The 46,618-nt window shown below is 69.6% G+C and carries 38 protein-coding genes and 2 pseudogenes; 21 read left to right on the plus strand and 19 right to left on the minus strand.

Features of this window, described 5'->3' with window-relative positions; all coding sequences use genetic code 11:
- Positions 1–526 precede the first annotated feature (526 nt).
- The 5 genes from ACYVDG_RS28050 (at position 527) to ACYVDG_RS28070 (ending at position 7,093) form a co-directional block, all read left to right on the plus strand.
- A complete protein-coding gene (locus tag ACYVDG_RS28050) occupies positions 527–1,186 on the plus strand; it encodes a pyridoxine/pyridoxamine 5'-phosphate oxidase (protein ID WP_460760654.1) in 660 nt (219 codons plus the stop codon).
- 79 nt (positions 1,187–1,265) lie between these two features.
- Complete coding sequence (locus ACYVDG_RS28055; RefSeq protein WP_460760659.1) at positions 1,266–2,897, plus strand: acyl-CoA dehydrogenase family protein; 1,632 nt, start codon at positions 1,266–1,268, stop codon at positions 2,895–2,897.
- 165 nt (positions 2,898–3,062) lie between these two features.
- Positions 3,063–5,237, plus strand: a complete 2,175-nt coding sequence (gene glgX, locus ACYVDG_RS28060) for a glycogen debranching protein GlgX (RefSeq protein WP_460760662.1) — start codon at positions 3,063–3,065, stop codon at positions 5,235–5,237.
- 77 nt (positions 5,238–5,314) lie between these two features.
- Entirely contained in the window at positions 5,315–6,163 is an 849-nt protein-coding gene (locus ACYVDG_RS28065) for a pyrimidine reductase family protein (RefSeq protein WP_460760666.1), read from the plus strand.
- Positions 6,164–6,304: 141 nt separating this feature from the next.
- Positions 6,305–7,093 carry a GntR family transcriptional regulator gene (locus ACYVDG_RS28070; RefSeq protein ID WP_460760670.1) on the plus strand — a complete coding sequence of 263 codons (789 nt, stop codon included), beginning with the start codon at positions 6,305–6,307 and terminating at the stop codon, positions 7,091–7,093.
- A gap of 69 nt (positions 7,094–7,162) precedes the next feature.
- Here ACYVDG_RS28070 and ACYVDG_RS28075 read toward each other — a convergent pair whose 3' ends face one another.
- On the minus strand, positions 7,163–7,579 hold the full coding sequence (locus ACYVDG_RS28075) for a hypothetical protein (protein ID WP_460760791.1): 417 nt from the start codon (positions 7,577–7,579) through the stop codon (positions 7,163–7,165).
- Positions 7,580–7,830: 251 nt separating this feature from the next.
- Between ACYVDG_RS28075 and msrB the strand changes: the two genes are divergently transcribed.
- From msrB to ACYVDG_RS28090, 3 genes are all read left to right on the plus strand, one after another.
- Positions 7,831–8,277, plus strand: a complete 447-nt coding sequence (msrB, locus tag ACYVDG_RS28080; protein WP_460760675.1) for a peptide-methionine (R)-S-oxide reductase MsrB — start codon at positions 7,831–7,833, stop codon at positions 8,275–8,277.
- 263 nt (positions 8,278–8,540) lie between these two features.
- Complete coding sequence (locus ACYVDG_RS28085) at positions 8,541–9,209, plus strand: phosphatidylserine decarboxylase (RefSeq protein WP_460760678.1); 669 nt, start codon at positions 8,541–8,543, stop codon at positions 9,207–9,209.
- Entirely contained in the window at positions 9,196–10,002 is an 807-nt protein-coding gene (locus ACYVDG_RS28090; protein ID WP_460760681.1) for a CDP-alcohol phosphatidyltransferase family protein, read from the plus strand. Before ACYVDG_RS28085 ends, ACYVDG_RS28090 begins: the two co-directional genes overlap by 14 nt.
- Before the next feature lie 77 nt (positions 10,003–10,079).
- On the opposite strand, the gene hemQ is transcribed toward ACYVDG_RS28090, so the two are convergent.
- Both hemQ and hemG read right to left on the minus strand, forming a co-directional pair.
- Positions 10,080–10,790 carry a hydrogen peroxide-dependent heme synthase gene (gene hemQ, locus ACYVDG_RS28095; RefSeq protein ID WP_460760686.1) on the minus strand — a complete coding sequence of 237 codons (711 nt, stop codon included), beginning with the start codon at positions 10,788–10,790 and terminating at the stop codon, positions 10,080–10,082.
- Positions 10,787–12,256: a protoporphyrinogen oxidase gene (hemG, locus tag ACYVDG_RS28100; protein ID WP_460760691.1), complete on the minus strand. Its 1,470-nt coding sequence runs from the start codon at positions 12,254–12,256 to the stop codon at positions 10,787–10,789. Before hemG ends, hemQ begins: the two co-directional genes overlap by 4 nt.
- A 169-nt stretch (positions 12,257–12,425) precedes the next feature.
- Between hemG and ACYVDG_RS28105 the strand changes: the two genes are divergently transcribed.
- Positions 12,426–13,391, plus strand: a complete 966-nt coding sequence (locus tag ACYVDG_RS28105) for a DUF4349 domain-containing protein (RefSeq protein WP_460760694.1) — start codon at positions 12,426–12,428, stop codon at positions 13,389–13,391.
- A 79-nt stretch (positions 13,392–13,470) separates the two neighbouring features.
- Here ACYVDG_RS28105 and hemE read toward each other — a convergent pair whose 3' ends face one another.
- A complete protein-coding gene (hemE, locus tag ACYVDG_RS28110; protein WP_460760796.1) occupies positions 13,471–14,439 on the minus strand; it encodes a uroporphyrinogen decarboxylase in 969 nt (322 codons plus the stop codon).
- A 338-nt stretch (positions 14,440–14,777) separates the two neighbouring features.
- On the opposite strand from hemE, the gene ACYVDG_RS28115 reads away from it, so the two are divergent.
- The 4 genes from ACYVDG_RS28115 to ACYVDG_RS28130 all read left to right on the plus strand — a co-directional run bounded on the left by ACYVDG_RS28115 (position 14,778) and on the right by ACYVDG_RS28130 (position 18,599).
- Positions 14,778–15,353, plus strand: a complete 576-nt coding sequence (locus ACYVDG_RS28115; RefSeq protein WP_460760698.1) for a DUF3000 domain-containing protein — start codon at positions 14,778–14,780, stop codon at positions 15,351–15,353.
- Positions 15,354–15,450: 97 nt separating this feature from the next.
- Positions 15,451–16,713: a ribonuclease D gene (locus tag ACYVDG_RS28120; RefSeq protein WP_460760702.1), complete on the plus strand. Its 1,263-nt coding sequence runs from the start codon at positions 15,451–15,453 to the stop codon at positions 16,711–16,713.
- A gap of 205 nt (positions 16,714–16,918) precedes the next feature.
- Positions 16,919–17,920, plus strand: a complete 1,002-nt coding sequence (locus tag ACYVDG_RS28125; RefSeq protein WP_460760705.1) for a tetratricopeptide repeat protein — start codon at positions 16,919–16,921, stop codon at positions 17,918–17,920.
- A 172-nt stretch (positions 17,921–18,092) separates the two neighbouring features.
- Positions 18,093–18,599: an FBP domain-containing protein gene (locus tag ACYVDG_RS28130; protein ID WP_460760709.1), complete on the plus strand. Its 507-nt coding sequence runs from the start codon at positions 18,093–18,095 to the stop codon at positions 18,597–18,599.
- Between the two features lie 38 nt (positions 18,600–18,637).
- Here ACYVDG_RS28130 and ACYVDG_RS28135 read toward each other — a convergent pair whose 3' ends face one another.
- Positions 18,638–20,491, minus strand: coding sequence for an ABC transporter ATP-binding protein (locus ACYVDG_RS28135; RefSeq protein WP_460760712.1), 1,854 nt, complete (start codon positions 20,489–20,491; stop codon positions 18,638–18,640).
- Positions 20,492–20,711: 220 nt separating this feature from the next.
- Here ACYVDG_RS28135 and ACYVDG_RS28140 point away from each other — a divergent pair, with 220 nt between their 5' ends.
- Together ACYVDG_RS28140 and ACYVDG_RS28145 are read left to right on the plus strand one after the other, a co-directional pair.
- The gene (locus tag ACYVDG_RS28140; RefSeq protein WP_460760802.1) at positions 20,712–21,887 is read left to right on the plus strand and encodes a thiolase family protein; all 1,176 of its coding nucleotides are present in this window, start codon (positions 20,712–20,714) and stop codon (positions 21,885–21,887) included.
- Positions 21,884–23,977, plus strand: coding sequence for a 3-hydroxyacyl-CoA dehydrogenase NAD-binding domain-containing protein (locus ACYVDG_RS28145; RefSeq protein WP_460760717.1), 2,094 nt, complete (start codon positions 21,884–21,886; stop codon positions 23,975–23,977). The genes ACYVDG_RS28140 and ACYVDG_RS28145 overlap by 4 nt, the downstream gene beginning before the upstream one ends.
- Before the next feature lie 91 nt (positions 23,978–24,068).
- On the opposite strand, the gene ACYVDG_RS28150 is transcribed toward ACYVDG_RS28145, so the two are convergent.
- Entirely contained in the window at positions 24,069–25,154 is a 1,086-nt protein-coding gene (locus ACYVDG_RS28150; RefSeq protein WP_460760723.1) for a zinc-binding dehydrogenase, read from the minus strand.
- A gap of 214 nt (positions 25,155–25,368) precedes the next feature.
- Here ACYVDG_RS28150 and ACYVDG_RS28155 point away from each other — a divergent pair.
- Positions 25,369–25,773: pseudogene (locus ACYVDG_RS28155) on the plus strand (hypothetical protein); the annotation flags it as partial.
- A gap of 16 nt (positions 25,774–25,789) precedes the next feature.
- Here ACYVDG_RS28155 and ACYVDG_RS28160 read toward each other — a convergent pair.
- Positions 25,790–26,248 (minus strand): zinc ribbon domain-containing protein, encoded by a 459-nt coding sequence (locus ACYVDG_RS28160; protein ID WP_460760728.1) that lies wholly within the window; start codon positions 26,246–26,248, stop codon positions 25,790–25,792.
- Between ACYVDG_RS28160 and ACYVDG_RS28165 the strand changes: the two genes are divergently transcribed.
- The gene (locus ACYVDG_RS28165; RefSeq protein ID WP_460760810.1) at positions 26,136–26,408 is read left to right on the plus strand and encodes a hypothetical protein; all 273 of its coding nucleotides are present in this window, start codon (positions 26,136–26,138) and stop codon (positions 26,406–26,408) included. The genes ACYVDG_RS28160 and ACYVDG_RS28165 overlap by 113 nt on opposite strands.
- Positions 26,409–26,467: 59 nt before the next feature.
- Positions 26,468–26,929 (plus strand): MarR family winged helix-turn-helix transcriptional regulator, encoded by a 462-nt coding sequence (locus tag ACYVDG_RS28170; protein WP_460760732.1) that lies wholly within the window; start codon positions 26,468–26,470, stop codon positions 26,927–26,929.
- A gap of 1 nt (position 26,930) precedes the next feature.
- On the opposite strand, the gene ACYVDG_RS28175 is transcribed toward ACYVDG_RS28170, so the two are convergent.
- The 3 genes and pseudogenes from ACYVDG_RS28175 to ACYVDG_RS28185 form a co-directional block, all read right to left on the minus strand.
- Positions 26,931–27,929, minus strand: a complete 999-nt coding sequence (locus tag ACYVDG_RS28175; protein WP_460760806.1) for an MMPL family transporter — start codon at positions 27,927–27,929, stop codon at positions 26,931–26,933.
- 157 nt (positions 27,930–28,086) lie between these two features.
- Positions 28,087–29,175 (minus strand): annotated as a pseudogene (locus ACYVDG_RS28180) (MMPL family transporter); the annotation flags it as partial.
- A gap of 187 nt (positions 29,176–29,362) precedes the next feature.
- The gene (locus ACYVDG_RS28185; protein WP_460760736.1) at positions 29,363–31,597 is read right to left on the minus strand and encodes an MMPL family transporter; all 2,235 of its coding nucleotides are present in this window, start codon (positions 31,595–31,597) and stop codon (positions 29,363–29,365) included.
- Positions 31,598–31,748: 151 nt separating this feature from the next.
- On the opposite strand from ACYVDG_RS28185, the gene ACYVDG_RS28190 reads away from it, so the two are divergent.
- On the plus strand, positions 31,749–32,522 hold the full coding sequence (locus ACYVDG_RS28190) for a TetR/AcrR family transcriptional regulator (RefSeq protein ID WP_460760740.1): 774 nt from the start codon (positions 31,749–31,751) through the stop codon (positions 32,520–32,522).
- 126 nt (positions 32,523–32,648) lie between these two features.
- Positions 32,649–33,872 (plus strand): neutral zinc metallopeptidase, encoded by a 1,224-nt coding sequence (locus ACYVDG_RS28195; protein ID WP_460760745.1) that lies wholly within the window; start codon positions 32,649–32,651, stop codon positions 33,870–33,872.
- 39 nt (positions 33,873–33,911) lie between these two features.
- Here ACYVDG_RS28195 and ACYVDG_RS28200 read toward each other — a convergent pair whose 3' ends face one another.
- The 8 genes from ACYVDG_RS28200 to ACYVDG_RS28235 form a co-directional block, all read right to left on the minus strand.
- Complete coding sequence (locus ACYVDG_RS28200; protein WP_460760748.1) at positions 33,912–35,330, minus strand: FAD-dependent oxidoreductase; 1,419 nt, start codon at positions 35,328–35,330, stop codon at positions 33,912–33,914.
- A gap of 94 nt (positions 35,331–35,424) precedes the next feature.
- Positions 35,425–37,353: a 1-deoxy-D-xylulose-5-phosphate synthase gene (gene dxs / locus ACYVDG_RS28205; RefSeq protein ID WP_460760753.1), complete on the minus strand. Its 1,929-nt coding sequence runs from the start codon at positions 37,351–37,353 to the stop codon at positions 35,425–35,427.
- Positions 37,354–37,638: 285 nt separating this feature from the next.
- Positions 37,639–38,409 (minus strand): sulfite exporter TauE/SafE family protein, encoded by a 771-nt coding sequence (locus ACYVDG_RS28210; RefSeq protein ID WP_460760756.1) that lies wholly within the window; start codon positions 38,407–38,409, stop codon positions 37,639–37,641.
- A 39-nt stretch (positions 38,410–38,448) separates the two neighbouring features.
- Positions 38,449–39,714: a styrene monooxygenase/indole monooxygenase family protein gene (locus tag ACYVDG_RS28215; RefSeq protein WP_460760760.1), complete on the minus strand. Its 1,266-nt coding sequence runs from the start codon at positions 39,712–39,714 to the stop codon at positions 38,449–38,451.
- A 475-nt stretch (positions 39,715–40,189) separates the two neighbouring features.
- Positions 40,190–41,473: a sugar ABC transporter permease gene (locus ACYVDG_RS28220; RefSeq protein ID WP_460760764.1), complete on the minus strand. Its 1,284-nt coding sequence runs from the start codon at positions 41,471–41,473 to the stop codon at positions 40,190–40,192.
- Positions 41,470–42,270 (minus strand): ATP-binding cassette domain-containing protein, encoded by an 801-nt coding sequence (locus tag ACYVDG_RS28225; protein ID WP_460760767.1) that lies wholly within the window; start codon positions 42,268–42,270, stop codon positions 41,470–41,472. The genes ACYVDG_RS28220 and ACYVDG_RS28225 overlap by 4 nt, the downstream gene beginning before the upstream one ends.
- A 95-nt stretch (positions 42,271–42,365) precedes the next feature.
- Positions 42,366–43,508: a sugar ABC transporter substrate-binding protein gene (locus ACYVDG_RS28230; RefSeq protein WP_460760771.1), complete on the minus strand. Its 1,143-nt coding sequence runs from the start codon at positions 43,506–43,508 to the stop codon at positions 42,366–42,368.
- A 222-nt stretch (positions 43,509–43,730) separates the two neighbouring features.
- Positions 43,731–44,912, minus strand: coding sequence for an ROK family transcriptional regulator (locus tag ACYVDG_RS28235; protein WP_460760776.1), 1,182 nt, complete (start codon positions 44,910–44,912; stop codon positions 43,731–43,733).
- A 122-nt stretch (positions 44,913–45,034) separates the two neighbouring features.
- Between ACYVDG_RS28235 and ACYVDG_RS28240 the strand changes: the two genes are divergently transcribed.
- Entirely contained in the window at positions 45,035–45,640 is a 606-nt protein-coding gene (locus ACYVDG_RS28240) for a uridine kinase family protein (protein WP_460760781.1), read from the plus strand.
- Between the two features lie 769 nt (positions 45,641–46,409).
- Here ACYVDG_RS28240 and ACYVDG_RS28245 read toward each other — a convergent pair.
- Positions 46,410–46,618: HNH endonuclease signature motif containing protein (locus tag ACYVDG_RS28245; RefSeq protein ID WP_460760786.1), on the minus strand; the 209-nt coding region annotated here is incomplete at its 5' end.

Raw genomic sequence — 46,618 nt, forward strand, 5'->3', positions numbered from 1 at the left:
TCATCTTTGCGTGCAGCACCGCTTCCGCAGAGAGTTCCTACTTCCTCCTCTGGTTCACGTTCAGGACACAACTTTCCCGATAGCCGCCAACCCGCCGTCGCAGCGAAGCGGGTCAAGGTGGAGCGCCGTTGACGCGCGAAGCGCTCGATGGCGACGACCTTGACGCGCGTAGCGGAGACGGCCACAATCGGGCGGCGGGAAAGGAGGGAACCCCAAGAACGGGAGCAATCCCCCAACCACTGGTGCACCCACACCACCGACACAGGCACCGCCATAGACACCGCCATAGACACCGTCGTAGGCCCCGCCAAAGATACCGACAAAGATACCGCCACGGGCGTGGAGACCATTCCTGACCGCCCCTTACTCTTTCACCCCTGGCCACTGAGCTTAGATGTTTAGATGTTTGGATTTTCGGATGGCTTATGGAACCCTGAATGGGGCGATTGGGGGCACGGAAGTGAAGGCAGTAGCGTCGGCATGACTCTCGGCATGACCAGGGAAACGACAAAGAGTGGAGACAGCGATGGCTGGGGACGGGATTCGCGGGATGTTGCGGGGGCTGTCGGTGTTCGCGGGGCCGCTGGCCACGTTTGACCCTGGGCAGGCGCCCGATGACCCGGTGGAGCTGTTCGAGGCGTGGCTGGGCGAGGCCATCGCGGCCGGTGTGCCAGAGCCGCACGCGATGACGGTGGCGACGGCGGACGCCGACGGGGCGCCTTCGGCGCGGATCCTCATCATGAAGGATCTGACAAAGGACGGCTGGTGGTTCGCCACAACGACCAGTTCGGCGAAGGGCCGCGAGATGGCTGAGAACCCCAGGGCTGCCCTGCTGTTCTTCTGGGGCAAGCAGGGACGCCAGGTGCGTGTTCAGGGCTCGGTGGAGCTGGCGAGTGCTGAGGAGTGCGCGGCCGATTTCACTGAGCGGCCCTTGGAGGGCCGGGTGGCGGGGCTGCACGGGAGGCAGAGCGAGCCTCTGGAGAGCTTGGCGGACATCCACGTGGTCGCCGAGGAGAGCCGCGCGCGGTTGGAGGCCGACCCCGGGCTGGTGCCGAAGGACTGGGGCCTGTACCGGGTGGCGCCGACGGAGATCGAGTTCTGGCAGGCTGACCCCGACCGGCGGCACACGCGCCTTCGGTACCGGCGGGAGGGCTCCGGCTGGCGGCGGGAGCTTCTCTGGCCCTGAAACCGAACCTGGTTCTATTGGGATTGCGATGCGGGGATAGGATTCCCGCACCCACCCGTCCCTCGACCCAGGAGTCGGTATGCCCGCCACACATGAGGTGTTCAATCAGGCCACTCCGCTCGGCGACTACAGTGCCGCCGACGATCCCGCACTGTTGGAGGGCCTGCGCCGCGAGGGCGCGGGCTGGGCGGAAGCCGACGTGCGCGAGATCGGCAACGCGGCAGGGTCCGAGCGGGTTCGGGCCTGGGGTGAGTCGGCGAACACCTACCCCCCGGTCCTGCGCACCCACGACCGCTACGGCCACCGCGTGGACGAGGTCGACTTCCAGCCCGCCTACCACGTGCTCATGGACCAGGCCGTGGAACACGGCATGCACGCGGCCCCTTGGGCCGACGACCGCGAGGGCGCGCACGTGGCCCGCGCGGCCAAGTTCTTCCTGTGGTCCCAGGCGGAGAGCGGCCACGGGTGCCCCATATCGATGACTTACGCGGCGGTCCCCGCGCTGCGCAAGTCCCCCGAGCTGGCGGCGCAGTACGAGCCTCTGCTGACCGCGCGCACCTACGACTTCGGGCTGCGGGCCCCGTTGACCAAGCAGGGCCTCATCGCCGGGATGTCGATGACGGAGAAGCAGGGCGGCTCGGACGTGCGGGCCAACACCACGCGCGCGGTTCCCACGCAGGAGGGCCACTACCTGCTCACCGGGCACAAGTGGTTCACCTCGGCACCGATGAGCGACATCTTCCTCACCCTCGCACAGGCCCCCGAGGGGCTGACGTGCTTCCTGGTTCCGCGTGTGCTGCCGGACGGGAGCCGGAACAACCTCTTCATCCAGCGGCTGAAGGACAAGCTCGGCAACAAGTCCAACGCCTCCGCCGAGCTGGAGTACGACGGCGCCGTCGCCTACCCGGTCGGCGAACCAGGCAGGGGCGTTCCCACCATCATCGAGATGGTCAACAGCACCCGCCTGGACTGCGTGATCGGCTCCTCGTCCGGCATGCGCGCGGCCGTGGTGCACGCGTTCAACCACGCGGAGTCCCGTAGCGCCTTCGGCAAACCCTTGGTGGACCAGCCGCTCATGCGCAACGTCCTCGCCGATCTCGCTCTGGAGTCGGAGGCCGCCACAGCGCTCATGACGCGTCTGGCGGGGGCCGTGGACCGCTCGGTGCGCGGTGACGAGGGCGAGGCCGCCTTCCGCCGTCTGGGCGTGGCCGTGGGCAAGTTCTGGGTGACCAAGCGCCAGCCGGTGCACGCCGCCGAGGCCTTGGAATGCCTGGGCGGGAACGGGTACGTCGAGGAGTCCGGGATGCCCCGGCTGTTCCGCGACTCCCCGCTCAACTCCATCTGGGAGGGTTCGGGCAACGTGGCGGCGCTGGACGTACTGCGGGCGATGTCGCGTTCCCCGGAGTCGGTGGAGGCCTTCCTGGCCGAACTGGACACCGCCGCGGGCTCCGACGACCACTTCGACGAGGCCCTGAAGCGGCTGGGGACGGCCTTGGGTGACCTGGACGAGATCCAGTACCGGGCTCGGTCCGTGGTCGAGCTGATGGCGCTGCTCCTGCAGGCCTCGGTGCTGCTGCGCTACGCGCCGACCCCGGTGGCGGAAGCCTTCACGGCGTCACGGTTGGGCGGCGACTGGGGCAGTGTTTTCGGGACGCTTCCCAAGCGCGTGGACACCGGCCTGATCCTCGACCGGGCCCGACCCCGCCGGTAAATCCTCCCCTTCCGTGCAATAAGCCCATAAAGGCCCCCAGTGGACTGGACCGATGAATGCTTATCGGCCCAGTTCGGCATACTTCCGCGGCCTTAGCGGAAGGAAGAAGTCGTCACCAACTCCAACGCCCGCACGGGGCCCGATACCAAGAGACTGACGACGCCTATGGTGGAAGTCTGGCCAGGTAGTTCCTATCCGCTCGGTGCGACCTACGACGGGTCCGGCACCAATTTCTCCCTCTTCTCGGAGGCGGCCGAACAGGTGGAGCTGTGCCTGTTCGACGACAACGGCGAGGAGACCCGCATACCCCTGACCGAATACGACGGTTTCGTATGGCACGGCTACCTGCCCGGGATCGGTCCAGGCCAGCAGTACGGCTACCGCGTCCACGGCCCCTACCAACCTGAGCACGGGTTGCGCTGCAACCCGAACAAGCTGCTCACCGACCCCTACGCGAAGGCGCTGAACGGCAACCTCACGTGGCACGAATCGCTGTTCAGCTACCACTTCGCCGATCCGGACCGGAAGAACACCGCCGACAGCGCCAAGTATGTGCCCAAGTGCGTCGTGGTCAGCCCGTTCTTCGACTGGGGCAACGAGTCGCGGCCGCGCACGCCGTACCACCAGACGGTGATCTACGAGACGCACGTGCGCGGTCTGACGATGCGGCACCCGGCCATCCCCGAACATCAGAGGGGCACCTACTCGGGGTTGGCTCACCCGGAGGTGATCGAGTACCTCACCTCGCTCGGGGTGACGGCGGTCGAACTGATGCCCGTCCACCACTTCGTGCCCGAGCACGCGATGGTGGCGCGGGGTCTGACCAACTACTGGGGTTACAACACCTTGGCCTTCCTGGCTCCGCACAGCGGATATGCCGCGCGCGGCTCCCGCGGCCAGCAGGTGCAGGAGTTCAAGGCGATGGTGAAGTCGCTGCACGAGGCGGGCATCGAGGTGCTCCTCGACGTGGTCTACAACCACACCGCCGAGGGCGACCACATGGGGCCCACCCTCTCCTGGCGGGGTATCGACAATCTCGGCTACTACCGGACCAGCGACGAGGACCAGCGCTACTACCTCGACTACACGGGCTGCGGGAACAGCCTGAACGTGCGCCACCCGCACTCGTTGCAGCTCATCATGGACTCGCTTCGGTACTGGGTCCTGGAGATGCACGTGGACGGGTTCCGCTTCGACCTCGCGTCGGCGCTGGCCCGGGAGTTCCACGACGTGGACCGGCTGAGCACGTTCTTCGACATCGTGCAGCAGGACCCGGTGATCTCCCAGGTCAAGCTGATCGCCGAGCCCTGGGACGTGGGACCGGGCGGCTACCAGGTGGGCAACTTCCCGCCCCTGTGGACCGAGTGGAACGGCAAGTACCGGGACACCGTGCGCGACTTCTGGCGCGGTGAGCCGGTCAAGGGGGAGCTGGCCTCGCGCCTGGCGGGATCCAGCGACCTCTACCAGGACGACGGGCGCCGCCCCGTGGCGTCGATCAACTTCATCACCTGCCACGACGGCTTCACCATGGCCGACCTGGTGTCCTACGACCACAAGCACAACGAGGCCAACGGCGAGAACAACCGCGACGGCACCGACGACAACCGCTCCTGGAACCACGGGGTGGAGGGCCCCACTGAGGATCCCGCGATCCTCGTCCTGCGCCGCAGACAGGTCCGCAACTACCTCGCCACCCTGTACCTGTCCCAAGGCGTGGTGATGCTGTCGCACGGTGACGAGATCGGTCGCACCCAGGGCGGCAACAACAACGCCTACTGCCAGGACAACGAGATCGCCTGGATCGACTGGGAGGGCGCCGGGCTCGCTGGCGAGCACCCGGAGAACGACCTCTTGGACTACGTCCGCGAACTGGCCCAACTGCGGCGCGAGCACCCGGTCTTCCGGCGCCGCCGCTTCTTCCGGGGCAGTCCCGTGGAGGGCAGTCCCGTGGAGGGCGGGCCAGTGGAAGGCGGGAAGGCCGGTTCGGACGGGCTGCCCGACATCACGTGGCTGCGGCGGGACGGGTCGACGATGGAGGGAGACGACTGGAACACAGGCGACCGCGCCCTTGGGGTGTTCCTCAACGGTGACGCCATCACGGAACCGGATCACCGGGGCCGACGGATCCGCGACAGTTCGTTCGTGCTGCTGCTCAACAGCGGACCCGAGTCGGTGGAGTTCAAGCTGCCCGGCACCGAGTACGGCATGGCGTGGGAGACCGTCCTGGACACTGCCGAGCCCGACGTGGACGGGCGGCCGTTCGTGTCCGCTGGCGGCCCCGTGCGGGTGATCGACCGTGCCCTGGTGCTGCTGCGGCGCGTCTCCCACCGCCACGGCTGACGCCGCCGGGACGGAATTCAGCGGGGCCGGGGTTCCCACGGGCTCCCCGGCCCTCGGTGGATCTAACCTGGGTGACCATGTCGAACACTCACCACACGGGCACCGCTCACCGCACTGGTACCGCCTCGGTGTCGACCCCGTTCCGCGAACTCCTTCCCGTCCCCGGCCGCATGAACGTGGACCTGGCCGAGGCCTACGCCTACCCGCCGGTCCTGGACCGGCCTTGGGTCCGGGCGAACATGGTGGCCAGTGCGGACGGCGGTGCGGTCGGCCCGTCCGGCCGCAGCCGTGACCTGTCGTCAGCGTCCGACCGCAGGGTGATGGGCGTGCTGCGCGGTCTGTGCGACGTCGTCGTGGTCGGCGCGTCGACCGCCCGGCAGGAGGGGTACCGTCCGGTCCGGCCGCGCGAAGTGTGGGCGGACCTGCGCGCTGGACGCCCGGCGACCCCGCGGATCGCGGTGGTGTCGCGTTCGCTGGAGGTGGACGAGGAGCTGCTCACCACCGCGCCGGAGGACGCGCGCACGATCGTGTTCACCGTCGGGTCCGCTCCAGCCGCGCGTCGGGAGTTCGTGGCCGCGCACGCGGACCTGGTGGTGGTGGACGGTGTCTCAGTGGGCCCGGAGCACATCCTCAACGCCCTGTCCGAGAGGGGCCTGTACCGGGTGCTGACCGAGGGAGGGCCGCACCTGTTGGCCGAGTTCGTGGCGGCGGGCCTGTTGGACGAGCTGTGCTTGACGGTGAGTCCGCACCTGCTGGGCTCGGGGTCGCCCCGCATCGTCACCGGCGGCCCGGGGACCCCCGGCGCGCCGGAGCACGGCTCAGCCAAGAGCACGCCCGTGCGGATGGCGCACCTCCTGGAGGCCGAAGGCAACCTGTTCACGCGTTACCTCAGGGAAGGCGACACCCCGCGGGAGGGTGCCCCATAACCGGTCGGTTTCGGCCACCCCACAATGACGCATGAACCATCCCGCAACCGGACATACCCGTTGTGTGCCATCCACTGGAAACTCTGCGACTGGACACACCGCATCGACGGGGCTTACCGGTTTGCTCCCCTGGGCGAGAGGATGAACGTAGTGCCGACGTCCGAAAACGGATCCCCTCCGGTCTACCGGGAGATTGCCGAGGAACTACGAGGACAGATCCGCTCCGGACGGTACGCCGACGGCGACCGGCTTCCCGGGGAGAACATCCTCATGGAGCGCCATGGCGTCGCCCGGGCGACGGCCCGACAGGCGCTGTCCGTACTCATCAACGAGGGCCTGGCCGTGGCCGTGCGCGGTTCGGGCATCTACGTGCGACTGTTCCGACCCTTACGAAGACACGGAGCCCAGCGCCTGTCCAAGGACCTGTGGGGCAACGGCCGAGCCATCTGGCAGACGGACAGTGACACCCGCGGGTACGAGGTGGAGGGCCTCGTGATCGACGAGGTCGTCCCGGGGGACCATGTGCTCCGGGCCCTGGGCCTGGACGAGGGTTCCTCGGTGGTGCGCCGTTCCCGCCGCTACCTCGTGGACGGGCGCCCCGTACAGAGCGCGATCTCCCACCTGTCCCCGCACCTGTGGGAGGGCCGCACGGAGACCTCCGCCGCCCAGCGGGTCAGGGCGCACGACAGCGGCCCGGGGGGTATCTACGCGCGGCTGGCCGAGCTCGGGCACGCCCCCACGCACTTCACCGAGGAGATCCGCGTCCGTATGCCCACCCCCGAGGAGACCGCGGAGCTGGAGCTGTTTCCGGGAACCCCTGTGCTGGAGATGGCCCGCACCGCCCTGACCCTCGACCACAGCCCCGTCGAGTTCAACGAGATCACCATGGACGGTTCGGCGTACGTACTGCAGTACGACTTCGACGCCTGACCACCGGCCCCGCACATCGAAAGGGGTGCCCCGGCGGGGCACCCCTTCGTCGTGCGAGGAACCGTCCTCTTACTCCCGGCTCTCCACACCCTGTTCTCTCGCGTGCAGGCGACCCCTCCGCTTGGAGGCGAAGACCAGGTATGCCAGCGGCAGGAACGCGAGTCCCACCGACAAGGCCCCGGCCGCCGCGAAGATCATGGCGCCGGACGACGTCATCATCCAGTGCGCCATCCCGACCCCCAGGACGGTCGCCACCGCCAGCGCGCCGACGGCGATCACCGCGACGAGCACCAGCAGTCTGCGATCACTCCAGGGCTCGGGTCTCGCGTGGTCGATCCCCGCCACGGTGGAGCGGACGCTGAGCTCAGCGGCCCAGCGCAGCTCCCGACCCACAGTGCCCGCACCGTCACCGACGACGCGGACCTGGGACCGGGCCCCTGCGGTGGCTTGCTCAAGACACCACAGTCCGTAGCGGATCCTGCCCACGCGCAGCGGTCGCCTGCCTACTCCGAGTGCCTGTTGAGCTGTTACAGCCATGCCACCTGCCTCAGTGCACCTCGACCACTGACCCCTGTTGAGCCCGTACCCGCACGTTCGACGACCGAACGTCATCAAGCGTGAAGTTAGGTGTATGTGACCCCTAAGGATGATTTACTTAACTGAGACCCAAATGCCCTTTTCCTGACGGAAGCGCCCCCTGTCAGCACTCGGACACGATTCCGGGTAGCGTCATCACCATGGCTGACGCAGCGGATGAGGCCCCGGATACCAGCTCCGGGGCACCGAAGGACCTCCCCCAGACCGAACAGGAGTGGCGCGAGCGCCTCAACGCCCAGGAGTACGCCGTGCTCCGCGGGTCGGGCACCGAGCGCCCCTGGTCAGGGGCTTACGTCGACACCAAAACCACGGGCGTCTACCGTTGCCGGGGTTGCGAGACCGAACTGTTCCGTTCCGACGAGAAGTTCGACTCCCACTGCGGGTGGCCGAGCTTCTTCGACCCGGCGGACTCCGACGCCGTCACCCTGCACGAGGACGCATCCCTCGGCATGGTGCGCACCGAAGTGCGATGCGCCACCTGCAAGTCCCACCTGGGTCACGTCTTCTACGGGGAGGGGTACGACAACCCCACCGACGCCCGGTACTGCATCAACTCCGTCGCTCTGGCCCTAGAGCCCGAGCAATAGGTGGCATACCATCCTGGTCCGGGTACCCCTCGTTCCCCTGGAACGGCGGGCGCTCGGATACCGACTGCTTCCCGCCCCCGCGGGATCAGGGATAATCGCACCAGCGCACCAACGTTCGACCCCCTTGTCGACCGGAGGGCGCGCGCGGCGAGGGTGCCCCACCCGGTGACCGCGCACCCGCGAACCCGGTCGCGACCGGGTTCACCCCTCACAGCGGTAACCGATGTGCGGGCGAACAGACCGACCCGCGACGAAAGCGCTCGATGACCGACGACTCACCTACCTCTTCCGTCTCTCCGCGTCCCACCGCTAGACCGCGGTTCGGCATGGCCCAGGGCTCGGCCCCGTGGCTGGTACCGGCGCTCGGCGCAGCGGGAGTCGCGGCCCTCGCCGCCCGGGGCTCCGGGGTCCGGGCTCTCGCCGCCGCGCCCGTGGTCGCCCTCGCGGCAGGGATGACCTGGTTCTTCCGGGACCCCGAGCGGGGCCCCGCGACGGGGCGGGTGCTGTCCGCGGCCGACGGCGTCGTACAGAGCCTCGACCCCCAGCCCGACGGGCGCATCCGGGTCGCGGTGTTCATGAACCCTCTCAACGTGCACGTCAACCGTGCCCCCCTCGCCGGTATCGTGACCGGCGTCGAGCACCGTCCTGGGGGATTCCGGCCCGCATTCGACAAGGACAGCGAGCGTAATGAACGCGTCATCTGGACCCTTGAAACCGAGATCGGTGAGATCACGGTCGTTCAAATCGCCGGCGCGCTGGTCCGGCGTATCGTCCCGTATCTCGCTGCGGCGCAGAAGGTCGAGCAAGGTGAGAGGATCGGGCTCATCCGGTTCGGGTCACGGGTCGACGTCTACCTTCCGGCCGGGGTCACCCCGGCGGTGGAGGTCGGCCAGAAAGTCCGCGCCGGAGAAACCCGTCTTGACGCCGGCTGAGGCCGCCCTATCCCCCGAGCAGGACGGCTCCTCCGCCCCTGAGGAGGCGCCAAGGCTGCGTCTGGGCGTGGCCGACTACCTGACCCTGGGCAACGCCCTGTGCGGCTTCCTCGCGGTGTGGGCGCTGGCCACGGCCCAGGCCGCGCACCTGGCCGGCGGTGCCGACGGCGCACTGCCCAAGACGGCGATGGCCACGGCCGTTGGCCTGATGATGTTCGCGGCCGCCCTCGACGTGCTCGACGGCCGGGTCGCCCGCAAGCTCGGCGGTAGCGGTATGGGCGCGGAGCTGGACAACCTCGCCGACGTGGTCAGCTTCGGTTTCGCCCCGGCGTTCTTCTTCGTCGTCTGGGGCACCATCGCCGGTGGTGCCGGTGTGCTGCCCGTGGCCGCGGGCGGTGCCGTGCTGCTCGCGGTGATCGTCCGCCTGGCCCGGTTCTCCACCCAGGAGCCCGGTTCGAACTACTTCACCGGTCTGCCCTGCCCGTTCGGGGCGATGGCGGTGGTGACGATCGTGCTGCTCGACCCGCCGGTCCTGGCCGGTGTGGCCGCCGTACTGCTGATCGCCTGGCTGATGGTGAGCCGGATGGAGTACCCCAAGCCCCGGGGGAAGAAGGCGTACGTCGTCCTGGGCATGCTCGCCACCGGCGTGGCCTTCATCGCCGCGTGGGGCCTGGGCCTGCCCGCCGGAGACGTGCTGATCTACTCGATGAGCGCCCTGGTGCTGCTGACCATCATCGCGCTCCCGTTCTACGTGATCGCGACCGGCAGGACCGCGGCCCGCACCGCCGAGTAACCGCCGGTGAGCGGCTCCGCATACGAGTGAGGCCCCCGCCGTTGGCGGGGGCCTCACTGCGTGCACGCTCCGAACAGCTAGGGCAGGGCGTCGACCAGCTCGGCCACGCTCTTGCGCCGCCCGGTGTAGAAGGGCAGCTCCTCGCGGGTGTGCAGGCGGGCCTTGGCGCTGCGCAGGTGGCGCATGAGGTCCACGATGCGGTGCAGCTCCTCGGCCTCGAAGGCGAGCAGCCACTCGTAGTCGTTCAGGCCGAACGAGGAAACCGTGTTGGCGCGCACGTCCGGGTAGGGGGCCGCCATACGGCCGTGCTCGGCGAGCATGGTGCGGCGCTCGTCGTCGGGGAGGAGGTACCACTCGTACGAGCGCACGAACGGGTACACGCACAGGTGCTCGCGCGGTTCCTCGCCGGCCAGGAACGCGGGCACGTGGCCGCGGTTGAACTCGGCGGGCCGGTGCAGGCCCACGACCGACCACACCGGCGTGCTGGCCCGGCCGACACGGGTGCGGCGGAAGTCGGAGTAGATGTTCTGCACCTGCTCAGGGCTGTCGGCGATCCACCAGAACATCATGTCGGCGTCGGCGCGGAAGCCCTGGACGTCGTAGCTGCCGCGAGTGGTCACGCCCTGCTCGGCGGCCTTGTCGAAGAGGCCCTGGAGCTCCTCCGCCGCCGCGCTGCGGTCCACGCCCTCCAGGCTGTCGGCCTTGAAGACCGACCACATCGTGTACCGGATGAGTTTGTTGAGGTCGGTGCCGTCCTGGGCGATCGCCTCGTTCTGCTGGCCCGTCACGGGTTGACTCCTTGCTGGTTCGTTCCGTCGGCGCTCTCGTCGCCGCGGCTGGCGTGGCTGTGGTCGGTGAGGGTGTCGGCCAAGCGCGCGGCCTCGCGGCCGGCGTCGGCGATGCAGGCGGGGATACCCACTCCCCCGTAGGCGGCGCCGCACACCGCGAGCCCGGGGTGGTTCCGTACGGACGACCTGATCCGTTCCACCCGGGTGGCGTGGCCGACCCCGTACTGGGGCAGCCCGTCGGCCCACCGGGTGACGCGGGTCTCCACCGGGGCGCCGGCCAGGCCGGTGACCTTGGCGAGGTCGGCCAAGGCCGCGTCGGCCAGTTCCCGGTCGGAGCGGCGGAGGACCCCGTCCTCGCCGAACCTTCCGATGGAGCAGCGCAGGACCACCAGGTCCGCACCGGGATCGACCCTATCCAGCTCCTGAGCCAGCCAGGGCCACTTGTTGCTGGAGAAGGTGGCGGCCTTGATGGTCAGGCCCTGCCCGGCCGGAACTAGGAACCCGGTCCCGGTGAGGGGCTCGGGGAAGACGGACGCGGGCAGGGCGAAGGTCACCAGCGCCATGCTCGCGTAGTCGATCCCCCTCAGCTCCCGCGCGGCCGCGGGCTCCGTGTCGCCAAGGAGCCGTGCGGCCTCGGGCGCGGGGCAGGCGAGCAGGACGGCGTCGCAGTCCATCTGCTCTGCGCCGTCCAGATGCACTCTCCAGCCTTGGGAGCGCCGCTCGAGGGCGCGGACCCGGGACCCGGTGCGCAGATCGCTCTGGCGCTCCGCGAGGGCATCCACGACCGATGCCACACCTCCTCGCAGGGAGGCGAAGACGGGCCCCGCCTTGGTGGGTGCCTCACCGCGCCCCTTGAGACTGGTGTGCACGGCGCTCATCAGTGACCGGTCACGGCGTGCCATGGGCGCGATCTGGGGCACCGTGGAGTCGAGGGAGAGTTCGTCGGCGCGGCCGGCGTAGACACCGCCCAGGAGGGGTTCGACGAGGCGCTCCACCACCTCGCGGCCCATACGGGTTCCGACGTAGGTGCCCACGGGAACGTCCGAGCGCACCGGGGTGCGCGGCCAGACCAGGTCGAGCGCGGCGCGCAGGGTTCCCACCGGGGAGAGCACACCGCTCCGGGCGAGAGCGCGCAGGTCGCCGGGGACTCCCATGAGCTGGCCCTTAGGCAGGGAACGGATCCGGCCCCGGCTGTAGATCGCGGCGGACCCCGGTCCGGGGTGCACCACTTGGCCGTCCAGGCCGAGTTCGCTGAAGAGGTCGAGTGCCTCGGGGCGGCGCGCGAGCACCGCTTCGGCACCAGCGTCGACGGACACGCCCGCCACGGGTGAGGCGCGGAGCTTGCCCCCCGGGGCGTCGGCGGCCTCGACCACCGTGGTGGTTGCCCCCCGGCCGTTGAGACGGTACGCGGCGGTGAGTCCGGAGACCCCGCCGCCGACCACGACGACATGCGGTGCTTCAGGCATGTCACCAGCTTCCCAGATGCCGTGCGTCACAGTGATCCGCCGTCCCGGATGGAGGGCTTCGGTCCGGGAGGTTTCGGTCGGGGTGCCCCTCATTCAGGGGCGACCGGCCCGTTGCGGTGTCGTTATCGGACGGACGCAACGGGGGATTTTCGGATTGCGTCGAAACGGTATGAGCACTTCATCACTCCCCCGGGCGGGCCGCGCCGCCGGGGTCGCGATCTCCACCGGACTGGCCGCTCTGCTGTTCGCCGCCTGCTCGGCGTCCACTGAAACCGCGGGCGATGCCCCCGACAGCGCTCGTGAGCCCGCCAACCTGGCGGCTCCGGAGGAGGAGGCCGCCCAGGAGGGCGCCGCCGAGGGGGACGGTGAGGCGGCAGCCGATGACGCCGTGGGCTCCGATGTGGAGGTCATGGACCGGCAGTTGATCCACACCGCCGATATGAGTGTGCGCGTCGACGACGTGGCCGAGGCCTCCGACCTGGCCAAGGAGCTGACCGTCGAGGTCGACGGCTACGTCGCCCGGGAGAACCTCTCCACTCCCGAGGAAGGCAGCCCCGAGAGCACGCTGACCCTGCGGATCCCCAACGAGGACTACGAGAGCTCGCTGGACGCGCTCGCCGAACTGGGTGACCGCTCCACCCTGGAACGCTCGGTCGAGGACGTCACCGAGGAGGTCGCCGACGTCGAGAGCCGGATCGAGTCCTCCGAGGCCGCTTTGGAGACCCTGCGCGGCTACTTGGAGGAGGCCGAGGACGTGGACGACCTCCTCCGGGTGGAGGGCGAGATCCAGGAGCGCCAGGAGTCGCTCGAGTCACTCCAGGCCCGTTTGGAGTCGTTGGAGAACCAGACGTCCTACTCCACGGTCAACCTGACCCTCGCCCCGCCGGCGACCTACTTGGAGGAGCCCGCGGACGACTCCGTCGGTTTCCTGGGCGGCCTGGAGCGCGGTTGGCTGGCACTGGTCGGCCTGGGCCAGGGGCTGTCCGTGGCCGTGGGCTGGCTGCTGCCCTTCGCCGCGTTGGGCGCGCTGATCGCCGCCGGGCCGGTGTGGCTGTGGCGCCGCCGCCGGGCACGGACCGCGGCCACGGCATCCGAGCCCGTGGCCGCGGAGGGGTCCGAGCCCGACGGGAACTGACCCGGACACACGCCGACGCCCGAGTCCATTACGGGGGCCGGGCGTCGGCGTGTGTCCGGAGACCGCGCTGGAAAAGCGCCTAGGTCGCGCTCTCCTCGTGCACGAAGGCGGTGAGCCGTTCGAGCATGGTCGGGTCGGTGCTGGGAAGCACGCCGTGGCCGAGGTTGAAGATGTGGCCGTCGGCGGCGCGGCCCCGCGAGAGGATGTCGCGCGTACGGTCGGCGACGACCTCCCAAGGCGCGAACAGGGTCGCGGGGTCCAAGTTGCCTTGGAGCGCGGTACCCGGCTGGACGCGCTGGGCGGCCTTGTCCAGGGGGACGCGCCAGTCCACGCCCACCACGTCGGCCCCGGCCTCGCTGAGCAGGCTCAGCAGCTCGCCGGTACCCACGCCGAAGTGGATGCGCGGCACCTCGTACTCGGTCAGTTGGCCGAAGATCCACGACGTGTAGGGCATCACCGAGGCTCGGTAGTCCTCGGCGCTCAGCGCACCGACCCAGGAGTCGAAGAGCTGGACCGCGCTGGCCCCCGCCTCGATCTGGGTGCGCAGGAAGCCGAGCGTGATGTTGGCCAGGCGGCGCATGAGCTCGTCCCACAGCTCGGGCTCGCCGTACATGAGCGCCTTGGTGTGCTCGTGGTTCTTCGACGGCCCACCCTCGATGAGGTAGGAGGCCAACGTGAACGGGGCTCCGGCGAACCCGATGAGCGGCTTGTCGCCGAGCTCCCCCACGAGCTGGCCGACCGCCTCGGTCACGTAGGGGACGTCGTCAGGTTCGAGGTCGCGCAGGCGCTTGATCCCGCCGGCGTCCCGGATCGGTTCGTCGACGACGGGGCCGACCCCCGGCTTGATGTCCAGGCCGATCCCGATGGCCTTGAGCGGCACGACGATGTCGCTGAAGAAGATCGCGGCATCGGTGTCGTACCGGCGGACCGGCTGCATCGTGATCTCGGTGATCATGTCGGGTCGCGCGCACGCCTCAAGCATCGGCACGTCGGCGCGGACCCGTCGGTACTCGGGCAGTGAGCGACCGGCCTGGCGCATGAACCACACCGGTGTGTGGGACACCGGGAGGCGCCGGCAGGCGCGAAGGAATGGAGAGTCTTGAAGCGTCACTCTTGAATCGTGCCATGCCCGTCCCGGTGCTCTCACTCGGATCGCCGAAGGAAAGCCGCGCTTCGACGGCCGATCGGGCACGATCCGGGGCCGTGGCCGGACCGGACGGTCCCAAGATCATCACAAAACACCGACACGCCGGGAGAACTGCGACCGCCCGACGGTGACTCGTGCCACGGTCGATTCCGTGCCCACCATCACACCCTCGGCAGGACAGGTCCTGGCGGTCCCCGCCGGGACGTGCTCACCACAATATGAAGGCTGACGTTTCCACAATGCCCGATGTCGGTAGCGCCGAGAACGCGCATGAGACGTTCCGGCGAGCGGTAGAGGCCCTGCACTCTCCTCTCATCCGCCCCGAGATCACCGTGCGGGAGATCCCCTCGCCCCAACGGCTGGCTCCCCACTCCGCCGCTGTGTCGGCCGAGGTCTCGGTCCAGGGCGAGGAGATCGCCTGGGGTCGGTTGATCGTCCTGTACGACCCCGAGGGCACCCGAGACTGGCCCGGACCGTTCCGGGTGGTCTGCCAGGCCAACTCCGAGCTCGAGTCGGAGATCGCGTCCGACCCCCTGCTCGGTCCGGTCGCCTGGAGCTGGCTCACAGACGCCTTGGAGGCCAACGAGGCCAACCACCACACGCTGAGCGGTACGGTCACCCGCGCCACCACCGAGGGGTTCGGCACCAAGGCCCATGAGGGTGCCGCGACGGAGGTCGAGATGCGCGCCTCATGGACCCCGGAGTCGGACGACCTGGCCGGACACGTGAACGCCTGGTTGGCTCTGCTGGCCTCCGCCTCCGGGCTGCCCCCGCTGGACGTCACCGACATCGCCCGACAACGGTCCCGCCCCTGATCGGAGGCTGCTCGGGGGTGCCTCGGCACGGGGCCGCCCAGCGGCCCCGAAACGGCCCGTATCTGCGTTCGGTGGCCACAGCGCATACCGTAGTGGTGTGGCGAACGCGTTGAACTCCAAGACAGAAGCCCGCGAACCCGACAACGACGACGCGGAGAGGGCGCCTCTGCTGCGGGAACCCCGCGAGGGCTTGCCCGAGGTCACCTCCCACGCCGACGCTCTGGCCGGTGTCATCGCGGCCCTCGCCGCAGGTTCCGGTCCTGTCGCCGTGGACGCCGAGCGCGCCTCGGGCTACCGGTACGGACAGCGCGCCTACCTGGTGCAGCTCCGCCGGGAGGGGACCGGCTCAGCGCTGATCGACCCGATCGCCTGCCCAGACCTGAGCGAGCTGAGCGCCACCGTCGGTGAGTCCGAGGTGGTGCTCCACGCCGCGCACCAGGACCTTCCCTGCCTGACGGAGGTCAACCTGCGCCCGTCCCGACTGTTCGACACCGAACTGGCCGGGCGGCTGCTCGGATACCAGCGGGTCGGCCTCGGGTTCATGGTGGAGCGGCTGCTGAACGTACGCCTGGCCAAGGAGCACTCGGCGGTGGACTGGTCGCAGCGCCCCCTGCCGGAGGACTGGCTGCGCTACGCGGCGCTGGACGTGGAGATCCTCATCGAGCTCCGGAACTCGCTGGAGACGGAGCTGGCCGAGACCGGGAAGCTGGGGTGGGCCCGGGAGGAGTTCGCCTCCGTGCTGAACGCCCCGCCCAAAGAGCCGCGCCCCGACCCCTGGCGGCGCACCTCGGGCATCCACAAGGTCCGCAACCAGCGTTCCCTGGCCGTCGTGCGCGAGCTCTGGTACGAACGGGACCGCATCGCCCAGGAACGGGACATCTCCCCCGGCCGGGTACTGCCGGACGCGGCGATCGTGGAGGCGGCGACGACGATGCCCCGCACCACCTCCGAACTGGCCAAGATCCGGCAGTTCGGGATCAAACTGGCCCGGCGCTACCTCAACACGTGGATCAAGTCGGTGAACCGGGCCCGGGACATGGCCCAGTCCGAGCTGCCGCGTCCCAACGCGGCCGGCGACGGCCCTCCCCCGGTGAACCGCTGGGCCGACCGCGCCCCGGAAGCCGCGCGCCGCCTGGAGTCCGCTCGGGCCACTGTGTCCGGGATCGCAGAGGACGTGGTGATGCCCACCGAGAACCTTTTGCTGCCGGACACCGTCAGAAGGTTGGCGTGGGCACCCCCGCAAGCCGTGGACCCGGATTCGGTGGGTGAGTTCCTGCGCACGCGCGGCGCCCGGAACTGGCAGGTCGGGTTGACCGCGGAACCGCTGGCGACAGCCCTTCGGGACGCGGCAGAGGCGTAGCATTTCCCCCTTCAGTCAGATTGAACCCAAAAGTGACTGAACTCACCGCCCTTCAGGGGCGGTTCACGCCTGTTCCGTAGCCCGTTGTCCGATTAAGTTATAGAAACGTGCCCTGATACCTCAGGGCGCTTGACCTAACGGGTGTGTACCGGACCGAGGGCCCACAAGGCCCCGGCGCGTGATCAGGGAAATGTGGTGAGTCTTCTTGTCGTTCTGGCGTGCACTGCTGCGCGAGACGGGGTTGACGCGTTCTGCCAAGGTCGAGTCGACCAAGGCCGCCATGCCGACTCCTGAGGAGAATCGCGAGGAACGCCCCGCCGCTCGCCCCGAGCAGGTGCCGACCCCCGCTGGCGGGGTGCCCACCACCGCGCCACGCGAGTCCCTGCCCCAGCAGGCTTCGTCCTCCGGTTCCTCCGCGGGCACCGGGCCCAAGGCCGGGATGCGCGCGGCCTCCCTGGAGCAGGCCCTGCGGTCGCTGGTGGAGCGGCACGGAACCGAGCACCCGGACACCATCACCGCCCGCAACAACCTGGCGACCAAGTACGCCCAGATGGGTCGGCGTCAGGCAGCCGTGCAGCAGTTCGAGCTCGCCCTGGGCGAGGCGGTCACGGTCTACGGTGACGACCACCCCCGCACGGAGATCATCCGGGAGAACCTCGCCTGGGCCTTCGAGGATGCGGGGCGTCCGGCCGACGCCGCAGGGCAGTGGGAGACGCTGCTCAGCCAGCGCGAGAGCCAGTTCGGTCCGGCCGACGAGGACACGGTGGAGGCGCGCATGCGCCTGGCCGTGTGCTATCGGCGCAGCGGCCGCGTGGACGCCGCGGTGGCCCATTACGCGCGGGCGATCGAAGACGTCGCCTCCACCGAACGCCGTGAAGAGCTGCGCCTGGGTCTGAGCGCCGCGCAGAACATGGCCGGGCGGTACGAGGAGGCCATCTCCCAGCTGCGGATGGTGCTGGCCGGTCGCCGCCGCCGTCTGGGCAAGGGCCACCTGGAAACCCTCGTGGTGCACCACCGGCTGGGTCGCTCCTACACGCAGGCAGGGCGCGCGGACGAGGCCGTGGAGGTGCTGCGCGAGGCCTACCGGGTAGCGCTGAACTCCTCCGGTGACCCGGAGGTCCGTCGGCTCACCATGCGGATGCGCCGGGACCTGGCCGGTGCCTACAACGCCGCCGGCCGCCACCGCGAGGCGAACGCGCTGCTCTGACACCCGCGCTCCGCGCTCCCGGGCCGGGACCCCATACCGGGTTCCCGGCCCGCGGTGTGTTCGGCGCGTGGGCGCCCGAAGCACCAGCCGCCCGCGCGCGAAAACCATTCGCGCTCGGCGCCGACGCTTGACAGGATCCCCCGGTGACACCGTCGATCGTCCGGAGGCACCCGTGAGAGAGCTGAGCACCGAGGAGATCCGGGGATCGTTCGTCAACTGCCCTAAGGGGGAGGCGAAGCGGATGCACTTTCCCGCGGACTTCCCCCTTCTGCCCTGGGAGGACCTGGAGTTCGCCGGCTGGCGCGACCCCAAGGCACCCAACCGCGCCTACGTGGTGACGGAGACCGGTGACCGGGTGGTCGGTATCGCCATGCGGCTGCCGGCCGGCAGCCGCAGGACCAACTTCCTCAAATCGGTGGCGTGCTCGTTCTGCCTGACCGTCCACCCGTCCGGGGGCGTCCGCCTGTTCAGCACCCCCAAACCGGGCAAGGCAGGCAAGCAGGGCGGGACCGTCGGCCTGTACGTGTGCGACGACCTCGCCTGCCCCCTCTACGCGCGCGGAAAGCGGGAGTCAGCGCTGATCCAGCCCGCGGAGACCATCACCCGGGAGGAGCGCGTCGAGCGCCTGCGCACCAACGTCGACCGCTTCGTGACCGGTTTTCTCGCGCACGCCGACTAGGAGCCCAGCGGGCTGACTGGCCAACGGGCTGAACGCGGTCACACCGCTTCGCGAGCGCTGTCCTCCCGGTGCTCGGTGGGGTCGTCCCGGTCACCGCCGGAGGCTTGCGGATTCTCAGCCGCCTCGGGGGCCAGGAGCTGTCCGGCGGCGAGGTCCCGGTAGAGGCCGTCCCACTCGACCAGCTCGCCGTGGGTGCCCACCGCGCGGACCGTTCCGGTCTCCATGACCACGATACGGTCGGCGCTGGTGACCGTCGACAAACGGTGCGCCACCACGATCACGTTGGTGGTGCGGGCCGCCTCCAGCATGACGGCCTTGAGTGCCCCCTCGTTGGCCGCATCCAGCTGGGAGGTGGCCTCGTCCATAAGGAGCAGGCGGGGTCGGCGCAGCAGGGCACGGGCGATGGCCACGCGCTGGCGTTCGCCGCCGGAGATGGTGACGCCCCGGTGGCCGATCGCGCTGTCCAGGCCCTCGGGCAGGCGGGCGACCAGGTCAGTGAGGCGGGCGCGCTGGACGACCTCGCCCAGCTCCTCCTCGGTGGCGTGCGGCGCGGCCATCGTGAGGTTGGCGCGCAGTGTGCCGTCCAGGACCGGGGCGTCCTGCTCGACGTAGCCGATCTGCGAGCGCAGTACGTCCAGGGGCCAGTCGCGGACCTCGGTGCCGTCCAGGCGCACACTGCCGCTGGTGGGGTCGTAGAACCGTTCGACCAGGGAGAAGACAGTGGTCTTGCCTGCCCCGGAGGGCCCGACCAAGGCGGTCAGTCCCGTGCCTGAGGTCTCGAAGCTCACTCCGTGGTGCACGAGGGGGAGGTCGGGGTGGTAGCGGAAGGTGACGTCGGAGAAGGAGACCTCGGCCGGACGTTCGAGGGCGCCGTCCGAGTCACGCGCCTCGCCCGGGTTCTCCTGGTCCAGTTCGGCGACCTCGTCGATACGGCGGACCGCGGCCAGCCCGCTCTGGAGCTGGGTCAGCGACTGCACGAGGCTGCTGATGGGCTCCAACAGGTAGAAGAGCAACAGGAGGAAGGCGATCAGGGTGGAGACGGCCATCTGCCCCGCGGCCACGAGCCCGCCGCCCACCCCCAGGACCACCAGGTAGGCGGTGTTGACCGTGAGCGTCGCCAGAGTGCTGGACAGCGCGGTCCACCCGGCAACGGCCACGCCCTTGCGCCAGGACTCCACGGCGGCGCTGTCGAGGCGTCCGATCTCCGCCCGCTCGGCGGAGGAGGCCTTCACCGTGCGGAATGCGCCGAAGATCCGCTCAAGGCTCGACCCCATGTCACCGAGGGCGGCCTGGGCCGCCTGGGTGGCACGGCCGATGCGCGGCAGGACCACCCCCATGAAGACCCCGACCAGGGCGATCATGCCCATGGTGATCAGGAACAGCAGCCAATTGAGGAAGGCCATGATGGCCAGGCCGCCGATGATGAGAAGGCTGCCGGTGAAGACGTTGGTGATGCCGCTGGTGGCCACCGACCGGAGCAGGGTGGTGTCGGCAGTGAGCCGGGAGACCAAGTCGCCCGGCTTGAGCCGGTCGAGCTCGGCCACGCGCAACCGGACCAGGCGCCCGACCAGTCGGCGGCGGACCCCGAGCACGACGCTCTGCCCCGTGCGTTCGAGCAGGAAAGCGCCTAAGGCACCGATGACGGCGCCGCCGAGGACGATACCCAGCAGTGCGAGAATCGGACCGGAGATGGAGGAGCCCGCGCTCAGGGCATCGATCACGAACTTGGCCATGAGCGGCTGCACCAGACCGGTCAGACCGCCGAGGAAGGTGAGCACGCCGCCGAGGACGAGCGTGCGCCAGTGCGGTCGCGCGTACTCCCAGAGGCGGCCCAGCGGCGCTTTGGACGCCTCCTTCAGCATGCTCGTGTGCTCCCGGTCCACCTCTGCCATGCAACGCCTCCTTGCGTCATTTTTTGTCTTGAATCACCCATCACACAACCGCTTTGGCGGGTAGGGCCACAAGCATCGAAAGTAGGGTGCGCCCTCTTCTTTCGGCGGGACCTGTCCCGTCGCTCGCACTATTTGTTACTGGCGAGTAGCATGGGCGCATACAGTCCACCCACCGCTTGGAGAAGGAGGGGCCATCGTGTCGCGAACTGCCCGCGATGTCGTGTTTGTCGATGGGGTCCGCACCCCGTTCGGCAAGTCAGGCAAGGGCCTCTACGCCGAGACGCGCGCCGACGACCTGATCGTCCGCGTCATCCGCGAACTGATGCGCCGCAACCCGGACCTGCCCCCGGAGCGCGTCGACGAGGTCGCCATCGCCGCCACCACCCAGATCGGTGACCAGGGCCTGACCCTCGGGCGCACCGCCGCGATCCTCGCCGGGCTGCCGCGCAGCGTCCCCGGCTACTCCATCGACCGCATGTGCGCCGGCGCGCTCACCGCAGCGACCACCGCGGGCGCGGGCATCTCCTTCGGTGCCTACGACGTCGTGATCGCCGGCGGCGTCGAGCACATGGGCCGCCACCCCATGGGCGAGGGCGTCGACCCCAACCCCCGGATCATCTCCGAGAAGCTGGTCGACCCGTCCGCGCTGGTCATGGGCAACACCGCCGAGAACCTGCACGACCGGTTCCCGACCATCACCAAGGAGCGCGCCGACGCCTACTCGGTGCGCAGCCAGGAGAAGGTCGCCAAGGCCTACGCCGACGGCAAGGTCCAGCCCGACCTGGTCGAGACCCTGGTCCGCTCCGCGGAGAAGGGCTTCGGTCTGGCCACGGAGGACGAGCCGCCGCGCCCCGGCACCAGCATGGAGTCGCTCGCCGGCCTGAAGACCCCGTTCCGCGCGCACGGCAACGTGACGCCCGGTAACGCCGCCGGCCTCAACGACGGCGCCACCGGCACCCTGCTGATGGCCGAGGGGGTCGCCGAGGAGCTGGGGCTGGACGCCAAGATGCGCCTGGTCGACTTCTCCTTCACCGGCGTCGAGCCCGAGGTCATGGGCGTCGGACCGGTCCCGGCCACCGAGAAGCTGTTCGCCCGCCAGGGCATCTCGATCGACGACATCGGCCTCATCGAGATCAACGAGGCCTTCGCCGTCCAGGTGCTCGCCTTCCTGGAGCACTTCGGTGTCGCCGACGACGACACCCGCGTCAACCCGTGGGGCGGCGCCATCGCCGTCGGCCACCCGCTGGCCTCCTCGGGCGGCCGCCTGATGATGCAGCTCGCGCGCCAGTTCGCCGAGCGCCCCGACGTCCGTTACGGCATCACCACCATGTGCGTGGGCCTGGGCATGGGCGGGACCATCCTGTGGGAGAACACGAACTACAAGGGGGGCAAGTGAGCACCGCCATCGAACAGGCACGCGAGCTGTTCAAGGACGAGGTCGTCACCAACGCGATCTCCCGTGACGTCGAGCTCCCCTACGGCGCGGGCACCGCGGTCCTGATCACCCTGGACAACGGGCACGACCACACCAAGCCGAACACCTTCGGCCCCGCCGGGCTCCTGAGCCTGGACGCCGCGATCGAGGCCGCCAAGGCGCGGACCGACATCGTGGCCGTGGCCGTCACCGGCAAGCCGTTCATCTTCGCCGTCGGCGCGGACCTGACCGGCGTCCCGGCGATCCAGACCCGCGAGCAGGCCGAGGCGATCGGCAAGCTGGGACACGACGTGTTCCGCAAGCTCGGTGAGCTGGACGTCCCGACCTTCGCGCTGATCAACGGCGCGGCCATGGGCGGCGGCGTCGAGGTGGCGCTGCACTGCACCTACCGCACCGTCTCCGCCGGTGTCCCGGCGTTCGCGCTCCCCGAGGCCTTCCTCGGCCTCGTGCCCGGTTGGGGCGGCACCTACCTGCTGCCGAACCTCATCGGCGCCGAGAAGGCGCTGAAGCTCATCGTCGACAACCCGCTCGCCCAGAACAAGATGATCAAGGGCAAGCAGGTCCACGAGATGGGCATCGCCGACGCGATCTTCGAGCCCGCCGACTTCGTCGAGGAATCCCTGCGCTGGACCGCCAAGGTCCTCAAGGGCGACGTCAAGGTCGAGCGCCCCGAGGTCGACAAGGGCGAGGCCTGGGACAACGCGGTCAACATGGCCCGGTTCACCGTCGAGGGCAAGCTGCACGGCGCCGCCCCGGCCCCGGCCCGCGCCATCGAGCTCGTGGGCGCGGCCAAGACCGCCACCCGCGACGAGGGCTTCGACGCCGAGGACCAGGCCCTGGCCGACCTGATCATGAGCGACGAGCTCAAGGCGGGCCTGTACGCCTTCGACCTGGTACAGAAGCGCGCCAAGCGTCCCGCCGGCGCACCGGACAAGTCGCTGGCCCGCAAGGTCACCAAGGCCGGAGTCGTCGGCGCCGGACTGATGGCCGGTCAGCTGGCCCTGCTGTTCGCGCGCCGCCTGGACGTGCCGGTCGTCATGACCGACCTGGACCAGGACCGCCTGGACAAGGGTGTCGAGTACGTCCACGGCGAGGTCGACAAGCTCCTGAAGAAGGGGCGCGTCAACCAGGACAAGGCCAACCGCCTCAAGGCCCTGGTCACCGGTTCGCTGACCAAGGACGCCTTCTCGGACGCCGACTTCGTCATCGAGGCCGTCTTCGAGAAGATGGAGGTCAAGCAGCAGGTCTTCGCCGAGGTGGAGGCCGTGGTCTCCCCCGAGGCGATCCTGGCCACCAACACCTCCTCGCTCTCGATCACCGAGATGGCGTCGAAGCTCAAGCACCCCGAGCGGGTCGTGGGCTTCCACTTCTTCAACCCGGTCGCCGTCCTGCCGCTGCTGGAGATCGTCCGCGGCGAGAAGACCGACGACGCTTCGCTGGCCACCGCGTTCGCCACGGCCAAGACGCTGAAGAAGACCTCGGTACTGTGCAAGGACGCTCCGGCGTTCGTCGTCAACCGCCTGCTCACCCTGTTCATGGGTGAGGTCCTGGGCGCCGTGGCCGAGGGCACCGAGCCTGAGGTCGCCGACCGCGCGGTCGCGCCGCTGGGTCTGCCGATGTCGCCGCTCATGCTGCTGCAGCTGGTCGGTCCGGCGGTCGGTCTGCACGTCGCCGAGACGCTGCACGAGGCCTACCCGGAGCGTTTCGCCGTCTCGCCGCAGCTGGCCGAGGTCGTCAAGGCGGGCAAGACGGAGATCTTCGCCCCGGACTTCACCATCGACCCCGAGGTGAAGGAGCTCCTCGCGGGCGGGGACAACCCGTCCGAGGAGAGCGCGATCCTGGACCGCGCCCTGCGCGCCCTGGCCAAGGAGATCCAGCTGATGCTGGACGAGGGTGTCGTGGCCGAGGCCGCCGACATCGACCTGTGCCTGATCACGGGCGCCGGTTGGCCGTTCCACACCGGTGGCATCACCCCGTACCTGGACAAGGTCGGCGTGTCCACCGCGGTGAACGGCAAGCCCTTCCACGAGGGCGACCCGCAGGCCGTCTAGAGCCGGCGAGCAGCCTGTACGGGCCCGGTCTCCCACCGTGGGGCCGGGCCCGCTTCGTGCCCGCGGACGCGGGCCTGTCAGCCGGTACCGGTCAGCCGGGGATGAGGGCGGTTCTCGGCGGCCGTTCTTCGAGGGCGTGCCTGACGGCGTCGTCGATCCGCTCCAGCGGGAAGGACGCGCCCACCAGAGCCGCGAAGGGCTCCAGGTCGTCGAGCGCGGAGAGGAACGCGACCGCGTCGACCAGGTCCCGGACGGTGTAGTTGTGGGTGCTGGTGACGGTGATCAACCGGCGCACGAGGTCGTCGGGGCGCACCGGGACCGGGTCGACGGGGAAGACCGAACCGGCCAGCACCAGGGTGCCGCCGATGCCGAGCAGGCCCAGGGAGGCCGTTACCGCCGCGTTGCTGCCGGACAGCTCGACGACGATGTCGGAGCCCTCTCCCCCGCTCGCCTCGCGTACCGCCTCCGCCGCCTCGTCGGGCGCCACCGCAGCCGTGGCCCCGAACCGGACGGCCAGCGCCCTGCGCGCGGCGTCGGTCTCAACGGCGACGACGGCGGGAACCCCGAGGTGGCGCAGGTAGGCGACGGCGGTCAGGCCCAGCATCCCGCAACCCTGTACCACGACCGCGCGGGCCGACCGGGCGCCGGTGCCGCGCAGCGCGTTCACCACGGTGGCGGTGGCGCAGTTGGCCGGGGCCAGTACCGCGTCGGGCAGGTGCTCGGGGACGGGGACGATCCCGGTCCCGGCGACCAGGTGGCAGTGGCTGGCGTAGCCCCCGTTGAGCGCCCACCGGTCGGAGACGGCCTCGTGGCCGTACTTGCGCAGCCGTGCGCACTTCTGCAGGATGCCGCGCAGACAGCGGGGGCAGTCACCGCAGGAGGTCCCGATGGTCCACGTGACCCGGGTGCCCGGCACCAGGGGTCGACCGTCATGGGTGGTGGTCCCCGGACCGGCGGCGAGCACGGTCCCGACCGCCTCGTGCCCCAGGACGGTGGGGACCGGGGTCGGCCGGTCGCCGCGCAGCGTGTGCAGATCGCTGCCGCACACGGTGGCCGCCCCGGTCCGCACCACGGCCTCGCCCGGCCCGGGTTCGGGGAGGCCGAAGTTCGCGAGGCGGAACCCTTGCTGGGGACCGTCCCAGACCGCGGCGGTCGCCTGTTCCGTGGAAAATCCCAATGTCACGTCCTCGGGTGGGTGGTGTGCAGGGCGCTGACGAGGCAACACGGGGCGGAGAACGGGAGGGCGACGCCCGGGCGAACTCCGCACCGCGAACGACCGTACTTTTCCGTATCCGGCACCGCTACCCACTCTTTTCCATGGAAAGACGACTTATGCCCGCATTTCAATTACAGAAACATACTTACTAGTAACCCTCGGTAATGTTTGGCTCGTGGCAATCTCCCCTGAACACCAGATCTACGCGGAGCTGTTCTCCGACGCCCCCGACATGGCGGTGGGCTTCCTACGCGACCTCGGAGTGGAGGTACCGAAGTACGACCGCAGCGAGCTGACGTCCTGCGACCTCGGACACGTCGACCCGGTCGAGCGGCGGTCCGACGTGGCGATCATGCTGCGCGGCAAAGTCGGCGAGGACCCCTTCGGCAAGCTGATGGGCATCGTCGTGGAGGTCCAACGGGACGAGAAGGAACGCAAACGCTTCACTTTGCCCGAATACGTAGCCTCCCTGCGTTCCAAGAACGAGTGCCCGGTGTCGCTGCTGGTCATCTGTCCCCGGCAGCACGTCGCCGACTGGTACAACCGACCCATCCAGCTCGGCCATCCGGGGTTCGTCCTGAACCGTTGCTGATGTCTTAAGCAATCATCAGCATTCCGTGCATTTCTGTACGAAAGGTCCGTGACGGTGTCACCACAACCTCAGTTGGGTGTCCTGACGACGGTGCCGGAGCTTCTTTCCGCATTTGCGGTCTTGCGCCACCAGCCCGCCCCGCACCCGCCGAACGGCGGGAACGAGTAGTGCGGGTCTTACGGTCGGCTCCACGGGCCTTCAGAGCCCTCGCTCCCCGGTCTCCGGCCACTCCGGTACCGGTACTGCCCACCTGCGCCGCCAAGGCGGCGAGGTTGCGTGCTGCGTTCACGTCCCGATCCAACACCAGGGGACACTCATCGCAGTCGAACACCCGAACGTGCAACGGCAACTTGGCTTTCGTCGCCCAGCACCCCGAGCAAGTCTTACTACTGGCAAACCAGTGGGCCGAAAGCCTCAAAGCCGAGGGGGCGTTGGAGGCCCGCGCAGAGAGCGTTCTGCACATCCTGGACAAGCTCGGCATGACCGTTTCCGATGAAACAAGGGAACGCATCAAGAGCTGCCGTGACCTGGAACAGCTCTATGTCTGGTTCGACAGGGCTATAGATGTCTGGCTCGACAGAAGCCTCGACATCGCATACATCGACGAGCTCTTCGAGGACTGATTCCTACGTCCGGCTGACCGTACCCCATACCGATGGTCGGCCGGACGTAGGATGTGTGTATGAGCGAGGCGAGCGAGCGGGACTCCCCCCTGTGGCACCTGACCGGGTTTCGGCTGATCAAGCTGGGTGAGCTGGTGCAGGCGACCACGGCCTCGGTGTTCGAGCCCATGGACGTCAACGCGCGGCAGTTCCACGTACTGGCCACCGCCGCCACGATGGCCGAGCCCTCGCAGCGGGAACTCAGTCGCACGCTCGGGATCGACCCCAACGTCATGGTGGGGGTCGTGGACGAGCTGGAGCGGTTGGGGCTGGTGGAGCGGGTGCGCAACCCCCACGACCGGCGGCGGTACATCGTCACCCCCACCGCGCGGGCCAAGGAGGCGCTGGCCGAGGCCCGCGCGGCGGTGGAGCGGACCGAGCGGGAGTTCTTCGCGGGCATCTCCGAGGATGAGCGCAACACGCTGCACGAGCTGTCCGGGCGGCTCATCGGCCAGCACCCCCGGGTCACGAAGACCGAGTAGGTCAGTGGGCGAGCCCGAGCCGCTCGTGCAGGCGACGCAGCGGGCGGGGCGCCCACCAGTTGGCCCCTCCCGCCAGGCGTATGGACACCGGCACCAGCACCCCTCGGATCAGCGTGGCGTCGACCAGGATCACCGCTGCCATGCCCAGGGCCAGCATGATCAGGTAGAACACGCTGGAGGTCGCGTAGACAGCGAAGGAGGCGGCCAGTACCACGGCGGCCGCGGTCACCAGCGGGCCGCTGCGCTGGAGCCCCGCGGCCACCGCCGAGGTGGTGTCGCCGGTGAGGTCGTACTCCTCCTTGATCCGGGACAGCATGAACACCTCGTAGTCCATGGACAGGCCGAAGGCGACACAGAACATCAGGATCGGGAAGGTCACCTCCAAGGTCCCGTCGGCGGTGATGCCCAGGAGGCCGGACAGGTTGCCCTCCTGGAAGATCCACACGATCACCCCGAACATCACCGCCAGGCTGAGGACGTTGAGCACGACCGCCTTGAGCGGCAGCAGGAGGCTCCCGGTCATCAGGAACAGCAGGACGAACGTGACCAGCAGGATCATGCCGAACACCAGCGGGACCCGGTCCAGCAGCGCATCGCTGAAGTCGGTGAGGTCGGCCGGGTAACCGCCGATCTCGGTGGCCGCGGGCGCGGGGACGTCCCGGATGCGGTCGATGAGCCCGGAGGCGTCGTCCAGCGCCTCGACGGAGGGCACCACCGACAACCAGGCCGCGTCGTCGGAGGCGAAGCGCTCCTCGGCGGCGGCACCGGGCTCGATGGTGTGCTGTCCGTCCTGGTAGGTCCCGGTGAGCGCGTCGACCTGGCTCACCCCGTCCACCTGGGACAGGTCCCTCGCGTACGGGTCGATCTGCTCGGACTCGGCCGCGGGCAGGTCCACCAGGACGTGGACGGCGTCCATCTCCTCCTGGGCGAAGCCGGCCTCGATCTGTTCCTGTACGTCGCGGCTGGAGTGCCCCTCGGGCAGGACACGCGCGTCGGGCAGGCCGAAGTTGAGCCCGAGCGCCGGGGAGGCCGAAGTTGAGCCCGAGCGCCGGGGAGGCGAGCAGCAGGACCAGGCCGAGGGCGGGCAGGCCGAAAAGCAGGGGGCGGCGCATCATCCGTAGCGAGGTGGCGTGCCACCAACCGCGGTCGGCGCGGGGTTCGCGGCGGGGCTGGACCCGGTGTCCCACCTTGGCCAGCGCCGCCGGCAGGATCACCAGGGCTGCGATCATGGCCGTCAGGACCACGCCCACCCCCGCGTAGGCGAAGGACCGCAGGAAGGGGAAGGGGAAGAGCATCAGGCAGGAGAGGGAGACGGCCACGGTGAGTCCGCTGAAGACCACCGTGCGCCCAGCCCTGGTCACCGAGAGCTGCACCGCCTCCGGCACGGTGTGCCCCCGGGCCAGTTCCTCGCGGAAGCGGTTGATCACGAACAGGCTGTAGTCGACCCCCAGCCCGATACCCATGACCAGGGTCAGGTTGGCGGCGAAGGTGGACACCTCGGCCAGTGCGGCGGCACCGCGGAGGAGGGCCAGCGTCGTGATCACCGAGTACACACCCATGGCCAGGGTGAGTCCGGCGATCGAGGCCCTGCGGTAGAGCAGCAGGAGCAGGGCGAAGACCAGCGGCAGGATGATGATCTCGGCTCGGACGAAGTCGCTTTGGGCCTGGGCAGCGGCTTGACGGAAGATCTCGTCGCCGCCACCGACCTCCACCCTGATCAGCTCGTCCTCGCGCGTGAACTCCGGTGAGATGTCGGCGAGGGCGGCGCGGGCTTCGGTGACGTCGCCCGCCATCCGCACGGTGACGAGGGCTTGGGTGGCGTCGTCGGAGCGCAGGGACGGTGAACCGCCGCGTGACCAGTAGGAGGCGGTCTCGGCGACGCCCTCCTGGGCGGCCATCTCCTGTTCCAGGTCTGTGGCGGCCGCCACCACCTCGGGGTCGTCCACGGTGCCCTGTTCGGCGGTGACCAGCAGCAGGAAGTGGTGCTTTCCGGTACCGAACTGCTCTTCCAGGGCCTGCTCGACCTCGATGGACTCCGAACCGGGGCTTTCGAAACGGCTGAGCATGAGCCGGTCGAGAGTGCCGGAGGCCAGGACGAGCGCGGCCAGGCAGACGATGACGGCGGTGAGGAGGACTCGGCCGGGGCGCCGTGCTACGCCTCGGCCCAGCCGGGCGATGAGCGGCGGCCGGGGTGGTTCGGGAGCTTCGGGGCTCGGTGGCGAACTCGTGGTGGGTGCGGCGGACATGGGGTCTCCTGGGTGCGTGTGGCGCCGGGGCAGGTGCACCGTTCTCTGACCTGTAGTCCTGAAATATAGTATGCCCAACCTACGGTCAATCAAGTGTATTATCCATGGCGCCTATCACATGCGAAGGCCCCGCCCGGCGTCTTGCCGGGCGGGGCCGTGGGAAGCGGGGTTCCGTGAGCGGGGGCGGTCAGACGCCCGCGGGCACCCTCTCCCGTTCCTTCCCGCTCTTCTCCCGTGCGGCGGGGAGCGACTCGTCCTCCTCGTCGCCGCCCTCGGAGATGCCGATCCGTTCGTGCAGCCAGCGCAGCGGGCGCGGCAGCCACCAGTTCCAGTCGCCGAGCAGGCGCATGGAGGCGGGCACCATGATCGCCCGGACCAAGGTGGCGTCCACGAGTACCGCGAGTGCGAGGCCGACCCCGATGATCTTCAGGAAGAGCAGGCCTGAGGTGCCCATCGCCAGGAGCACCACGCCCAGCAGCAGGGCGGCGCTGGTGATGATCTGCCCCGTGCGCTGCAACCCCAGGGCCACCGAACGGGCGTTGTCGCCGCTGCGCAGGTATTCCTCCCGGACCCGGCTGAGCAGGAACAGCTCGTAGTCCATCGCCAGGCCGAAGGACACGATCATGATGAGGACCAGGTAGGTGGGGTCGATGGTGCCGACCGCCTCGAAGCCGAGCAGTCCCCCGAAAAAGCCCTCCTGGAACCCCCAGATCACCACACCCAGGGACGCACCCAGGGAGAGCGCACCCATCAGGACCGCCTTGATCGGCAGGATGACGGAGCCGAAGGCGAGGAAGAGGAGCAGCAGCGTGGAGGCGATGATGAAGGTGATCGTCTTGGGTGACTCCGCGACGATGGCGTCCAGGTTGTCCAGCTGCATGGCGGCCACACCGCCCACCAGGACCTCCTCCGAGCCGTCCGGCCCGGCCTCGGCGCGCACGTCGTGGACCAGGTCGGAGACCTCCGGGTCATCGGTGGCGCCCTGATAGGCAACCTCGATGTGCGCAACGCCGTCTCCTGTGCGGTGGATCGTGGTCCGGAGCGCGCCGGGCAGCGCGTCGAGGCGTTCGACGTACTCGTCGAGCTCGTCCTCCGGGCTGTCGCCCACCACCGCCACGTGGAGGCGCCCGACCTCGCCGGCCGGGAAGTCGTCACCCATGGCATCGGTACCGATCCGGCTGTCGGCTTCGGCGGGCAGGTAGCGCTGATCAGTGGCGCCGAGTTCGGTAGAGGCGAGACCGGACGTGAAGGCGGCCAGGACGCATCCCACCGCGACCAGCGACACGGCTGGCCCGCGCATCACCGTCCGGGCCAGGCGGGCCCAGGCACCGGCGTTCTCGTCGATCACCCCGGTGACGGTCCGACGGGGCAGCGGCAGCTTGAGCTTGTCGATCCGGTGGCCGACCACGGACATCAGCGCGGGCAGGAAGACCAGTGCGGCGAGGAGGTCGAAGGCCACCACTGCGATGCCGCCCCAACCGATGGACTGCAGGATGGGCTGGGGGAAGAACAGCAGACCCGCGAAGGCGATACCCACGATGACGCCGGAGAAGGCGACGGTGCGCCCGGCGGTGTCGACCGTGCGGCGGACCGCGTCCGGTACCGAGCGGCCCTTGTTGAGCTCCTCACGGAAGCGGCTGACCATGAACAGCCCGTAGTCGATCGCCAGACCGAGGCCGAGGAGGGTCGCCACGTTGATGGCGAACACCGACACCTCGGTCACGTAGGTGAGGGCGCGCAGCACGGTGAGGGAGCCGAGGATCGCCAGTGCGCCCACCGCGAGAGGGACGAGGCCGGCGATCAGGCCACCGAAGATCACGACGAGGAGGAGCAGGAGGAGCGGCAGGGTGATGAGTTCGGCCCGGATGATGTCGGTCTCCGCGGTCTCGGAGAGCTCGTGCTCCACCGCGATCGGTCCGCCCAGGTGGCTCTCCAGGGGGCCGGACTCCAGCGCCTCGGAGGCCGCCTCGAACTGGTGCAGGCGCTCCTCGTGCGACTGTCCGGTGAGGGTGACCGGCATGTAGGTGGCGTGCATGTCCTCGGAGACGAGCATGCCCCGCTCGATGTCGTCGAGCTCCTCGTCGAGGTAGAGGTCGTACCCAGCGATGACGTCCTCGGGCAGGTCGTCGGCCATCCGCTGCACCGCCGCCGCGAAGGTCGGGTTGTCCACCTGCATCTCGTCACTGCGGTAGACGGCGATGATGTCGATGTCGTCGTGGCCGAGCTCGTCTTGGAGGACGTCCATGGCCTGGGACGACTCGGAGCCGGGGTCCTCGAAGCCGCTCTCGCTGACGTCGTTGAAGACTCCGAGGCCCCACACCACGGAGAAGGCGGTGAAGAGCCCGGTCAGTGCCAGGACCCACCATCTGCCCCGGTGGGCGCCGAGCCCCAGTCGGCCGAAGATCCCCGTGTGTGTCGGCATGGGCCGCCCTTTCGCGCGAACAGTCGTCATGAACGTGAACAGTGTTTGCTAACGGTGTTCACTAAAGCGTGCGGGCATTACGATGTCAATATCGCCGAAGAGAACCACAGCGCCGCGACCCTGGCGCGCGAGACGGGGTGTACCGCAACAGATGACGAAACCGCCGGTCACAAGCGACCACCGGACCGGGGGCACCCTGAGCCGCCGTGAACGTGTGCGTGAAGCCACACTCACCGAGATCAAGGAGATCGCCCGCAAGCACCTCGTGGAGTTCGGGGTCGCCGGGGTCTCCCTTCGCGCGATCGCTCGGGAGATGGGCATGACCGCCCCGGGCCTCTACCGGTACGTGCCGGGGATCGACGCGCTGCTGGTGGCGATCACGGCGGACATGTACGAGGAGCTGGCCGACGCGGTGGCCGCGGCCGATGCCAGCATGCCCGCCGAGGACACCGACGGGCGCATCCTCACCTCGTTGCGCGCCTTCCGGACCTGGGCCATCACCCACCAGACGGAGTTCTCGGTGATGTTCGGCCCACGCACCCGGATCGACCCCCACACCGACATCACCGTCGCCCTGGAAGCCGGGCGCAAGTTCGGCTCCACGTTCTTCACGCTCTTCGACCGCCTGGTGTCCGAGGAGCGCTTCAGCGTGCCCGCCGACGAGGACCTCGCACCCGAACTGCGCACGGAGCTGCGCTCCTTCGCCGACACCGTGGGCTTCTCCTCACCCGACATCCCCGAAGGCGCCGCGATGGTGCTCACCACGTGCTGGGTGCGGCTGTACGGCGTGGTGTGCATGGAGGTGTTCCAACACCTGAACTTCGTGGTGCGCGACATGGAACCACTCTTCGAGTCCGAGCTTCAGAACATGGCAAGGGACCTCGGGGTGCGGTATTTCCCTCCGCACGGGGCGCGGGACTCATAACGCGGGGACAGCCTCGCAGCAGAATGACCGTTTAAGCCCCATACTGGAGGTCTGCGGCACTTGCCCGTTTCGTAGTGACGAACCGGATATGCCCTGCCCGTGTTGGCGCGACGACGAGGACGACCCGTGGAGAACCGAACCGGCGCTGAAGAGCCCGGGGAGAACACTCCCCCACCGCCCGAGCGCGGACCGGCCCAACCGGGCCAGGGTCAAGGCCAGCACTGGCCGAACCCCGGGCCGCCCTCGCAAACACAGCCCCAGCAAGCCCAGCAGACGCAGGCCCGACCTCTGCCGCCACATGCTCCGCCCGCACACGCCCAGCCCCAGCCTCCCCAGGCCGGGTTCCAGAACTGGCAGTGGGGGGCGCAGCAGTGGCCGCACCAGGGGGCACAGCACCAACCGTGGCAGCAGCAGAGGGGGCCGCACCCGTGGGCCCAGTACCAGCACTGGGGGCCCTCCCATGGCCGACCGCCCCCGCGACCCCGGCGCGACCGCGGTCCGGCCGTCATCGCTTGGGCGTTCGTCGCCGCCTCGGTGGCCCTGGTAGCGCTGATCGCCAGCGTGGCCATCGTGGCCACCACTCCGCAGGAGGAACCCGAGACCGGCGGCACGGACGTGTCCGTCTACTACGACAGCGACCTGTACGTCCAGCCCGACCCCGTGGACGTGGATCTGGTCGATCACCCCGTGTACGGCGTCGCCGTGCCGGAACCGGTCGACTGCGACTTGCCCGCACTCGACCTGGCCTCGGACGAGTCGTGGGAGGGGTTCGCCGATGAGGCGGGCAACTGCCTGGACGAACTCTGGGCCCCGGTCATGGCCGAGCTCGGCCTGGTCCCCGAACTGCCCGACATCACCGTCACCGACGATTCCCTCGACACCGACACCGAGGACGCCTTCACACTGGCCTACTACGAGAGCGACCGGAGCCAGATCACCGTGGTGCTCCCGAACGTGCGCGAGGTCGGGGCCCAGGTCCCGGCGGACCACCAGGAGCACGTGTGGCTCGCGCTGATGGGGCACGAGTACGCACACCACGTCCAGTACGCGACGGGGATCCTGAGCGTCTCCCACGACCTGCGCCGGACCGCGGGCACCGAGGCCGACGAATTGGACACGCTGCGCCGGACCGAACTCCAGGCGGAATGCATGGCCGGTGTGGGCCTGCGCGGCCTCACCGACCCCGACAGTGACGCCCTGGACGTGGTCAACCAGCACTTCAACGGCGACGGTGACCTGGAGACGCACGGCAGCGCGGCCAACCGCGCACTCTGGCTGGAGTCGGGGTGGTCGAGCGAGACCGTGGGCGACTGCAACACCTATGCGGCCGACGAACCCGACGTGGCCTGACCCCGTATCCGCGGACGTGCCGGCCGATGGTCCGACAGGTCACCGCTCCCCGAGGACCCTGCGGTAGGCGCCCCACCCGTGCAGCTTGACCCGCTCGCCCCGGTCCAGCTCGGCGGCGTGGCTGGCCTCGGCGTTGTCGATACGCAGCCAGTCGTCGTAGTCGCTGTAGGCGAGTCCCCGCTTGTCCAGGACCTCCGCCAGGTCAACCGGTTCCGGAAGCGACCCGCGCAGGTCCTCGGCATCCTCGAGCAGGGAGCGGACGGTACCGGCAGCGTCGGACTTGTTCGTGCCGATCACCCCCGTGGCGCCCCGTTTGATCCACCCGGCCACGTAGTCGCCGCGCACGACACGGCCGTCGGTGTCCAGGACACGGCCCAGGTCGTGCGGCACCGTGCGCCCGGCATCGTCGAAGGGCACTCCCGTGAGGGGCACACCGGCGTAGCCGACCGACCGCAACACCATCCCGGCGTCCAGGACGCTGTGCTCACCGGTGCCCACCAAACGCTCCTCACCGTCCAGGCGCGTGTGCTCGACGCGTAGGCCGTCCACCCGCTCAGTACCGAGGATCTCCGCAGGGCGGCTCCAGAAGTGGATCTCCAGGCGGCGGGGACGGCCTTGGGGAGGCCGATCGGCCTGCTCGCGCAGGAGCTTGAGGTTGGTGCGTGCGGCCCGGGCGACCCGGCGCAGTTCGGGTTGGTCGGTGCCGACCTCGGTGGGGTCGATGTCCACCTGCTCCGGGCGCACCACCACGTCCACCCCGGGCAGCGCCAGGAGGTCGCGCAGCTCGGGGGCGGTGAACTTGGCCTGGAGGGGGCCGCGGCGGGCCAGGACGTGCACGGTGCGCACCCTGCTGGCGGCGAGCACCTCCAGGGCAGCCTGGGGGATGTCGGTGTGGCGGAGCTCGTCGGCGGTCTTGACCAGGATCCGGGCGACGTCGATGGCGACGTTGCCCGCCCCCACCACCACGACCTCCTCCGTGTCCAGCACGAACCGTTCCATCTCGCTGTCGGGATGGCCGCAGTACCAGTTCACGAAGTCGGTGGCGGCGACGCTGCCCGGCAGGTCCTCACCGGGCACGCCCATCCGCCGGTCGACGCTGGCACCCGTGGCGTAGACGACGGCGTGGTGGGAACGGGCCAGGTCGGCGCGGGTGAGGTCGGTGCCGAACTCGACCCCGCCGACGAAACGCACGTCGGGGTGTTCCAGAACCCCGCGCAGGGCGCGAGCCACACCCTTGATCTTGGTGTGGTCCGGCGCTACGCCGTAGCGGACCAGGCCGTAGGGCGTGGGCAGGCGGTCGAGGACGTCCACACGGACCGGCACGCGCCGCTGCCTGGTCAACGCGTCCGCGGCGTAGACCCCGGCGGGACCGGATCCGATCACGGCCACCCGAAGCGGGTCCCCGTCGTCCGGGCGGGGCTGCTCGGGGCTCTGGTGGTCGGGTGCAGGAGTGGCCATGGCCCCATTCTGGCAGCACCGGACGAGGTTCCGATGCTGCCAGTGGGACCTGTGGATCGCGCGTTCCGGCCTCGGCCGGGCCTCAACAGGGCCTTCAGGCCTTCTCGTCGGCCAGCTCGGACGCGGTCCTGGCGCCCTCGCCCCGGCGGGACACGGTCTCGGTGAGCTTGCGGGACAGCTCCTGCGGGGTCAGTCCCTGTTCCTGAAGGATCTGGTCGCGTTTGGCGTGGTCCAGGAACTCCTGCTCAATACCGAAGGTGCGCACGGGCACGTCCACGTCGTGGTCGCGCAGCAGGCGGGCCACGGCGTCGCCGACGGCACCGGTACGGCCGTTGTCCTCCACGACCGCGACCACCGAGTACTCCGCGGCCTCGGCCACCAGGGCCTCGTCCAAGGGCTTGACCCAACGGGGGTCGACAACCGAGACACCGATGCCCTGGTCCGCCATGCGGTCGGCGACCTCGCAGGCGACCTGGGCCATAGTGCCCGCACCCACGATGAGCAGGTCCTTGCCGTGACCGCCGTCGGCGGCACGGCGCAGCAGGTCCATGGAGCCGACCTTGCCGATCTCGGGCAGCTCTTCGGCGACCGCGCCCTTGGGGTAGCGCACGACGGTGGGCGCGTCGTCGACGGCCACGGCCTCGCGCAGAAGGGCGCGCAGGCGTGCGGCGTCGCGCGGGGCGGCCAGGCTCAGGCCGGGGACCACCTGGAGGATGGACATGTCCCACATGCCGTTGTGGCTGGCACCGTCGTTTCCGGTGACTCCGGCGCGGTCCAGGCAGAAGGTGACGCCCTGGCGGTGCAGGGCGGCGTCCATGAGCACCTGGTCGAAACAGCGGTTGAGGAAGGTCGCGTAGACCGCGATCACCGGGTGCAGGCCGTTCATCGCCATGCCGGTGGCGGACGTGGCGGCGTGCTGCTCCGCGATACCGACGTCGAAGGTCCGGTCCGGGTAGGCGTCGGCGAACTTGTTGAGGCCGGTGGGGTGGAGCATCGCGGCGGTGATCCCGACGATGTCCGAGCGCTCCCCGCCGAGCTCGACCATGGTGTCGGCGAAGACCGAGGTCCACTTCTCGACCTTGGGTCCGGCCTTGGCCTTGCCGGTGTCGACGTCGAAGGGACCGGGGGCGTGGAACTGATCCTCGTCGTGGTTCTCCGCCGGGGCGTAGCCCTTGCCCTTCTGCGTGATGACGTGGACGATCGCCGGTCCGCCGAAGTCCCGTGCGCGGCGCAGCGCCGTCTCCACGGCGGCCTCGTCGTGCCCGTCGATGGGACCGAGGTACTTCAGGCCGAGGTCCTCGAACATCATCTGCGGCTGGATGGCGTCCTTCACGCCCTTCTTGAGGCCGTGCAGCGCCTCGTAGAGGGGCTGTCCGACCACCGGGGTGCGGTTGAGGGTGGTCTTGGCCAGGTCGAGGGCCTGCTCATAGCCGGGGTTCATGCGCAGCGAGGCCAGGTGGTCGGCCAGACCGCCCCTGGTGGGCGAGTAGGAGCGGCCGTTGTCGTTGACCACGATGACCAGGCGCCGGTTCTTCTTCTCGGCGATGTTGTTGAGGGCCTCCCAGGACATGCCGCCGGTGAGGGCCCCGTCGCCGATGACAGCGACGACGGTCCGGTCGGTGCGGCCCTGGACCTCGTTGGCCTTGGCCATACCGTCGGCGTAGGACAGCGAGGTGGAGGCGTGGGAGTTCTCGATGAAGTCGTGCTCGGACTCGGACCTGGAGGGGTAGCCGGACAGGCCGCCCTCGGACTTGAGGTTGGTGAAGTCGTGGCGGCCGGTGAGCACCTTGTGGGCATAGGCCTGGTGACCGGTGTCGAAGAGGATGGGGTCCTTGGGTGAGTCGAAGACCCTGTGCAGTGCGATGCTCAACTCGACGACGCCGAGGCTGGGGCCGAGATGCCCACCGGTCTGGGAGCAGGAGTCGACCAGGAAGTCCCTGATCTCCTGGGCCAGCGCAGGGAGCTGGTCGGCCGGGAGCTTCTTGAGCGCTTCCGGATTGTGTATCGACTCGAACAGTGCCACTGTCTCGTCAGTCCCCTCGTCCAGCGTGTCCGCTTACGTTTGCCGTGCCCGGCCCCTGACGTGGGCCGGTGTCGGTTACCGGCAGGTATGCCCAACCGAGTTTATGGGCGTTCGCCCACGGGTCATACCCAGCAACCCCCGAGGTTACGGATTCGACGCCGCCTCGGGAGATGACGCGTGTTCCCCATCGGGACGGTGCCGCCGCACGGCATCGACCCAAACGGTTTTCGGCGTAGGTTACTCGCTTTTGACAGCGCGGTTACCGCTGGCTGCCCGGCTGCGACGCTATCCGAACACGGCCTGTGCGAGAAGGCCGATCGCGGAGACGGTCACCACGCCCAGCAGACCGACGCGCAGTTTCCCGGGGTCGACCCAGCGGCGGAGCCCGTTGCCGAGGAGGAATCCGAGGCCGACGAAGGGGATGGCGGCGATGCCGGCGGCGGCCGTGCGGCCGTCGATCTGCCCGCCGACCCCGAGGCCGATCAGGGAGATCGCGCCGCCGAACAGGAAGAACGCGGCCAGGGTGGCGCGCACGCGCTCCGGACGTTCGCGCTGGTAGAGCAAGGCCATGGGCGGCCCGCCCACCGACGTGGCGGTACCCGCGAAGCCGGACAGGGTGCCCGCCGTGACCAAGGAGAGCGGGCTGATGCGGACCCGGAAGGCCCACACCGTCAGGATGACGGCCACGAGCACCATGACCCCGACCACCGCGGCCAGGGCGCGGGGTTCGAGCACGGCCACGACCCACACCCCCGCAAGGGTGCCGGGCACGCGCGCGGGCAGCCCCCAGGCCATGCCGTACCAGTCCACGTGCCGCCACTCTTGGAGGAGCGTGAGCACCGGGAGGATGATCACGGTGATGAGCAGGGACCCGGGCATGAGTGTGGGGTCGAGGAAGGAGATAACCGGGGCGGCGACCAGTCCGAGACCGAGGCCGACCATGCTCTGGACGGCGGCCCCGGCGAGTACCGCGGCCGCCGCCACGAGGAGGAAGACCCAGGCGTCGATCTCGCCGAACAGGCCGTGGGCGGTGGGTGTGAGGAGGTCAGCGAACATGAGGGGACCGACGCTATATCTCCTGCTGCCCGATCGGGATTAGGAGATAGGGACATGGGATGAGCGTGCGGGTTCGGCGCTCCGCACCGAGTCCGCGTACGCCATCGCGCGCTCCGGGTGGAGGAACCAGTCGATGAGCCCCGTGGGCTCGCTGAACGAGTTGGCGAACCGGTCCGCGGTGGGCTGGTGCCGGTCGGCCAGCCGGTACAGCTCCCACACGTGGTGCGGGCCGGACAGCATGACCCTGCTCCAGGCGGTCACCTGACGGGCGCGGCGCCAGTAGTCGCTGAACGCCGCGCGCATGAACGGCTCGTCGAAGGGGCGCGTGCCGTGGTCGACGATCGCGCGGCGGTAGACCTCCGCGCACAGGGATGCCATGTTCGCGCCCTGGGCGGTGATCGGGTCGTTGCTGACCACGGAATCGGCCATACCGAGCACGGGGGTACCGTCCGCGAGGCGGGCTACCGGTTCGCGCACCGCTGGCGTGTAGCCGCCGCGCAGTGCGGCCATCGGGTCGGCCAGGCGGGCGCGGGTGAGGCGCTCGTACTCCCAGGGGGCGTGGCTCCGCATGACGTCGAGCAACCCCGCCAAGGCGTCCTCCCCCGTGGCCCCCTCGTCCAGGGGACGGTCGAGGGGGCCACCGGGCACGGCCTCGACCATGACGGCCTCGCAGACACCCGCGAGGGAGAGGGTGGGCAGGGTGACGAGCTCACCGGCCCCAGGCACCGCCGTACGGCTCAGGACACCACCTCTGGGGTGCGACTCGCCCCCGGTGACGTAGGCCAGCGACAGGGCGCGCTGGGGCACTTTGAAGAGCGATCTGCGGGCGTCGCGGGGGAAGAGCTCAGCCAGTTCCCCCCGGCCCGCAGCCACGACGGCGAGGTCGTGTTCGGCGGCGAACCGCCCCAGTGCTTCGCGGCCGACCCTCTGGCGGACGACCCGGCCGCCGCCTTGGGCGAACAGCTCCATCCAGGCGGCCAGCTTCAGGCGCTGGTCCACCGACTGAGCGGGCTCCTCCAGCCGACCGACCCAGTCCGCCTCCGGGACGGCTCCCCCGGACCGGTCGGCGACCCGTACTCCCACCCCGGTGATCTCGGGGGCGCGGTCGTCCCAGAAGGCCAAGCCGTGGCGGCGTTCGCGGCGCAGTGCCGGCCCGAACAGGCACTGGGTGGACTGGACCCGGCCGGCTCGGATCTCCTCAGGCCCCTGCGGGTTGACCAGGGTGACGTCGTAGTCCTCCGAGAGCAGGCCGAGGGCGAGCTGGAGCCCGGACTGTCCGGCACCGACGACGAGGATGTTGCGCATGACTCTCCTGTGTGCGCACCCGTGAGCCGCGGCGCCACGGGTGCTGGGTGGCTTGACGCGGCGAAACTAGCAGCGCTCAGACAGGCGCCGAATCCGCCTCTGACCTCGGGACTTTCTCCCCTGACGGCACGGGACCAAGGGACTTGGGGCCGCGGGTGCGCCAGGTCACAGCGATCGGTCGGCCCTCAATCACCCATGCCGCAGTCCTTGGCAGCGTCCGGCCAGGTGAGGCCGGTGAGCACGGGTTCGGGCGCGGTGCCGGCGCGGCGGCAGAACCGTGTGCGGCCCGGAACGGGTTTCGGGGCGGCCCCGGCGCAGGTGCACAGTCACCCCGGGGCGGCCAGATGAGGGGCAGATCACACGGATGCGCCAGAGCACGAAGGAGCCCGGGCCGGTGGGAGTGGTGACCGGCCCGGGCTCTACGGCGGCACGAGCCGCCGTTCTCCTCCGGGAGTGGCTCGGGAGCCTAGGAGCCCTAGGCGCCGCCTCTCGCGTGGGTCTTGCGGCCCCGCCGGGAGATCGCGTCGAGGATGACGGCGATCAGCAGGACCGCGGCGGTGATCATGAAGCGCACCGAGGTGTCCACGTTGGGCAGCAGCAGGAGCCCGGAAGTGATAGCGCCCAGCACCAGTCCGCCGAGCAGGGCGGAGTAGGCGTTGCCCCGGCCGCCGAACAGGCTGGTGCCGCCGATCACCGCCGCCGCGATGGCCAACATGAGTTCCTGGCCGCCACCGGTGGTCGTGCTCGCCGCGATGTTGCGGGAGACCAGCATGATCCCGCCGAGGGCGGCGAGCGTGGAGGCGATCCCGAAGACCGACACACGGATCAGGACGACGTTGATACCGGCCCTGCGCGCGGCCTCGGCGTTGCCGCCCACCGCGTAGACCATGCGCCCGTAGCGGGTCTTTCGCAGCACGAGGTCCAGGATGACCACCGCGCCCACGAAGATCAGGAAGGCCAGGGAGACACCGTTGTGCTGGTTGACGATCCACACACCCGCCACCAAGGGCAGGGCCAGCAGTCCGGTGCGCAGCAGCACCTCGGAGAGCGGTTTGTAGGACAGTTGCGTCAGGCGGCGCCGACGCTCCACCGTCAGGCCCGAGGCCAGGTAGAGGACGAGCGTGAGGACCACTATCGTCCAGCCGATCCACGGCACGAAGTAGGTCTGGGTCAGCGCGGCGATGAGCCCGTCGGACCGGGTGTTGATGGTGCCGTCGGGCGCCATCAGGAACAGGTGCAGTCCCTGCCATCCCAGGAGTCCGGCGAGTGTCACCACGAAGGCCGGCACGCCGATCTTGGCGAAGATGACGCCGTGGACGAGGCCGACAAGGAGGCCCACTGCCAGGGTGGCGAGGATGCCCGCCCACTCCGGCCAGCCGTGCCGCATCACCACCACGGCCAGGAATCCGGCGGCCAGACCCGCAACCGAGCCGATGGACAGGTCGATCTCGCCGAGCAGCAGGACCATGATGACGCCGGTGGTCATCAGACCGATCGCGGCGATCTGCACGGTGAGGTTGGACAGGTTCTGCGGGGACAGGAAGCGGTCGTTGAGTGACTGGAAGACGATCGCGATGAGGATCAGTCCGATGACGACGGGCGCCGCACCGAGCTCCCCCGCGCGCACGTTGCGCTTGATGGCGGTCCACCAGCCGCTGGGGGTGGCGGCCACCGAAAGCAGCCTCGGGTCGCGGCGGGCTCCGTCCGACGCCCCGGCGTCCTGGCCCGATTCGTCTGTGACCGGGGTCTGCTGACTCATCGCTTGTCCTCCGAAGCAAGGGGCTCCTCGCCACCACGGGTGGAGCGGCGGGTGACGGGGTTGTCCGAGGCCCCGGTGATGGCGGCCACGATCTCCTCGTAACTGGTGTTGGCCACGTCGAATTCACCCGCGTTCCGGCCCAGGCGCAGAACCGAGACCCGGTCGGCGACCGCGCGCACATCGGCCATGTTGTGGCTGATGAGCACCACCCCCAGGCCTTGGTCGCGCAGGCGTTCGATGAGGTCGAGGACCTGCGCGGTCTGGGCCACCCCGAGAGCGGCGGTGGGCTCGTCGAGCAGCACGACGCGCGGTTCGCCCAGCAGGGCGCGGGCGATCGCCACGATCTGGCGCTGTCCACCGGAGAGGGAGGCCACGGGCACCCGGAGGTCGGGGATGCTGACCGACAGGGAGTCCAGGAGCTCCCAGGAGCGGCGCTCCATCTCGACCTCGTCGAGCGTCCCGGGAAAGTGCAGCCGTTCAGTGCCAAGGAAGAGGTTGCCGACGATGTCCAGGTTGTCGCAGAGGGCGAGGTCCTGGTAGATCGTGGCGATTCCCAACCGCTGGGCGTCGGCGGGGGCGTTGATGGTGACGGTCTGGTCGTCCCAGTGGATGGCTCCGCCGCTGTCGGCGGCGTGCGCCCCGGCGATGACCTTCACCAGGGTGGACTTACCGGCGCCGTTGTCGCCGAGCAGGGCGACGACCTCGCCCGCGTCGACGTGGAAGTCGACCTCGTCGAGGGCCCGCACGGCCCCGAAGGTCTTGGAGATCCCGGACAGTTCCAGGACGGGTGTACTCATGTGCTGCGGTCTTCCCTCTCCTCGCGTTCGCCGCGGGGCGGGCGGCCTCCCTCCGGATGAGGGGGAGCCCCCGCCCCGCGGACGAATCGGAGTGCCTACGCGTCCTGGCAGAAGTCGGTGTCTGCGTAGTCGTCCGTGCAGATCTCCTCGATGGTGTAGAAGCCGTCCGAGACGACCGTGTCACCGATGTTCTCCTCGGTGACCGCGACCGGCTCGAGGAGATGCGCCTCGACGGTCTCGCCGGCGCCGTCCTCCATCTCGGTCACGGTGTGTTCACCGGCCTCCAGCTCCTCGCCGGTGGCCAGCGCGATCGACATGGCTGCGGCCAGCTCGGCCTGGGGCTGGATCTCCTTGTACACGGTCATGTACTGCTCACCGGAGATGATGCGCTGGATCCCGGCCAGCTCCGCGTCCTGGCCGGTGACCGGGGGCAGGTCGTCGACGCTGACGCCGGCGCTGCGCAGGGCGGCGATGACACCGGAGGCCATGCCGTCGTTGGCGGCGTAGACGCCGACGATCTCGTCCACCCCCATGGCGGTGATGGCGGCCTCCATCTGGGTGGTGGCCTCCTCCGGCGACCAGTCCGGGGTGTCGTACTCCTGGCCGACGTCGATCTGGCCGTCGAGGATCTCGTGCGCACCGGCCTTGAAGTCGGCGGCGTTGGGGTCGGTGGGGGAACCGTTGACCATGACGATCTCCCCGTCACCCGCTTCACCGTTGATCTCCAGCGCCTCCAGCAGGGACTCGGCCTGGACCTGTCCCACGCGGTGGTTGTCGAAGGAGATGTAGGAGTCGACGCCGCCTTCGGCCAGACGGTCGTAGGCGATCACGGGCACGCCCTGGTTCTTGGCCTCGTTCACGGTGCCCGAGGAGGCGGCCGCGTCAACGGCGTCCAGGACGAGGATGTCGACCTCGTCGGTGAGCATCGCCTGCGCCTGGGTCTGCTGTTCGTCGACTTCACCGTCGGCGTTGGCGTAGGACAGCTCGCAGTTGGGGCACTGCTCCTCAAGCGCCGCCTCGAAGAACGGGTAGTCGAAGGCTTCGTACCGGGCGGTGTACAGGTCGGGCAGGAGCAGTCCGACGTGGAAGCCTTCCTCCAGGGTGTGGGTCTCACCCCCGGCGTCGTCGCCGCCGGAGGTGATGGCGTCGCAGCCAGTGGCGGCAAGGGCCAGTGCCGCGGTCACCGCAGCGATACCGCCGGTGACTGAGCGTCGTGTGGCTGAGCGTTTCGTGTTCAACGCCGGTGCCTCTCTCGTAACGGGGTGGGGAGGTGGGCGGGGGATCCCGCGGATGGTGCTGTGCAGTCAAGCGCCGCCGCGGGCTTGCCGTCAACTACTGAACACATAACCGAAACATCACAGAAATTGATTTCAGGTCTTAAAATCATGATTCGGGCTGTTCAGTAGGCCACTCCCCACCTCAGCACACGCGCTTCCCGATCCACGCGGCCAGGGCCCAGGTCACGCGGCCCGGTGAACTGCCGTCGCCAGCGCCCCGTAGAGGGCTGCGTCAGCGCCCAGCGCGCTCGGCATCAGCTTCAGCCGACCCAGCGCACTACCCAGCGTTCCCAGCTCCATGGCCCGGTACATCGGTTCCAGCAGCAGGTCCCCGGCCTCGGCGAGCTCGCCCCCGACCACGACCCGGTCGGGGTTGAACAGGTTGCACATGATGGCGGTGCCCTGGCCCAGTGCGGTGCCCGCCTCGGCGATGATCCGACGGCTTCCGGGGGCACCCTCCCGCGCCGAGTCGACCAGGTCGGCCAGACCGACCGGCTCGGTCCCCTGGGCCAGGTCGGCGTGCCGGGGCAGCATGTTCAGCAAGTACGACGTACCGACGAAGGTCTCCAGGCAGCCGCGGTTGCCGCAACGGCACACCTGGCCACGCGGGTCGAGCCCGATGTGCCCGACCTCCCCCGCGGTACCGCCCGCGCCTTGGAAGAGCCGTCCGGACAACACGATGCCCGCACCGACCCCCTCACCCAGGACCAAGTGGATGACGTGCTCGGCGCCTTGGGCAGCGCCCCGGTCGCGTTCGGCCAACACCGCCAGGTTGGCGTCGTTCTCGGCGTGCACGGGCAACCCGAGCCGCTGGCTGAGTGCCTCCGCAGGACGGAAACCGGACCAGCGGGGAACACAGGAGATCCCGCCGACCGCACCGGTGTCCGGGTCGATCGGCCCGGGGATCGAGGCCACGACCATGGACACCGTTCCCAGGTCTGTCCGGCCGGCCAGCAGCAGGGTCTCGACCAGCCAGGCGGCCCGGCGCACCGCCCGCGGGGCGTCCGCGGCGACGTCGTAGGGGATGCCCTCGCGGGCGACCATGTTCCCGTCACTGTCGCCGACCGCCACCCGGATGTGGTCGGCGGTGAAGTCGACGGCCACGACGGCGCCCGGTGGCCGCAGCAGGCTGACCGCCCGGGCCCGGCGCCCGTTGGAGGAGGTGTTGCGGACCGTGACGGTACCCGCGGCCCGCAGCCCTCGGACGATGTTGGAGACGCTGGCGGCGGACAGCCCGGTGGCGCGCACCAGCTCTGCTTGGGTCCGGGTGCCCTCGTGCCGCAGAACGTCGACTACGCGCCGCTCGTTGGCCTGGCGCAGCGCTGACTGCGACCCCGGGGTCGTGTCGGTGTCGGCCTCGGTCACCGCTTACCCCTCTGTGGTCGGTCGCTACAACGCTCGGATGTTGTTCCGAGGAATATTACAAGCATTGAACACGGCTGAAAACCGTGCGCGCACGGGCTTGTGGTGCCTCTAAGCTCCGAAGCATGCCAGGTGAGAGGACCGACCGGCCCGGTTGGGCGGAGCGGACGGCCGGGACCGTGCTGGACACGCCTCGGCGCGGACCACTGACGCGGATCGTCGCAGTGGAGGGTCGTTCGGGTTCCGGAAAGAGCACGGTGGCCGAACGGGTGCGCCGGGCGCTGGCCGAACGGGGCGAGCCGGTGGCCGTCCTGACGATGGAGGACCTGTACCCGGGGTGGGACGGGCTGGCCGAGGTGCCCGGGCTGCTGCGGCAGTGGGTTCTGGAGCCGCTCAGGCACGGCCGTACGGCCGCGTGGCGACGGTACGACTGGGAACGGGGCGCCTTCGCCACGGAGTGGGTGGACCTGCCCTCGGAGCTGGCCGGGCGCGAGGGGACGCTGCTCGTGGAGGGGTGCGGCTCCGGTGCCGCCTCCGTATCCGGCCTCCTCGACCTGCTGGTGTGGGTGGAGGCCCCGGCGCACACGCGGTACCGGCGGTTGGACCGCCGCGACGACGCCGAGGCGTACGCCCCCTATCGCGCGCTGTGGGCACGGCAGGAGGACGTCCTCTACGCCCGAGCGCACCCCCGCGAGCGCGCGGACCTGTTGTTGGCCAACCCGGCCCGGTGATCGGTCCCGGATCGTTCCTCCCGCGGTCCTTCTACTGCTGAGGGTGCCTGCTGACAATGGGTGGTGGGTGAAGGGTTGATGGGTGGTGGCCCAAGAGTGGGGTTGAAACTGCTTTGAGGGGTGGCCCTCCTATGCTGGAGGTGGCCTGTTGAGTGCGGGTTTCCCCGTTTCCTGCCGCTTGATGGTGGCCGTCTCCGCTGCGCGCCTCAAGGTCGTCGCCATCGAGCGCTTCGCGCATCATTGGCGCTCCACCTTGACCCGCTTCGCTGCGACGGCGGGTTGGCGGCTATCAGGAAACGGGGGGCGTGTGGTCGGGGAGGCGGCGGGCCCTTCGGGCCCGAAGGGCCCCTACGGCACAAGCACGGCCTGGCGGCCGTCGATGGCCACTCCGCCGGAGCGTTGACGGTTGCGGGTGTCGCGGCCGGTCATGCTCTACTGCGAACCCCGGTCGGCCTGGAGGCCGATGCCTGCCCCTGCGCCGGAGCGTTGACGCCTGGTGGTGTCGCGGCTGGTCATGGTGTGCGGCGAACCTCGGTCGGCGGGTGGAGGCTGGTGTTTGGGGGTCGGCTGGTGTCTGGGTGTGGGTGAACCCCCCTGTTGGAGGCAAAAACAGGGGTGAGCGTGCTTCTAGGACCAGGTCTCACCCACGGCCCCCGGGGTGGCGAGAGCTCGGGGCCGGGACCGGCTCCCCGAGGGCGGGGTGGGGTCTGGCCATGCGGGGGTAGAGACCCGGCGCAGGCGGGTGGGAGCTCTTGATGGGGGTGGCCGGTTACGGGTGCGGGTGTGGGGCTGGGTCCCCATCCGGGTCCGAGGCCCTACCCCCACCTCGCTGTTGGCCTCGGTTGCGGCCCGACCACATGCGGCGGTCCTGGCGTACCGACCACCGGTGCTTGATCTGGTTATGGGTCGCGCACAGCGGCTGGATATTGGTGGCGCTGGTGGTGCCGCCCTGCCAGAACTCCACGATGTGATCAGCCT

Source organism: Nocardiopsis oceani (genome assembly GCF_054777395.1).

Coding starts and splice junctions, on each gene's coding strand:
- ACYVDG_RS28185 (WP_460760736.1), bottom strand. CDS start 31,597: ATGCCGACACACACGGGGATCTTCGGCCGACTGGGGCTCGGCGCCCAC.
- ACYVDG_RS28065 (WP_460760666.1), top strand. CDS start 5,315: ATGTCGAACACTCACCACACGGGCACCGCTCACCGCACTGGTACCGCC.
- ACYVDG_RS28190 (WP_460760740.1), top strand. CDS start 31,749: ATGACGAAACCGCCGGTCACAAGCGACCACCGGACCGGGGGCACCCTG.
- ACYVDG_RS28200 (WP_460760748.1), bottom strand. CDS start 35,330: ATGGCCACTCCTGCACCCGACCACCAGAGCCCCGAGCAGCCCCGCCCG.
- ACYVDG_RS28160 (WP_460760728.1), bottom strand. CDS start 26,248: ATGTGCAGAACGCTCTCTGCGCGGGCCTCCAACGCCCCCTCGGCTTTG.
- ACYVDG_RS28220 (WP_460760764.1), bottom strand. CDS start 41,473: ATGAGTCAGCAGACCCCGGTCACAGACGAATCGGGCCAGGACGCCGGG.
- ACYVDG_RS28210 (WP_460760756.1), bottom strand. CDS start 38,409: ATGTTCGCTGACCTCCTCACACCCACCGCCCACGGCCTGTTCGGCGAG.
- ACYVDG_RS28050 (WP_460760654.1), top strand. CDS start 527: ATGGCTGGGGACGGGATTCGCGGGATGTTGCGGGGGCTGTCGGTGTTC.
- ACYVDG_RS28105 (WP_460760694.1), top strand. CDS start 12,426: ATGAGCACTTCATCACTCCCCCGGGCGGGCCGCGCCGCCGGGGTCGCG.
- ACYVDG_RS28225 (WP_460760767.1), bottom strand. CDS start 42,270: ATGAGTACACCCGTCCTGGAACTGTCCGGGATCTCCAAGACCTTCGGG.
- ACYVDG_RS28070 (WP_460760670.1), top strand. CDS start 6,305: ATGAACGTAGTGCCGACGTCCGAAAACGGATCCCCTCCGGTCTACCGG.
- hemG (WP_460760691.1), bottom strand. CDS start 12,256: ATGCCTGAAGCACCGCATGTCGTCGTGGTCGGCGGCGGGGTCTCCGGA.
- ACYVDG_RS28115 (WP_460760698.1), top strand. CDS start 14,778: ATGCCCGATGTCGGTAGCGCCGAGAACGCGCATGAGACGTTCCGGCGA.
- ACYVDG_RS28085 (WP_460760678.1), top strand. CDS start 8,541: ATGACCGACGACTCACCTACCTCTTCCGTCTCTCCGCGTCCCACCGCT.
- ACYVDG_RS28170 (WP_460760732.1), top strand. CDS start 26,468: ATGAGCGAGGCGAGCGAGCGGGACTCCCCCCTGTGGCACCTGACCGGG.
- ACYVDG_RS28215 (WP_460760760.1), bottom strand. CDS start 39,714: ATGCGCAACATCCTCGTCGTCGGTGCCGGACAGTCCGGGCTCCAGCTC.
- ACYVDG_RS28135 (WP_460760712.1), bottom strand. CDS start 20,491: ATGGCAGAGGTGGACCGGGAGCACACGAGCATGCTGAAGGAGGCGTCC.
- ACYVDG_RS28240 (WP_460760781.1), top strand. CDS start 45,035: ATGCCAGGTGAGAGGACCGACCGGCCCGGTTGGGCGGAGCGGACGGCC.
- msrB (WP_460760675.1), top strand. CDS start 7,831: ATGGCTGACGCAGCGGATGAGGCCCCGGATACCAGCTCCGGGGCACCG.
- glgX (WP_460760662.1), top strand. CDS start 3,063: ATGGTGGAAGTCTGGCCAGGTAGTTCCTATCCGCTCGGTGCGACCTAC.
- ACYVDG_RS28055 (WP_460760659.1), top strand. CDS start 1,266: ATGCCCGCCACACATGAGGTGTTCAATCAGGCCACTCCGCTCGGCGAC.